Origin of the sequence: Paludibacterium purpuratum (assembly GCF_004363805.1) — a bacterium.
Taxonomy (GTDB): domain Bacteria; phylum Pseudomonadota; class Gammaproteobacteria; order Burkholderiales; family Chromobacteriaceae; genus Paludibacterium; species Paludibacterium purpuratum.
Map to the genome: position 1 here is coordinate 1 of NZ_SNZP01000008.1, position 56,837 is coordinate 56,837.

Below are 56,837 nucleotides of genomic sequence, written 5' to 3' on the forward strand. Positions count from 1 at the left end.
CGAAGAAACCCGAAGGTTACTTTCTGTCTCTTGCAGTGCAAGTGTCGGCTCTTCCCGGCACTCACACCTATCGGTTGTTCTGTTTGTTAAAGAGCGGTGCTGCGTTTGTTGCTGCAGCGAGGAGGCGAACTATACCCAGCCCCACTGGGGTCGTCAACCCCTTTTACCGGAGAAAATCATCACAATCCAGCAAACCCTTGATCGGCAAGAGAATAAAAAAACAGACGGGCGCCGCCCGTCTGTTTTTCAGAATCTTCCACCGCCCCTCGGTTCGCCGACTAGCGCACAGCCTCCATATCAAGCTCGCGTGTCGCTTGGATCAGCTGTTCGAATTGAGGGGTCATCATGGCGCCGGCCTGGTTGTAGACCAACGCTCGATCGCGCAACACCATCAGAGTCGGAATCGAACGGATATTGAAGTATTGCGCCAATTCGGTTTGCTCTTCGGTATTGATCTTGGCGAAAACGATATCCGGATGTTTATCCGCCGCGGCGGCGAACACCGGAGCAAACATCTTGCACGGCCCACACCATGGCGCCCAGAAATCCAGAATCACAATACCGTCTCGATCCACCACGGTATTGAAATTTTCGGCGTTCAAATCCTGCACGGCCATAGGCCCTCTCCTCTCCAGTCTTATTATTCTGGAGGATAGAGTCATGCCCTATATTCCACAAGATAGTTAATAGATTGATTTTTTTAACTAGAACGATAGTGATTATCTACGCCAACCATCATGGCAGATGGCGAATCTGGAAACACTGGTGGATCTTCTTGTTGCGAAAATCTTCCGGCACCGACTGGGCGCTGATATCCAGCACCTGGTATAGCAACGGCAACTTGCCGTCCAGTTCGAAACTGCGCAAGTTGTTGGAAAAATAGAGCACCCCATCCGGCGACAGCAACTTCATTGCCTGTTCGATCAGCCAGGAATGATCGCGCTGCACATCGAGCGTATCGCTCATTTTCTTGGAGTTGGAAAAGCTAGGCGGATCCATGACGATCAAGTCGAAGGTTTTGCGCAGGGCAATCGCCGCCGACAGGTATTGAAACACATCGCTACGCACCCGTTGATGACGAGCTTGATCCAGCCCATTGAGTTCGAAGTTACGTCCCGCCCAATCCAGGTAGGTATTGGACATATCGACGGTCTCGGACAATACCGCGCCGCCTGCGGCGGCATACACGGTAAAGCTACCGGTATAGGCGAACAGATTCAGGAAGCGCTTGCCGGCCGACTCGAGGCGGACGCGCTTGCGCGTATTGCGGTGATCCAAGAACAGGCCAGTATCCAAATAAGCACTCATATTGACCCAAAAGCGCTGGCCGAACTCTTCGATAACGAAATCCTCGCCCTCGCTCCCGGTCTTTTGATACTGGCTGCTCCCCTTCTGGCGGCGGCGCGTTTTGACGCCGATACGTTCGACGGCAATACCGGTCACCTCTGCAACGCACTGACGCACGGAGGCCAACCAGGCATCATGCTCTTCGTCGCTCATCACCCAGCCGGTGTCGTACTCTTGCAGATGGGCATAGTCGCCATAAATATCCACGGCCAGTGGAAATTGCGGAATATCGCGATCATAGGCGCGCCAGGCCTCGACCCCCTGCCGTTTCGCCCATTTTCCGAAATGCTTGAAATTCTTGCCCAGGCGATTGGCAAAGGCACTGATGTCTGACATGACTGGCTCCATCCCGGCATTCCGGGCTCAAAAACGCAACGCGCGTCAGCTTGAAGCCGACGCGCGTCGCTGTCAAATACAGGGTAAATAACCGACTCGGTGGAACCTTAGCTACCGGCGAGTGTGTACATGGCCATCAGCTTTCGGTAGACGGGATCCGGCACATATTGGCGGATCACGGTCTCCCAGCCGCGCGGCCCAACCAGCCCCTTGACCATGGTCGACGAGACTTCGGCATATTCTCGCGGCGGCAAGAGAAAGATAGTGGTAATGTCGGGATGCAGGTCGGTATTGATGTAGCGCATGGTGCGCTCGTACTCGTAGTCGCTGGCGGTACGAATGCCGCGCACGATGTAATTGGCGTCGACCGACTGGGCATAGTTGACCAAGAACTGATTGCTGAATACGTCGACCTTGAGCTTATTGAAGCCCTGGGTGACGGCATTGAGCATTTCGATCCGTTCTTCCACCGTGAACGTACAGTGTTTGTCGGGATTGACGCCCACCGCCACCACCAGTTCGTCGAACAGCTCGACGGCCTCGCGAATCATCCACAAGTGTCCGTTGGTTACCGGGTCGAAACTCCCGGCATACACAGCTCTCTTCACGGCATCGTCCTGTCAGGAACCATAGGTTAGGCCGACTGTATAGTCAGAAGCGCCCCGCGGTAAAGCGTTTTTTGTGCAACGCACATAAAAGAGAAACGCCCCGCACAAAGGCGGGGCGGGCGTTTAGGCGTTGATCTCCTCGGCTCGATGGCAGGCCACTTGGCGCCGATCCAGCGACCTCAACTCGGGCGACTCTTGACGACAGCGTTCGATGGCGAACGGGCAACGCTTATGGAAAGCGCAACCGCTGGGCGGCTTGAGCGGGCTTGGCAATTCACCCTGGATCTTGATCTGGATACGACGGTCTTCCGGATGGATCGATGGCGTTGCCGATAGCAGTGCCTGGGTGTAAGGATGCAGCGGACGCGAATAAATGGTGTCCTTATCGCCGATTTCCACCACACGACCGAGATACATCACCATCACATCGTTGGCGACATGCTCGACCACCGCCAGGTTGTGCGAAATGAACACATAAGTGGTGTTGAACGATTCCTGCAGATCCATGAACAGATTGAGAACCTGCGCCTGGATCGAGACATCGAGCGCGCTGGTCGGTTCGTCGGCCACCACGATCTTCGGATTGAGCATCATGGCGCGAGCGATGGCGATACGTTGGCGCTGGCCACCGGAGAACATATGCGGGTAGCGATAGTAATGCTCCGGCCGCAGCCCCACTAGTTTCATCATTTCGCGCACGCGTTCGACGCGCTCGGCAGCCGAAAGCCGGGTGTTGATGACCAACGGCTCGGACAACTGAGAGCCGATCTTCTGTCGCGGATTAAGCGAGGCGTAGGGATTCTGGAACACCATCTGCACCTTGGTGCGCATGGCCTTGCGCTCTGCGGCGGAGGCTTGCGAGACGTCATTGCCGTCAAGCAGCAGCGAGCCGGAGGTGGGCGGCTCGATCAAGGTCAATTGGCGCGCCAACGTCGATTTGCCGCAGCCGGACTCGCCGACCACGGCCAGCGTACGGCCGGCCTGCAGATCGAAGGAGACGCCATTGAGTGCTTTGACCGTGGCATGCCCCTTGAGAAAGCCCTGAGATACCTCGTAGTGACGGGTCAGATCCCGTGCCTGCAATACGTTTGTCATTGCGCATCCTTGGCCGAAAGAGGGAAATAGCAGCGCACGGCGCCAGCGGCGTTAGGCAACAGTGCCGGCCGCTCGGCACGGCAACGATCGGCAACATACGGGCAACGCGGCGACAGCAAACAGCCGCTAGGCCGGTCGTAATGTCCCGGCACGATACCCGGCAGCGTATTGAGACGGCGTGCGCCCTTGCTGTGCTCGGGGATGGAAGACAGCAGCGCCTCGGTGTATGGATGCTGCGGCTTGCGGAAGATGTCGGGAATCGCCCCCTGCTCAACCACTTGACCGGCATACATGACCGCCAGCCGATGCGCCACCTCGGCCACCACGGCCAAGTCGTGCGTGATCAGGATCAACGCCATATCGTGGCTCTTTTGCAAATTGACCAACAGCGACATGATCTGCGCCTGGATGGTCACGTCTAGCGCCGTGGTCGGCTCGTCGGCGATCAGCAGCTTGGGGTTACAGGCAATGGCCATGGCGATCGCCACGCGCTGGCTCATGCCGCCCGACAATTGGTGCGGGTAGGCATCGAGCCGAGTGGCGGCCGCCGGAATCTCGACCATCTCCATCAGTTCGATGGCGCGCTTCTTGAGTGCGGAACCCGAGAGGCCCTGATGGACTTTGAGCACTTCCATGATCTGGTAGCCGACGGTGAAGCTTGGGTTCAGCGCGGTCATCGGATCCTGGAAGATCATCGAGATGTCCTTGCCGATGATCTTGCGCCGTTCGCGCGCGGACAGGGTCAGCAGATCCTTGCCATCAAAGCGCAGTTTGTCGGCGACGATTCTCCCCTGCCCTTCCAGCAACCCCATCATGGCCATCATGGTGACCGACTTGCCGGAGCCCGATTCGCCGACGATCCCGACGATTTCACCCTGGCTAACGCTCAGGTCCAAGCCTTCGACGGCGGCGAACGGGTGTGCTTCGGCCCCGAACAGTACCGACAGATTGTTGATTTCCAACAGACTCATGATTTCCCTCTCACGCCGCGCGTTTCAGTTTCGGGTCGAGCGCGTCGCGCAGACCGTCGCCGATCAGATTGATCGCCAGCACCGACAGCAAAATAGTCAGACCGGGCCAGGAGACCACCCACCAGGCGCGTTCGATATAATCGCGCGCGCTGGAGAGCATGGCCCCCCACTCGGCGGACGGCGGTTGCACCCCCATGCCGAGAAACCCAAGCGCGGCGGCATCCAAGATGGCGGACGAGAAGCTCATGGTGGCGTGCACGATCAGCGGCGCCATGCAGTTGGGTAGCACCGTGACGAACATCAGCCGAAGGGTGCCGGCGCCGGCCACGCGAGCGGCGGTCACATAGTCGCGGTTCAGTTCGGTCATGGCCGAGGCGCGCACCAGTCGCACGTAGCCCGGCAGCGACACCACCGAGATCGCGATGATGGTATTGAGCATGCTCGGCCCGAGGATCGCCACGATAGCAATGGCCAGCAGCAGCGAGGGCAACGCCATCATCACGTCCATGACGCGCATGATCAGCGGCCCCAACACCTTGGGATAAAAAGCGGCCAAAAGACCGAGGATGATGCCGGGAATGAGCGACGACAGCACGGCGGATAGACCGATCAACAGCGACAGCCGCGCACCGTAGATCAAGCGCGACAGCATGTCTCGGCCGATTTCGTCGGTGCCGAGCAAGAACTTGGCCGTACCACCATCGGCCCAGCTTGGCGGCGTCAGCATGAAGTCGCGATACTGGTCGATCGGGTTATACGGCGCCACCCATGGGGCAAACAGTGCCGCCACAACCACCACGGCCAGGAACACCAGCCCCATCACCGCGCCCTTGTTATAGGAAAAGCCCTGCCAAAACTCCTTGAGCGGCGAGGGATAAGCCAGCGCCTTGTCCTCGGCGCTCATTTGTACTTGGGTTGTCATTATGCTGCCCCCGATTATTTGGCGTGACGGATGCGCGGATTGGCGATGCCGTACAGGATGTCGACGATAAAGTTCACCAGAATCACCAACAGCGCGACCATCAGGATGCCGTTTTGCACCACCGGGTAGTCGCGGCGCTGGATGGCGTCGATCAGCCACTTACCGATGCCAGGCCAGGAGAAAATGGTTTCGGTCAGTACGGCGCCGCCCATCAGCGTGCCCACCTGCAGACCGACCACGGTCAATACCGGGATCAGCGCATTGCGCAGGGTGTGAATGAAGATCACCCGCGCCGGCGACAGCCCCTTGGCGCGTGCGGTGCGCACATAATCTTCGCGCAACACTTCCAGCATCGATGAGCGGGTCATCCGGGCGATGACCGCCATCGGGATAGTGCCCAATGCAATGGATGGCAGAATCAAATGCGCCAACGCATCCTTGAACGCGCCGGCGAAGTTAGCCGGGTCGTTGTGTTCGGCGAGCCAGGCGTCGACGGTCATGAGACCGGTGCGCACCGGAATGTCGAAGGCCAGATCGATGCGACCGGACACCGGGGTCCAGCCGAGGCGGACGGAGAACAACATGATCAGCAGCAGCCCCAGCCAGAAGATCGGCATCGAAAATCCGGTCAACGACAGTCCCATCACACCGTGATCGAACAGCGAACCGCGCTTGATGGCCGCGACGACGCCGGCCAGCAGGCCGACCACCACGGCAAACAACATGGCGGAAATCGCCAGTTCCAACGTGGCCGGGAACAGCGTGGTGAATTCGTCCCAGACGTTTACCCGGGTCACCAGCGATTGTCCGAGATTGCCGTGCAACAAACTGCCGGCGTAGTCGAGGTACTGCAGATACAAAGGCTTGTCCAGCCCCAGGCGATGTAACGCGGCGGCATGGAGTGCCGGGTCGAGCGTGCGTTCGCCCACCATCACTTCGACCGGATCGCCGGGAATCATGCGGATCAAGCCGAAGGTCAAGAGCGTAATACCCAGGATCGACGGCACTAGCAACCACAGGCGCCTGAGAATGAATGAAAACATGCGTGTGACCTCCACGCGGCGCTTCGAACGGAATGCCGCGCATATGCTTTTATATCGACAGGGCTGAACAGAGGCGGAAAGGAAGGCGGAGGGGGCAACGGAAGCCATCGATCCGCGCGACGCGCGCGCAGGCGGCGCCGTTCCATCGCCGACGATGGAATGGATCTCGATGTCTAACCAGCTATTTTCTCTATGCCCCTGTAGACCAGGCAATCCGGGCGATAACTCGCCTCTCTGATTTCAACCGTCCGCCGGGGGACAAGCCCCCGGCGCGTACTGCTTTGCCGTTACTTGACGCTTACACCGTAGAAGGAGTTAAGACCAAACGGGCTAACCTTGAAACCGACCACATTCTTGGCCGTCGGCTCGTTCACCGTGCTGTGCGCAATGGTGGTCAGCGGCAGTTGCTGCTTGGCGATCACCTGGGCTTGCGTGTACAGCTTGGTGCGCTCGGCCACGTTAGCGGTGCTCTTGCCCTTGATGACCAGGTCGTTGAACGGCTTGTAGCACCACTTGGTGTAGTTGTTGCCGTTGACCGCTTCGCAACCCAACAGCACGTTGAGCCAGTTGTCCGGGTCACCGTTGTCGCCGGTCCAGCCCACCAGAATGGCGTCATGCTCGCCGCCCTTGGCACGCTTCAGGTACTCACCCCATTCGTAGGTAACGATCTTGGCGCGCACACCGATCTTGGCCCAGTCCGATTGGATCATCTCGGCCATCAGCTTGGCGTTCGGGTTGTAAGGACGTTGCACCGGCATCGCCCACAGGGTGATGTCGAAGCCGTTGGGGAAGCCCGCCTTGGTCAGCAGAGCCTTGGCCTTGGTCGGATCGAACTTGGCATCCTTGACGCTCTTGTTGTACGACCATTGGGTCGGCGGCATCGGGTTGACCGCCGGTTGGCCCTGGCCTTGATACACCGCGGTCAGGATGGCCGGCTTATTGATCGACATATCGAGGGCTTGGCGCACCTGCAGGTTGTTCAACGGCTTATGCAGCACGTTATAGCCCAGGTAGCCGACGTTGAAGCCGGATTGGGTCAGCACATGCAGTTTCGGATCGGCCTTCATCAGAGCCACATCGGCCGGACGCGGATAGGCGGCCACTTGGCATTCGCCGGCCTTGAGCTTTTGGAAACGCACCGACGGGTCGGTGGTGATGGCGAAGATCAGGTTGTCGACCTTCGGTCCTTCGGCTTTATCCCAGTATTGCTTGTTGGCGACGAAGCGGATCTGCGCATCCTTTTGATAGCGCTTGAAGACAAACGGGCCAGTACCGATCGGCTGGCTGTTGATCCATTCGGGATGTCCGTCCTTCAACAGCTTGTCGGCGTACTCGGCCGACTGGATCGAAGCGAAGCTCATCGCCAGATCGGCCAGGAACGAAGCATCGACCGTCTTCAATTGGAAGCGTACGGTCATCGGATCGACCTTCTCGACCTTGACGATGTTGTCCGGCATGCCCATATCGGAGAAGTAGGGGAAGTCGGTCGGGTACGCCTTGCGGAACGCGTTGTCCTTGTTCAGCATGCGGTCGAAGGTGAAGACCACGTCGTCGGCGTTGAAATCACGCGTCGGCTTGAAGCTATCGTTACTGTGGAACTTTACGCCGGAACGCAGGTGGAAGGTGTAGCTCAGCCCGTCGGACGAAACGTCCCACTTGGTCGCCAGGCCCGGCACCACCTTGGTGGCACCGCGCTGGAACTGCACCAGGCGGTTGAAAACGGTTTCGGCGGAAGCGTCGAAATCGGTACCGGCGGTGTATTGGCCAGGATCGAAACCGGCGGGGCTACCTTCCGAGCAATAAATCAGGGTGCCGCTAGCCGACGCATATGACGCAGCAGCGAGCAGACTGGCTGCCAGCAGTACTTTTTTTGCATCTCGCATAATCTCTCTATTCCTCTATTTATTTTTGATTAGGCCTTAAGGCCATGCGGTATACATTATGCATTTGTGTCGAATTTGACAAGCATCAAACCGAAAAACAGCCGGAGCGCATAACACCGCACAATTTAATGGCGGATAAGTTGCAAAAAAAGCGCGCCTGATGTCCGGCGCGCTTTTTGTTAACGGGGAAGATCTCCCTATGAATCAATCGGTTCAGCGCACGCGCAACACCACGCTGCCCACTGAATAACCGGCACCGAACGAGGAGATGACGCCGATATCGCCGGCAACCAGATCCTTTCGATGCAAATGGAATGCAATGATCGATCCGGCCGAACTGGTATTGGCATAACGGTCGAGAATGACCGGCGCTTCGATTTCGGTCGCATCGCGCCCCAGCACGCGCCGGGAGATCAACTGGTTCATCGACAGATTGGCCTGGTGAAGCCAGAAGCGCCGGACGGCGTCCGGCGCAATGCCGAGCTGCGTCAAGTGGCCGACAATGTGCTCGCCGACCATCGGGCACACTTCCTTAAAGACCTTGCGCCCCTGTTGCACAAACAACTTATCCGCTTGGCCGATACCTTTTTCGTCGCAGATGTTCAGAAAACCAAAATTGTTGCGGATGGCATTGGAAAATACCGTGGCCAGGCGAGTGCCCAACACCTCGAACACCTGCGGAGAACGGGCCTGATCCGCACGTTCGATTAGCACGGCACTGGCCGCATCGCCGAAGATGAAGTGACTGTCGCGGTCGCGGAAGTTCAGGTGAGCCGAGCAGATTTCCGGACTGACGACCAGCGCGGCACGCACCGCGCCGCTTTGGACGGCATTGGCCGCGGCCTGAATGCCGAAGGTGGCCGAGGAGCAAGCCACGTTCATATCGAAGGCAAAACCCGCAATACCCAGCGCCTGCTGTACCTCGATGGCCATGGCGGGATAGGCGCGCTGCATATTCGAGCAGGCCACGATCACCATGTCGACATCGGTCGGCGAGCGATCTGCATTTTCCAGCGCCTGGCGCGCTGCGGCGACGGCCATCTCCGCCTGCAGCGACAATTGATCGTTGTTGCGCTCTGGCAAGTTCGGACGCATGCGTTCAGGGTCGAGCACGCCCTCTTTGTCCATCAGGAAGCGCTGGCGGATACCCGATGCCTTGACGATGAACTCGCAACTGGACTCGGCCAGCGGCTCGCGCTCGCCGGCGGCGATCTCGGCGGCATGATCGCGGTTGTACCGCGCCACATATAGATTGAATGCCTCGACCAGCATTTCGTTGCTGACGGCATGCGGCGGGGTGAACAACCCGGTTCCGCTGATGACTGCCTGATGCATGTAGTTGCCCTCTATCCTCGCGCCGGCCGCGTAAACGCCCTTGGGAGCGCTCATCGGCAACGGCATTTTGTTCTGTGGAAACGCTGCAAATATACCAAGAGGATGAACAAATTGTCAGAAAACGATCACAAATAGTTCAAGTCCTAGTAAAATGATCAACTATCGACTCGCGCGATCCCGCTCGAAATAAAATAGTTGACTAAAATACTCGGGATTTGCGTATAATTGGATCGACTCAATTATCTGGGAGCCTCCCTACCATGCGCTTGACCACCAAAGGCCGATTCGCTGTCACGGCTATGCTGGACTTGGCCCTGCGCCAAGGCAAGGGGCCCGTTACGCTGGCCGGCATCAGCGAACGTCAGAATATCTCGCTTTCCTACCTGGAACAGTTGTTCGGCAAGCTTCGTCGCGCCGAACTGGTCGAGAGCGTTCGCGGACCAGGCGGCGGCTACACCCTGGCACGCGCGGCCGAGGACATCTCGGTTGCCAACATCATTGTCGCGGTCGACGAACCGGTGGACGCCACGCAGTGCGGTGGCCGCGAAAACTGTCACGGTCCCAATCAGCGCTGCATGACGCACGACTTGTGGACCAACCTGAATGCCACCATCTTCAATTATCTATCGCAGGTGAGCCTCGGCAACCTTGTCGACGAGCAATTGGCCAAGGACACGGCCGTGCTGCAGGACAAGCGCGAACAGCCCCCCGCACATCGATCGCATCCGGCATCCGCCGGCGGCGCCTTGTGACTGCGGAAACACTTTGTGGAGAACGTTTAAATGTCTCAGATGAAGCTTCCGATCTACCTCGATTACTCCGCCACGACCCCGGTCGACCCTCGCGTCGCCGCGAAGATGATTCCCTATCTGACGGAGCATTTCGGCAATCCGGCCTCGCGCAGCCATAGCTTCGGCTGGGAAGCGGAGGATGCGGTCGAGAACGCCCGCGCGGAGGTAGCCCGCCTGGTCAATTGCGATCCGAAGGAAATCATCTGGACATCCGGCGCCACCGAATCGGACAACCTGGCGATCAAGGGCGCAGCCCAGTTCTACCAAAGCCGCGGCAAGCACATCATCACCGTCAAGACCGAGCACAAGGCTGTGCTCGACACATGCCGCGAGTTGGAACGCCAGGGCTTCGAAGTCACTTATCTGTCGGTCAAGGACGACGGCCTGATTGATCTCGATCAGTTCAAGGCGGCGCTGCGCCCGGATACCATCCTTGTTTCGGTCATGCTGGTCAACAACGAAATTGGCGTGATCCAGGATATCGACACATTGGGGGCGTTGTGCCGCGAGAAGGGCATCGTCTTCCATGTGGATGCCGCCCAAGCCACCGGCAAGGTCGTCATCGACCTGGAACGCCAGCCGGTCGACCTGATGAGCTTCTCGGCGCACAAGACTTACGGGCCGAAGGGTATCGGCGCGCTGTACATCCGCCGCAAGCCGCGCGTGCGTCTCGAGGCGCAAATGCACGGCGGCGGCCACGAGCGCGGCTTCCGCTCCGGCACGCTGGCCACGCATCAGATTGTCGGCATGGGCGAGAGCTTCCGCCTGGCACGCGAGGAAATGGCCAGCGAGAACGAACGCATCCGCATGCTGCGCGATCGCCTGTGGAATGGCGTCAAAGATCTGGAGGAAGTGTATCTCAACGGCGACCTGGAGCGCCGTGTACCGCACAACCTGAATGTCAGCTTCAACTTCGTCGAGGGTGAGTCGCTGATCATGGCGATCAAGGAATTGGCCGTGTCCTCCGGATCGGCCTGCACCTCGGCAAGCCTGGAGCCGTCCTACGTACTGCGGGCGCTGGGTCGCAACGACGAACTGGCCCACAGCTCGATCCGCTTCACCATCGGCCGCTTCACCACCGTCGAGGAAATCGATTATGCGGTGGCCCTCTTGCGCGACAAGATCGGCAAACTGCGCGAACTGTCGCCGCTGTGGGAAATGTACAAGGACGGCGTGGACCTCAATAGCGTGCAATGGGCGGCGCACTGAACTGAAACCGGACGGCGCGAGCGCCGTCCCCCGGCAGGAAGAGGAATCGACATGGCTTACAGCAACAAAGTACTGGATCACTACGAACACCCGCGCAACGTCGGCGCCTTCGACAAGGACGACGGCCAGGTCGGCACCGGCATGGTCGGCGCTCCGGCATGCGGCGACGTCATGAAGCTGCAGATCAAGGTCGGCGAAGACGGCGTCATCCAGGACGCGCGCTTCAAGACCTATGGCTGCGGATCCGCCATTGCCTCGTCGTCGTTGGTCACCGAATGGGTCAAAGGCAAGACGCTGGACGAAGCGCTGGACATCAAAAACACCGCGATCGCCGAAGAACTGGAACTGCCTCCGGTGAAGATTCACTGCTCGATCCTGGCGGAAGACGCCATCAAGGCGGCAGTGACGGACTACAAGCAAAAGCACGGCAAATAAGCGGCAACAGGTACCATTATGGCCATCACCCTCTCTGAAAGCGCGGCGGCGCACGTCAGCAACTTCATCGCAAAACGCGGCAAAGGGCTCGGCATCCGCCTGGGCGTGAAGACATCCGGCTGCTCCGGCATGGCGTACAAGCTGGAGTTCGTCGATGTCGAGAACCCGGACGACCTTTTCTTCGAAAGCCACGGCCTGCGCGTCTATACCGACGAGAAGAGCCTGAGCTACATCGACGGCACCGAACTTGACTATGTCAAGGAAGGGCTGAACGAAGGCTTCAAGTTCAACAACCCGAACGTGAAGAACGAGTGCGGTTGCGGCGAGAGCTTCAACGTCTGACCGACCGTCCGCCCACGTTTCGTGGGCCGCTTGGAGTGTTGATGAACCCCGATTTCCAACAGAGTCACTTCGCGCTATTCGGCTTGCCCGAACGGTTCGCGCTCGATGTGACGCAACTCGACCACGCCTGGCGTGCCGTCGCGGCCGAGGTACACCCCGACCGCTTCGCCCATGCCGGCGATGCCGAAAAACGCGTGGCGCTGATGATGGCCACGCGCGTCAACGAAGCCTACCGTACGCTGAAATCGCCCCTGCCCCGCGCTCGTTACCTGCTGACGCTCGCCGGCGTGGACACGCAGGAAGAAACCAATACCAGCATGCCCGCCGACTTCCTGATGCAGCAGATGGAATGGCGCGAGGCCATCGAGGACGCATCGCGCGCGCGCGATGCCGCGGCACTGGAGAAACTGGCCGTGCAACTCTCCGACGCGTCGCGTGCACTCGAGCGGCAGTTGGGCGAGGCCATAGACCAAGAACAGGATTTGGACTTGGCGGCAGCGCTGGTGCGAAAATTGCGTTTTCTGGAAAAACTCGGGCAGGAAATCGATGACGCCCTAGAACAGGCATTGTCCTGACCCTCCACCCATTACTGATCGTCTGCCATGGCTCTCTTGCAAATCGCCGAACCCGGCCTGTCCGCCGCCCCCCACCAGCACCGCAACGCCATCGGCATCGACCTTGGCACCACCAACTCGCTGGTGGCCACCGTGCGCAGCGGGTCGGCCACCGTCCTACCGGATGCCGACGGCAACTGCCTGCTGCCCTCGGTGGTGCGCTACCTCGACGAGGCCGGCCAGGTCGCGATCGGACACGTCGCGCTGACCGCCATCAGCCAAGATCCGATCAACGCCATCGCCTCGGTCAAGCGACTGATGGGCCGCGGCCTCAAGGATATCGGTGAAGCGGGCGCCCTCCCTTACCGCTTCGTCGATGCGCCGGGCATGGTTCAACTCCAGACGCGCGCGGGCATCAAAAGCCCGGTCGAGGTCTCGGCCGAGATCCTACGCGCCCTCAAGGCGCGAGCCGAAGACAGCCTGACCGGCGATCTCATGGGCGCCGTCATCACCGTGCCGGCCTATTTCGACGATGCTCAGCGGCAAGCCACCAAGGATGCGGCGCAATTGGCCGGCATCAACGTGCTGCGCCTCTTGAACGAGCCCACCGCCGCCGCGATCGCCTACGGGCTCGACAACGGCGCAGAAGGCATCTATGTCGTCTACGACCTGGGCGGCGGCACCTTCGACGTGTCGGTACTGCGACTGGCAAAGGGCGTATTCGAGGTGCTGGCCACCAGTGGCGACTCGGCATTGGGCGGCGACGACTTCGATCATCGCGTCTATTGCTGGGCGCTGGAGGAAGCCGGCCTGTCCGGTCTGTCGCCCGGCGACGCCCGCCTATTGCTCAGCGCCGCGCGCCAAGCCAAGGAGGCACTGTCCGAACACGCGCACACCCGCCTGTCGGCCGTATTGCAGGACGGCCTGCTGGTCGACTTGGCGCTAGCGCGCGACACATTCCGCGACATCAGCCGCAACCTGGTGCAGAAGACCCTGCTGCCTGTGAAGAAGGCACTGCGCGACGCCGGTATCGGTGCGGATCAAGTCAAAGGGGTGGTCATGGTCGGCGGCGCCACGCGCATGCCGCAGATCCAGCAGGCCGTCGCCGAATTTTTTGGCCAGGCGCCGCTCAACAATCTCGACCCGGACAAGGTCGTGGCGCTCGGCGCCGCGATCCAGGCCAATCTGCTCGCCGGCAACAAACAAGATGAGGAATGGCTGCTGCTGGACGTGATTCCGCTATCGCTCGGCATCGAAACCATGGGCGGACTGACGGAAAAGATCATCCCGCGCAATAGCACCATCCCGGTGGCGCGCGCGCAGGAATTCACCACGTTCAAGGACGGGCAGACCGCGATGTCGATCCACGTGCTGCAAGGCGAGCGCGAACTGGTATCCGATTGCCGTTCGCTGGCGCGCTTCACGTTACGCGGCATTCCGCCTATGGTGGCGGGTGCGGCGCGTATCCGTATCACCTTCCAGGTGGATGCCGACGGCCTGCTGTCGGTCTCCGCGCGCGAGCAAACCTCCGGCGCCGCCGCCAGCATCGAGGTCAAGCCGTCCTATGGGCTCTCCGACGACGACATCGGCCGCATGCTCAGCGACTCGCTGGCGCATGTACGCGACGATATCGATGCCCGCAAGCTGCGCGAGGCCCAGGTCAACGCCCAAGGGCTGATCGAGGCCACTCGCTCGGCCATTGCCGCCGATGGCGACCTACTCGACGCCAGTGAGCGCAATGTGATCGATACCGCCTTGACCGCCTGCGAACAGGCCTGCCTCGGCGAACGCACCCGCGACATCAACGAGGCGGTCGGCCGCCTCAACCAAGTTACCGAAGCCTTTGCCGCGCGCCGCATGGATCGAAACATCCAGCGCGCGCTCAAGGGCCAGAAAATTGGCGAATTGTGAGACCCCTATGCCACGAATCATTGTTTTGCCCCACAGCGAAATCTGCCCTGAAGGTGCCGTGATCGACGACGCCGAGGCCGGTAACAGCATCTGCGAGGAGCTGTTGAAACACGGCATCGAAATCGAACACGCCTGCGAGATGTCCTGCGCCTGCACCACCTGTCACGTCGTGGTACGCGAAGGCTTCAATTCGCTGCCGCCGTCAGACGAACTGGAAGACGATCTGCTCGACCGTGCCTGGGGACTGGAAGCCTGTTCACGCTTGTCGTGCCAAGCGGTCATCGGCCAGGACGATCTGACAGTCGAAATTCCGCGCTATACCATTAATCATGCGCGTGAAAACCACTAAGGAAGAACGACCATGAAATGGAGTGACATTTACGATATCGCTGCCGAACTGGCCGATAGCATGCCGGACGTCGATCCGCGCCAAGTCCGCTTTATCGACTTGCACAATTGGGTGGTGTCGCTGCCGGCGTTCGACGACGATCACAGTCGCGGCGGGGAAAAGGTTCTGGAAGCCATTCAGCAAGCCTGGATCGACGAGGTTGGCCCCTGAAGCGCGCGTTGCCCCCACTTAAAATCAGTTATTTTTGACACTTGCATAGATTACCAACCCGGGGTGTAATAAGCCGTCCCTCTGCCCCGGAGTCGGTTATGTTTACCCTGGTCATCGGCAACAAGAATCTCTCCTCCTGGTCGCTGCGCCCCTGGCTGGTACTGAAAATGCTCGACGAGCCGTTCGAAGAACGCCTGATCGATCTGACCGCGTCCGATGCAAGCCAGCAAATCCTGGCAATCAATCCCGCCGGCAAGGTACCGGTACTGCATGATCGCCACCTGAAGATCTGGGACTCGCTGGCCATTTGCGAGTACTTGGCCGAATGCTTCCCGCAAGCGCGGCTATGGCCGAAAGACAGCGCAGAGCGCGCGCATGCTCGCTCGCTGGTGGCGGAGATGCATAGCGGCTTCCCGCTGCTGCGTCAGGCCATGCCGATGGATATCTGCGGTAGCCACCCCACTCCCCCGCTCACGCCGCAACTAGCACGCGAAATTGACCGCATCCTGGCCATATGGAACGGGCTACGCGAGCAAATGGTGGCGGAAGGCCCATTCCTGTTCGGCCACTTCACCATCGCCGACGCCTTCTTCGCCCCGGTGGCGACCCGTTTCGCCAGCTACCGATACGCGCTATCCGGCCCGGCCGCGGACTATGCGGCGCACCTACTCGCCATGCCGGCGATGCAGCAGTGGATGGCAGAAGCGAAATCTGAAACGGCGCTGGCGAACTGACGAGCGATTCTTTAAAATGGCCGGTTTTTCCCGAAGCGGCACATCATGACCACACCTTTCATTATCGGCATCGCCGGCGGCAGCGGCAGCGGTAAAACCACCGTCACGCGCAAACTGGTCGAGACCATCGGCTCCGACAAGGCGGCGGTCATCATTCAGGACAATTACTACCGCGACCAGAGCTCGCTGACCTTCGAACAGCGGCTCCTGACCAACTACGACCACCCACACGCCTTCGACTGGCCGCTGTTGATGTCGCACATCGACGACCTGCAGAACGGCGTACCGATCGACATGCCGATCTACGACTTCTCGATCCACACCCGTAGCCATGAGACACAGACGCTGGTGCCGGCGCCGGTGATTCTGGTCGAAGGCTTCTACTCGCTGTACGACGCAGCGCTGCGCGACATGATGTCGCTGAAAATCTTCGTCGACACCGACCCGGATGTGCGTTTCATCCGCCGACTGCAGCGCGACATCATCGAACGCGCGCGTACCATGCAGCACGTGATCGACCAATACCTGTCGACCGTGCGCCCGATGCACATCCAGTTCATCGAGCCGACCAAACGCTTCGCCGATGTCATCTTGCCGCACGGCAGCAACGACCCGGCCATCGACATGATCATCGCCCGTATCGAAAGCCTGGTGGTGTAGCGGTTTTTGGCGTTGCTGCGCGAATGCGCCCTAGCGGCGCAACCGCGCCAGCACCCAGCCAAACGGCAGCGCCGCCAGCCGCGCGCCAAACCACAGGCCATAGCCGACGGCCACCAAGGCCAGCAATAAGGCGTTGACGAGGCGCGCCACCGGCTCAGATCACCTTGGAATAGCGCGCCTTGGTCTGACGCTCGCGCAAGTGTCGATCGAAAATCATCGCCACGTTACGGATCAGGAAGCGCCCTTTGGGCTCGACGGTTAGGAAATCGCCATCGAAGTGCAACAACCCCATCTGCTGTAGTTCACGCAGTTTTGGCAGCTCTTCGGCGAAGTAATTGGCGAAATTGATGCCAAACACTTCTTCGATCGCCTCAAAAGACAGCGCGAAACGACACATCAGCGCCTGGATGATCGAGCGGCGCAGAATGTCGTCAGCGTCGAGCACCATGCCGCGCATCACCGGTAGCCGACCGGCGTCCAGGGCCGCGTAATAAGCATCCAACTCTTTTTCGTTCTGCGAATAGCTCGGACCGACTTTGCCGATGGCCGACACGCCGAATGCCAGCATGTCGCAGTCTGCGTAAGTGGAGTAACCCTGGAAATTGCGCTGCAATCGCCCCTGACGCAAGGCGACCGCCAGGTCATCCTCCGGCTTGGCAAAGTGATCCATTCCGATGAACACATAGCCCGCTTCGGTCAGTTGCCGCACTGAGTGTTGTAAAATATCCAATTTCACGTCGGCCGATGGCAGGTCGGCTTCGTTGATGCGCCGCTGCGGCATGAACAAGGTCGGCAGGTGCGCGTAATTGTATAGCGCCACCCGGTCGGGACTGATCGCGATAATCTGCTCAATAGTCCGTGCCACCGAGGTTTCAGTCTGAAAAGGCAGGCCATAAATCAGATCGATGCTGACCGATTTGAAACCGGCTTCGCGCGCGGCATCGATCACAGTCAAGGTTTCTTCGAGGCTTTGCACCCGATTGACGGCTTCCTGCACGCGCGGATCCAAATCCTGCACACCCACGCTGATACGGTTGAAGCCCAGCGCCGCCAATTTGAAGATTGTCTCGCGGCCCACCTTGCGCGGGTCGATCTCAATGGAATATTCGCCCTCCGGCAAAAATTCGAAATGCTCGCGCAGGATATTCATCAGACGTTCCAGTTGCGCATCCGACAAAAACGTCGGCGTGCCGCCGCCAAAATGCAATTGAATCGCCTTTTCCCGCTCCCCGGCAGCATTTGCCACCATCTTCACCTCTTTTTCAAGGTAATCGAGGTAGATATCTGCCTTGCTCTTGTCCTTGGTGATGATCTTGTTACAGGCACAATAGTAGCAAACCGTATTACAGAACGGTAAATGAGCATATAATGATACAGCTTTGCTGTTCGCCCCGATGCGACGCTGCTTCAACCGGTGCTGATAATCGGCCTCGGTGAAATTCGCGGTAAAGCGATCCGCCGTCGGGTAAGAGGTATATCTCGGGCCGGAGCCTTCAAGACGTTCGATGAGTTGCCGATCGAACTCAAAATGTTCCGGCGAAAACGAATGGGTGGTGGTCATGTCGGTATTTGATGGAAAAACCGGTGGTGGACTGGTAAATTTGCGGAAGACATTTGAATTCCGCTTTGACAAGAGTCAAGCTTCGATAAAAGGTTGCGCAAAAAACGGCATGACTGATCAGACTACCATCCAATTGCATGCACTCAAGCTGTCCTGCTCCAACTGCAGCTTGCGTGAACTGTGCCTGCCCGTCGGGCTGAACCGCGAAGAGATGACGCAGCTCGATGCCGTGATCCGACAGAGCCGCCGCATCAAGCGTGGCGAATATCTGTTCCGTAGCGGCGAAGGCTTCAAATCCATGTTCGCTGTGCGCACCGGCTTCTTCAAGACCTGCGTCTCCAGCCAGGATGGGCGCGAACAGGTGACCGGCTTCCTGATGTCGGGCGAACTCATGGGGCTCGACGGCATCTCCTCCAACATCCATGGCTGCGATGCCATCGCGTTGGAAGACAGCGAAGTATGCGAACTGCCGTTCGGCCGCATCGAAAGCCTCGGCCGCGACATTCCCAGCCTGCAACACCACTTTTTCCGCCTGATGAGTCGCGAAATCGTGCGCGATCAGAACGTGATGTTGCTTCTTGGCAACATGAAAGCCGAGGAACGATTGGCGGCTTTCCTGCTGAACTTGTCGCAACGTCTGGCCATTCGCGGTTTCGCCGCCAACGACTTCATCTTGCGGATGAGCCGAGAGGAAATCGGTAGCTTCCTTGGCCTGAAACTGGAGACGGTCAGCCGCACGCTGTCGAAATTCCAGCAGCAAGGCTGGATCAGGGTCGATCACAAGCACATCCAACTGGTGAAGCCAGAGGAACTCAAGGCGCTGATCTCCGGCTGCGTACACTCCAACGCCGCGGAATAAGCCCCCAAGCCACTCGGGCGTGCCTCATGGCGCGCCCGTTTGTATTTTCTCCCGCAAGCTCGCCAACAGCTCGCCATCCGGCCAATCCGCCGGCAAGACAAAACCTCGGCGCCATTCGCGCCATCCTGCCTCGCTTTTTCGCATCTCGGCCACCATCTGCGGCGCCCTCGCAGCGACAAACCCGGTGCGCAGCGTCGCCTCATCCGACAACGCCGACGCCTCCGCGACCGCCGGCGACAGCCAACTGAGCCTGGGCAACCACAGCCAACGGCTTCCGCCGTCCTGGCACGGCCATGGCCGATCCAGCGGCGCCACCCATCCCAGCCACGGCGCGCAGTCATCCGTCCGAGCGGGTGCGCCACGATAGAAAAAACAGCCACGCACCAAAGCGCCGATGCGGCAGCCGGCGAAGCCGGCCGGTAGCGTCGCTGCGGCCAGAGCATGCCGACTCAGCGCCAGTTGTCGGGCAAGTTTGGCGCGCTTGAGCGGCAACGCATCGCGCAGGCTCGGACCGACCAGTTCGTCGCGCCCCGCCTCGACCTGCAAATAGAACTTGCTACAGGTCTCCAAGTGCCACGGTTCGCCGTCGATCCGCAACAGGAAATCGAACTCGCCCAGCGTTCGGTTGCCGTCGCGCAAGACCAAGTTGTGTGCCACCAGCTCGATATGCGGCGCCAAGCTAAACCAGAAAGCCAGCAGTTGCTCGGCATAGTGGCCGAGCCGCGAGACCGGATGCCGTGCCAGCCACGCCATGAGCGCGGCGGGGTCGCCATCCAAGGCAGCAAGCCGGGCCAAGCCATCCGGCCCCAGGAGCCGGTCGCACGGAATGTCGTGCGGCGTGCGCCACGCGGCAGCCCCTGTCAGAAGGCTCGCCAGATCGCGCACCGCGCTATGGCGCCATGGCAGCTCAGGACTTGTCGGGAGGAACATGGCCATCGGCCGCGCGCATCACCTGTTTGCAGAAGCCGCGCAGAATGTCGATCTCCTCCCGCAACAGCCCCGCTCGATTGAACAGCGTGCGCATACGTCGCATCAGCCGCTCGCTGTTACGGCGCTCGAAATAGCCGATATGCGCCATCGTCTGCTCCAGATGCCCGCAAAAGCCCTCGACCTCATCGCTGGTGGCCGCGAGCCCTTCGGACTTCAAATGCTCGACCCCCAGGCCGACATGGCTGAACAGCTCGTAGGTCATCACCTGCACCGCCATGGCCAGGTTGAGCGAGAAATAGGCCGGGTTGCCGGGAATGGTCACCAGGCGATTGCACAATTCCACTTCTTCGATCGACAAGCCGAATGTTTCGTTGCCGAACACCAGCGCCACCTGCTCGCCGCCCTCGGCGCGCGCCACCAACTCCGGCGCCAGTTCGCGCGGCACGGCCAGCGGGGCGGTCAACTCGCGCCGACGGCTGGTCATGGCGGCAGCCACCGTCACCCCGGAAAGCGCTTCGCCCAAGGTTTCGACCACATGCGCCGACTGCAATAAGTCGACGGCCCCGGAAGCCAGCGTGTCGGCCTCGGCGCTGGGGAATTGCTTCGGCGACACCAGCCACAGCTGCGACAATCCCATGGTTTTCATGGCGCGCGCAGCCGAGCCAATGTTGCCCGGATGGCTCGGTCTCGCCAGTACAATTCGGATGTTTCTCAAAAAATCAGGGACTTCGGGTTTATTCATTGGCCGTTTCACATTAAAATAGCGGACATAATTCTGAAACGAGGCGCCATTGCGCCGCGTTTCTCGTTCCTTAACCCAGAGATGATACCAGTCGACGACGCGCTCAGGCAGCGCGCCGTCCCTGTCAGTTTAGAGGCAGTCCATGCACCCGATGCTCAATGTGGCCATCAAGGCCGCGCGCCGCGCAGGCAATGTGATTCAACGCGCTTCCATGAACATCGACACCATCCGTGTCGAACGCAAGAAGCACAACGACTTCGTCTCCGAGGTCGACCGCGCCGCGGAAGAAACCATCATTGAAACCATTCTCGAAGCCTATCCGAAGCACGCGATCCTGGCTGAGGAATCCGGCGCCAAGGGCGTGGGACAGGCCGAATACGAATGGATCATCGACCCCATCGACGGCACCACCAACTTCATCCACGGCCACACGCAATACGCCGTCTCCATCGCGCTGGCGCATAAAGGCCAGATCCAGCAAGGCGTCGTCTACGACCCGAACCGCAACGACCTGTTCACCGCTTCGCGCGGCGTGGGCGCATTCCTGAACGACCGCCGCATCCGCGTCTCCAAGCGCACCAGCTTGAACGAGTGCGTGATCGCCACCGGCTTCCCGGTGGTGGATCAATCCTATATCGACACCTATCTGGCCATGCTCAAGGACGTGATCGGCCGTACCGCCGGCGTACGACGCGAAGGTGCCGCCGCGCTCGATCTGTGCAACGTCGCCTGCGGCCGGGTCGAGGGTTTCTGGGAGTTCAACCTCAAGCCTTGGGATATCGCCGCGGGCAGCCTGATCATCCAGGAAGCCGGCGGTATCGTCACCGACATGCGCGGCGAGCAGGAATGGTTCGAATCCGGCGACATCGTCGCCGGCAGCCCGAAGGTATTGGCGCAACTGTTGCACATCTTGTCGCCGCACGTTAAGTAATCCGGATGGCGCCCTCAGGCGCCTATCCTACCCCGCCCCGCCTGACGTCCCACTAGGCGGGGCGATTTTTCTTTTTTACCGCCAGAAATATCCCTCCCCGAAACCGTCAAATCGATCCCAAGCCTAACTGTTCGATCATTTCGATCATTTTACAGGCCTGAGGTGTTCAGCCTCTCCCGACAAAGGAGTATCCAAATGGCAGTCATTTATGCAAAAGAGCAGAGCAACATCGATCCGTCCTCCCCATTCGCCGGTTTTAAGTGGGGCAGCGGCACCGAAGAGGATGATGTGATTCTAGGAAGCCCGGGCGATAACAATACGCTCTACGGCTACGGCGGGAACGATTTTCTGGCGTGCAACGGCGGCACAGGGAACGCTCTATATGGCGGCGACGGCAACGATGAGCTTTACGTACTCGGCAACAGCGTCGACGCCTTCCTGTCCGGCGGCCGCGGCAACGATTTGCTCGTCGGCGGGCTCGGTTCGAACACGCTCATCGGCGGTTCAGGCGACGATCGCCTTTTCGGCAACATCGGCAACGATGTCCTCGAGGGTGACGGCATGGATGATGAGCTCCTTTCCCTTTCCGATCCTCATAACTTCCAGGCGGGTGGCAACGACACCCTCTGGGGCGGCGGCGGGAACGATACTCTCATCGGCGGCAAGGGGAACGACACGCTCACCGGCGGCAGCGGTCGCGATACTTTCGTATGGGATAGGCAAGATCTTGGCGGCGTAGACCGTGTCACGGACTTCGACGTCAAAGAAGATTACCTCAAGTTTTCCAACATCGCGCCAGACCGACTCTCGCTTTCTGTCGAGGGCCAGTCGTCGTGGTTGAGCATCCGCGGAGGCGACGGCCAGGTGTCGCAACGCATCGAGCTAGAAAATACCGACTTAATGAGCGGCCAATCGGAGGCTGTCGCGCTGCAGAAGCTGATCGATCAAGGCACCATCCTATTCGCCTAACATCGTAGACTGTTGCACAGCTTGTCGCCGCCCGTTAAGTCATGCGGACAGGCGCCTACCTCTCCCCGCCCAGCGCCTGCTAGGTGGGGAGATTTTGCTTTTTTACCGCCAGAAAACATCCCACCCCCGAAACCGTCAAATCAATCTCAAGCCTAATTATTCGATCATTTCGATCAATTCTCAGGCCAGAGGTGTTCAGCCTCTCCCGACAAAGGAGTATCCAAATGGCAACAATTTATGCAAAAGAACGGAGCGAAATCGTTCCACCCGACCCATACGCCGGTTTTAAGTGGGGCCTCGGCACGGAAGACGATGACGTGGTTCTTGGAAGCCCGGGCGATAGCAATATTCTCTTTGGCTACGGCGGGGACGATTTACTGGTGAGCTTCGGCGGTACAGGAAACTGCCTATATGGCGGCGCCGGCGCCGATCGGCTTTATGCCTACGGCGACAGCGTCAACGCCTTCCTCTCCGGCGGCAGCGGAGATGACTGGCTAGTCGGCGGACGCGGCTCGAATACGCTCATCGGCGGTTCAGGCGACGATCACCTTTTCGGCGACATCGCGGACGATGTCCTTGAGGGTGACGGCCTGGACGATGACGCAGACCCCGGTCCTTGCCCCCAGGAGGGAGGCAATGACACCCTATGGGGCGGCGGCGGCAACGATACCCTCATCGGCGGCAAGGGGGACGACACGCTCACCGGCGGCAGCGGTCGCGATACTTTCGTATGGGATAGGCAAGATCTAGGCGGCACGGATCGTGTCACGGACTTCGACGTCGAAGAAGATTACCTCAAGTTCTCCAACATCGCGCCGGACCGACTCTCGCTTTCTATCGATGGTCGGTCTTCGTGGTTGAGCATCCGCGGCGACGACGGTCAGGTGGCGCAACGCATCGAATTCGAAAATGCCGACTTGCTGAGCAGCCAATCGGAGGGTGTTGCGCTGCAAAAGCTGATCGATCAAGGCACCATCCTATTTGCCTAACAGCGTAGGCAAAAGATTCTGCCCTGGTTTTCCGCTCGCCCCGGGGCACCCAACGTGTGCCTTGAGTCTTACTCCGGCCCCATCTCCACATGGGGCCTTGCGTTTCGCCGCCGCCGGAGCAATAACACCAGCGGCAACATCAGCAGAAAACTGAAGGTAATCAACCAGTAGACATCGACGATCGCCACCATATGCGCTTGGCGGTCGAGTTCACTTGCCAATAGCGCGGCCGAACTGTCATCCAGCGTCGAGCGTCCGCTTTGCTTGAGGTAAAGCCAGAGTGCTGGATTATTGATGTTGAAGTAACCCACCAAGTGATTCCAGGCCGCCTGGGTATCGCGCGTGTAGAAGGTGGTGATGACGGCAATACCGATCGATGAGCCGATCGTGCGCAGCAAGCTGAAAAGCCCAGCGGCCTCGGCGGTCAATGCCGGTGGCAGGGTAGACAGCGCCAGCGTGGACAACGGCACCCAGATCATCCCCAGGCCAAACCCTTGCAGCAGTACAGGCCAGACGAACCAGTAGGTATCGGTATCCAGTGTGTAGTGGGTACAGACCCAGGTGCCGGAAGCGCCGATCAGAATACCGGCGCCGATCAAGTAGCGCACGTCCACCTTCGCCACCAGCCGTCCGATGATCATCATGCTGACCATGCTGGCAATACCGCGCGGCGCCATGACCAGGCCGGTAGACAACGTCGGATAGTGGAACAGCCCCTCGAGCATGATCGGCTGGATCACCATGGCACCGTACATCGCGAGCCCGAGCGCGGTGATGACGAAACTGGAGGCGGCAAAGTTGCCGTCGCGGAAGATGTGCAGATCGAATAGCGGCTTCTGCCGCGACACCATGCCGCGAATACCGAAGCCGATCAGACCGACCAATGTGGCCAACACCACAGCCACGATCAGCCGGCTTTCGAACCAGTCTTCGGTATTGCCTCGATCCAGCACGAACTGCAATCCGCCAATCCCGAGCGACAGCAAGAAGAGCCCGATCCAGTCGACACTGCGCTCGCGGCGCGGGGTGTCCGGGACCCGACGCGCCAACAGTAGCGAGATCAAACCGACCGGCACATTGATGTAGAAAGTCCAGCGCCAGTCGAGTACGTCGGTCAACCAGCCGCCGAGCGTCGGTCCGCCGATTGGCCCGAGCATCACGCCCATGCCCCAGATGGCCATGGCCCGGCCACGCTCGGCCAACGGAAAGGTATCGGCCATGATGGCCTGAGATAGCGGCACCAGCGCCGCGCCGAACACCCCCTGCAGCAGGCGGAACGCCACGATCTGCGTCAGGTTCTGCGCAATGCCGCATAGCATGGACGACAGCACGAAGCCGGCGATCGAGTACAGCAGATAGCGTCGCCGACCGAGTTTATCGGTCAAATAGCCGGTCAACGGCATGAAGATGGCCGAGGCGACCAGATAACTGGTCAGCACCCAGCTGATCTGATCGGAGGTCGTCCCCAGGTTGCCCTGCATTTGCGGCAGCGCGACGTTGACGATCGTGGTATCGAGCGCCTGCATGATCGTGGCCGACATGACGGCCACAGTGATCAGCACGCGACTGGCTTTGTTCTGTTCCACGGCCATCCCGGCTCAATCGTTATGCCCTGCGTCGCGCTCTTGCAGACTGGCCGCCTGGCGCTCCAGGAGCTCCAGCACTTCGATGGTCTGCGTCAATGCCTCGGGTGAAACGTTGGCGAGCAATTCGGTGCGCATGACATCGGCGATAGCCGCCAGCTCCAAGGCGAGAGCATGGCCGGCGTCAGTCAGCGAAACGCGTTTGGCGCGCCGATCCTGCGGGTCGGCTTCGCGCCGCACGAGCCCCTCGCGCTCCAACGCGTCCAAAAGACGTACCAGAGAGGCGGGTTCGATGCCCACGCGCAATGCCAAGTCGCATTGCGCCAGCATCTGATTGGCCCGCAAAAGCTTGAGCAAGACGTGCCAACGCGCCTGCGACAACCCGAAAGGGCGGAAACGGGTATCCAACGCGCTGCGCCAGTTTTTCAGCAAATGGATCAGAGCCTCGCTGAAGCGCTCGTATTGAGAAGACATATTAATTAGTACGCTAATAATATTTACCCTAACAATATTAGCATAAAAATCCAAACCAAGGTGGGGACAATCGGCCCCGCCACCTGTTGCCAGATCACGACACTTTACTGGCCAATTGCCACTCGCCCCGGGTATTGCATGCCATTGACTCAACACATTTTTTGGCGCATAGCCCAAACACACCGTTTACCACAAAAGCAACACCAATCACCCTACCAATTTTTAACAACATATTTAAATTAAATGGCTCTTAGTAATCATATTCGGAGCCCTATCATGCGCACCTCATTCATCCCCTTCATCCTTCTTCCCGGCGTGGCGCTGGCCGACGTCACGCTCTATGGCGACTTGAAAGCCAATGTCAGCCGACACTCGTATAGCCAAGGCGCCGGTCAAGGCCATGTGGACGACGCCGGCTCGAGCTTCGGTGCCAAGGGCAACGAATCGCTGGGGGAAGGGCTGAAGGCGCACTGGCAAGTCGAGTGGGATCTCGGCCTGGACGGTAACAAAAAGTTTGGCTTGAACGAAACGTTCGTCGGACTCGAGGATGCCGATCTCGGCAAGTTGCGCATCGGCTACCTCAACTCCGCCCTCAAGGATCTCTACACGGTCAACCAGTGGCAATCCGGCGGCAAGATGGTGTACACAGACCAAACACCAGGCCAGCAGGCCGCTGACAACTTCGGCGCAGACGGGCTCAACACCTTCACTAACCCAGGCCAGCGAATGAAGAACGCCATCCGGTTCGATACGCCTCTGTTCAACGGATTCGGCGGCAACATCGCCTACGGCTTTGGCGAGAACCGCCAGCAAGACAGTACGCGTGCCTCGGATATGTTCTCGCTGGGCTTGAGCTACCGCCCAGGTGCATGGTTCGCCGCCTATGCCTATCAACGCGAAGCCAATCCCTGCAGCGCGGCGCCCGCCGCGACACCGGCCGGTGTCCAAAGCTGCCCGAAACAGGATAGCGACGTGTCGCCTGCCTACCTGCATTACCTGGAAGGCGGCTACCGCGACGATCTATGGCTGGTTGCTCTGGCTTGGCAGCAGGCGCACGGCTACGATTGGACCGATGGGCTGTCGGGCGACAGTCGCAGCACGATCGACATCGACGGCCAGGCGCGCTCGCCGGCACAGGCCAGGCTGGTTACCCGCCAGGTGGCGTTGTCCATCGCCCGGACTTTCGGCCGCTATACCCCGAAGTTGACGCTGGCGCACGGTTGGGATCAGCGCGCCGGCGGCGGCACGCTGAAGCAGACCGGCTACCGGCAGTGGATCGTCGGTATGGACTACCCCCTATCCAAGCGCACGATCGCCGGCATCGCTCACGGCCGTCAGACCTTCGCCGCAATGGCGAGCCCGGCCGTCAACCAGCGCTCGACCACGTTTGTCAGTACCAGCCTGACCTTGAGCCACAAGTTCTGAATTCAATCGCCGCCAGCCATATAGCCCGGCCGGCGCGCCTGTGAGAAAATCCCCTTCCGGCGAGGCCACACTCCTCGCCCTTTCTTTTTCATTTGCCCGCCGCCTGTCGCCGGGCTCAGCCGTCAGGAAACAGGGTCGACATCAATGACAGACGCCACCGCAAAACATACCCCTGTCATGCAGCAATACCTCGCCATCAAACGCGAGCACCCGGACAAACTGGTGTTCTACCGCATGGGCGATTTCTACGAACTGTTTTTTGAAGACGCGGAAAAGGCCGCCCGCCTGCTGGACATCACGCTGACCACGCGTGGCGCCAGCGCCGGCAATCCGATCAAAATGGCCGGCGTGCCCTATCACGCCGCAGAACAATACCTGGCCCGCCTGATCAAGCTTGGCGAGTCGGTGGCCATATGCGAACAATTCGGCGACCCGGCCACCACCAAGGGCCCGCTGGAGAGGCGCGTGGCGCGCATCGTGACACCGGGCACCGTAACCGATGCGGCTTTCCTCGATGAAAAGCGCGATGTGCTGGTGCTGGCTCTACAGGCCATCAAAGGCCGGTTGGGGCTTGCCTGGCTATCGCTGGCCAGCGGTGAATTCAAGGTCATGGAAACCGCCAGCGACGAACTGGTCAGCGAACTGGAACGTCTGCGGCCATCCGAGCTGTTGTTGCCGGAGGGCGGCGATATCGGCGTGCTGCAAGCGCTGAACCTGCCGATACGAAAATTACCGGCCTGGCAGTTCGACCCGCAGTCCAGCCACCAGTCGCTGACACGCCACTTCGGCACGCGCGACTTATCCGGCTTCGGTGCCGAGGAGCTGAAAGTGGCGGTCGGCGCCGCGGGGGCGCTGCTGGAATACGTCAAGGCCACCCAGGGCGCCAATCCGGCGCACCTGATGTCGCTGTCGGTGGAAGACAGCCGCGACCTGATCCGCATGGACGCCGCAACCCGGCGCAATCTGGAACTGACCGAAACCATCCGCGGCGAAAGCGCCCCAACGCTGTTCTCGCAACTCGACCGCTGCGCCACGGCGATGGGCAGCCGGCTCTTGCGCCACTGGCTGCACCACCCGCTGCGCCAACAAGACCTGATCGTCGAGCGCCTGACGGCGGTGCGCGCCCTACTCGGCGGCCACGAGTCGCTGCTCGCAGCACTGCGCGAAGTAGCGGACATCGAGCGCATCTGCGCCCGCATCGCACTGCGCTCGGCTCGGCCGCGCGATTTGTCGGCGCTACGCGATTCGCTGATTAAGCTCGCCGATGTGACGCCGCGTCTACCGCAAGCCGAAAGCGCGCTGATCGCCGAACTGGCCGCCGAGCTGCCGCGAGCGGCTGGCCTGATCGACATCCTCTGCCAAGCCGTACTGCCCGAGCCAGCCACCTTCCTGCGCGATGGCGGGGTGATCAATCATGGTTACTCGGCCGAACTCGACGAACTACGCGCCATTCAGACCAACTGCGGCGAATTTTTGCTGCAGTTGGAGGCTCGCGAGCGCGAAAGGAGCGGCATCGCGTCGCTCAAGGTGGAATTCAACCGCGTGCACGGTTTCTACATCGAAGTCAGCAAGGCGCAATCCGACAATGTGCCGGACGATTACCGCCGCCGTCAGACGTTGAAGAACGCCGAGCGCTACATTACGCCGGAACTGAAAGAGTTCGAAGACAAGGCGTTGTCGGCGCAAGATCGCTCGCTGGCACTGGAGAAACAGTTATACGAGGCGCTACTGGAGATCTTGGCCGCCAGCATCGGTACGCTCAAGCGTGTCGCCTCGGCGGTGGCAACCGTCGATGTCCTGGCCGCCTTCGCTCAGACAGCCGATGTATTCGGCTATGTCGAACCGACGTTCGTCGCGCAACCGCTATTGGAAATCCGCGAGGGACGCCATCCGGTGGTGGAAAGCCAGGTAGACAGCTTCATTGCCAACGACACCTGCCTCGGTGCGGCACGCAAGCTGCTGTTGATCACCGGGCCGAACATGGGCGGTAAGTCGACCTATATGCGCCAGACGGCACTGATCACGCTGCTGGCGCACATCGGCAGTTTCGTGCCGGCCGAAAGCGTCGTCATGGGGCCGATCGATCGCATTTTCACTCGAATCGGCGCCTCAGACGACCTGGCGGGCGGTCGCTCGACCTTTATGGTGGAAATGACCGAAACCGCCAACATCCTCAACAACGCCAGCGAGCAAAGCCTGGTACTGATGGACGAGGTCGGCCGCGGCACCTCGACCTTCGACGGTCTGGCGCTGGCCTGGGCAATCGCCAAGGCACTGATCGAAAAGAACCGGGCCTACACGCTGTTCGCCACGCACTATTTCGAGTTGACCCGATTGGCCAGCGATTATCCGTCCGTGGCCAACGTGCACCTGTCGGCGGTCGAACACAAGGATCGCATCGTGTTCCTGCACCATGTGGAAGAAGGTCCGGCAAGTCAAAGCTATGGCCTGGCGGTGGCCCAACTGGCCGGGGTACCGGCCAAAGTGATCCGCGATGCGCGCCGCCACCTGGTGGAGTTGGAAAACCAGGCGGCCAGCAATCAGCCAGACCTGTTCGCCATGGCCGTGCCGGCACCGGCGGAAGCGGAGCCGCACCCAGCGCTTGAGCGGCTGATGGACATCGACCCGGACGAGCTCACACCACGCCAGGCTTTATCGATGTTGTTCGAACTCAAGCAATGTCTGGATTAATTTCCGGCAATTCCGCTCGAATTGCCTAGAATGAGAAAGCACCAGATATTGATTTGAGGATTCAATCATGCCAACCAGTCATGCCGGAGATAATCCCGGCCTGCAGCGGATTTTCGGTCCGGCTGCCGAAAAGGGGGGGGTCACGCTTACCGCCATCCGCCGTCGTGCTCAACGACAACTCAGCAAGTTCGATCAGTTCGCCCGCGAGCAGCTTGAACAGCGAGACGTCACGCTACCTCCCGGCATTGGGCTGGTCAGCTGTCCGTCTTGTTCACTGACGCTCGATTGCGACCATCCACAAACCGAGGTTTTGCGGCAGTGGATCGACGGCAACGTTAGGCTCGCGAAAAACTTCAAGGAAGTGGAAGTGTTATTCGAAATGTTGCGCGCCGCCGAAACCCCGGGGCAAACATTTCCCAGCACGAGTTGTTTTCACATTGGCCTGACCAGCGCAGGCCCGGTGGCCTACTTTCAAGAACATATCTGCCCGCCGCAGGGTAGTGCCTGAGTTTTAACCCCTTCGCGCTCAACACCGGCTGCCGGCACGCTCTCCGTGCCGGCATTCAGAGCATGAAACGGCTCGGATAGCGATTGGCGAAGCGCATCTCTTCCGGATACGGGTAGAAGTCCTCGATATTGCCCTCGCGCACCCGGCGCTGCTTGTCCTGCCAAAACGCGGGGTCGAGCAAGTCGCGATGGTGCTGCAGGAAAATCTTGCGCACTTCGGCGTCGCCCAGCAGGAAAGTGCCGAACTCCTCTGGAAAAACATCGTTGCGCGCCACGGGGTACCAGACCTCGCCGGACATTTCCATCTCCGGCGTAGGGGCCGCCGGGATACGGCGGAACTGGCAGTCGGTCATGTATTCGATTTCGTCGTAATCGTAGAAAATCACCCGCCCATAGCGTGTCACACCAAAATTCTTGAACAGCATGTCACCGGGGAAGATGTTGGCCGTGGCCAGCTCCTTGATGGCGTTGCCGTATTCGATCACCGCCTGTTCACGCTCCTCCGGCGTCGCCGACTGCAGATAAAGATTGAGCGGCTTCATGCGCCGTTCGATGTACAGGTGATGAATGATGATGGTGTGCTCGGTCTCTTCGATCATCGACGGCGCGAGGCTACGCAACTCCTGCAGTAGCTCCTCGGTAAAACGCGCCTTGGGGAAGCCCACGTTGGAAAACTCCAGCGTGTCCGCCATGCGCCCGACCCGGTCGTGCCGTTTCACTAGCCGATACTTGGCTCGCACCGTGGTGCGATCGAGTTCCTTGGTCGACCCGAACACATCCTTGATCAGCTTGAACACATAGGGAAAGGACGGCAGGGTAAATACCAGCATCACCAGGCCGCGGATGCCGGGCGCGATCATGAACAGATCGTTGGAATGCTGCAGGTGCTGGATGAAATCGCGGTAGAAGATATTCTTGCCCTGCTTCTGAAGCCCGATCATGGTATAGAGCTCCGCCTTGCTCTTGGTCGGCAGCATGCTTCGTAAAAACTGCACGTAGCCGGACGGCACTTCCATATCGACCAGGAAGTAGGCATGGCTGAAGGAAAATAGTACGCCGATACGCCAAGGCTCGAGCAAGATGGTGTCGAGAAACAATTTACCGGCCGCGTCATGCAATACCGGTACGGCAAACGGATAAGAGGCATAGCCGTTGATCACCTTGCCGAACAGGTAGGCGGTCTTGTTGCGGTAGAACGCCGAAGACAGCACCTGGATCTGCAGATTGGCCTCGCGTCTCGGTACCTTCCCTTCCAGGTAGTGGTTGACGGTGCGCAGCACCAGGGCCAAGTCGCGCCGCAAGTTGGCGAATGGCCGTGTCCAACCGAAGTCCGCCACGATCTGCCGCAGCGTCTGCTGTAGTCCCTGACTCGCCGGGTAGTAACTACGATAGGAAGGCGGATTGGATTCGATGTACTCGGTGGAGATCGCCGGACGCAGAAAGATGAAGTCGTTGTTGAAGTAGTCGCGGTGCAGAATACGGGTGAAGACGGAATTGAAGAAGGTTTCGGCCAACTCCGGCTGCTTGTGGTTGCATAGCAGGCCGATGTAGTACAGCTTGGCCTGCTGCCAGATTTCGTTGTCGAGCAACTCGGCGTGGAAATCGCGATGCAACAACTCGACGGTTTCGCTGACACGTTGATCGTAAAACTGGATACGATCACGGATCGTCTTCTGGATGCCCTGCCAGTCTGCCTGGTCAAAGCGCGTCTTGGCGCTTTGCGAGCATTCGCGAAACAGCCGATAGTGCTTGTCGAACCCCGCAATCAGCGCCAGCGCGATGTCGCGCGCCACCGGGTTGTAATACTCGGGAATCTGCATCGTCTCTCCCCCTGGCAGTCGTCCGGCGCGCGGTGACCATCGCTCATCCGCCCCGACGACCACCTCCGCCATCGTTTCTGGCTAGGCGATGTGACGCGCCTGCCGATCTATTGATGCCAACAGCATGCTTCACCCGAGGCAAATCTTCAAGACGGATTTGCAACCGGCGCATCTCCCCTGGCGCCAGGCCATCGAGCCGCCAGGGGCCGATCGCAACGCGCACCAAGCGCAGTGTCGGCAAGCCGACTTTGGCGGTCATGCGCCGCACTTGGCGGTTCTTGCCTTCGCTGATGGTCAGCGCAATCCAGCTATCGGGCACCGTTTTTCGGCTGCGAATCGGTGGCGTGCGCGGCCAAATGTCGGGAGAATCCAAGCGCTCGCACTCAGCCGGCCGCGTGACGAAGTCGCCCAGGTCGACGCCTTGCCGCAGTTGCGCGAGCTGCTCGTCGCTCGGCACGCCCTCGACCTGCACCCAATAGGTTTTCGGCAGTTTCCAGCGTGGGTCGCTGATGCGATGTTGCAGCGTGCCGTCGTCGGTCAGCAGCAACAGTCCCTCGCTGTCGGTATCCAATCGGCCAGCCGGATAGAAGCCCGGAACCTGGACATAATCCTTGAGTGTCTTATGCAATTCGTGTTGCGAAAATTGGCAAATTACGCCATATGGCTTATTCAGCAGGATCAGTTCGGGCATGGGTCTGGCGAATGCGAATGAATTACACGATAATATCAAGGTTAAGGAGAAACGGTATAACAATAAGCTGTGGTCATTATCCGGCTTCTCCGGCGCGGTCTCGTGACCGCTTCCCGAAGCGATCGTCGACGATCCGCGCGCAACTCCGGACACCTCGAACACCCCGGCCAGACTGGCGGGGGCATATTTCCTGGTAGCCACCAGCACCCACCAACAATGGAGAAGGCATGAGCGTCCAATCCCTCATCAAAGTGCCTGCCGGCGGACAGAGAATCGTCCCGGGGCAATCGATTCCGAACAACCCGATCATTCCGTTCATCGAAGGCGACGGCATTGGTGTCGACATCACGCCGGTCATGATCAAGGTGATCGACGCCGCGGTCGAAAAGGCCTATGGCGGCCAGCGCAAGATCCACTGGATGGAAGTGTATGCCGGCGAGAAGTCGACCCGCCTGTACGGCCCGGACGAGTGGCTGCCGGCGGAAACCTTCGCCGCGCTCAAGGAATACTCGGTATCGATCAAGGGCCCGATGACCACGCCGGTCGGCGGCGGCATCCGCTCGCTGAACGTGGCGCTGCGCCAGGAACTGGATCTGTATCAGTGCGTACGCCCGGTGCGTTATTTCAAGGGGGTGCCCAGCCCGCTGAAGCAGCCGGAACTCACCGATATGGTGATCTACCGCGAAAATACCGAGGACATTTACGCCGGCATCGAATGGCAGGCCGAGTCCGACAACGCCAAGAAGCTGATCCACTTCCTGCAGACCGAGATGGGCGTCAAGAAGATCCGCTTCCCGGAAACCTCCGGCATCGGCATCAAGCCGGTCTCGCGCCAGGGCACCGAGCGCCTGGTGCGCGCAGCCATCCGCTACGCCATCGACAACGATCGCAAGAGCGTGACCTTCGTGCACAAGGGCAACATCATGAAGTTCACCGAAGGTGGCTTCCGCGACTGGGCCTATGCGCTGGCCAAGAACGAATTCGGCGCCGAGCCGATCGACGGCGGCCCGTGGTGCAAGTTCACGAACCCGAAGACCGGTCGCGAGATCGTCGTCAAAGATGCGATCGCCGACGCCTTCTTGCAGCAGATCCTGCTGCGTCCGGCCGAATACGATGTGATCGCCACCCTGAACTTGAACGGCGACTACATCTCGGACGCGCTGGCCGCGCAAGTTGGTGGTATCGGCATCGCACCGGGCGCCAACATCTCCGACCAGTACGCCGTGTTCGAAGCCACCCATGGCACCGCACCGAAGTATGCCGGCCAGGATAAGGTCAATCCGGGCTCTTTGATCCTGTCGGCCGAAATGATGCTGCGCCACCTGGGCTGGCTCGAAGCCGCCGATCTGGTGATCAAGGGCATGGAACGCGCCATCGCCGACAAGCAGGTGACCTACGACTTCGCCCGCCTGATGGACGGTGCCAACGAAGTTAGTTGCTCGGCCTTCGGCGACGCGATGATCGCCCGTATGTAATCGTTGCTGGACAGACAGATCGAACCCGCGAGACCGCTCGCGGGTTTTTTTTGCCTGCCGTTGCCTCGGCTCGGGGCACACCCCACATCCTTTATTCGGAAATGTTATAATTTAAAAAAAATATAACACCGGACGCATAACCCTCTGCTGCCCAGTCAGACCACTACCCCCGGCAAGCTGCGTCCACTGAAGAAGCCCGTGATGCGATGTCTCGCAGCTGGCATCTTCTCCCGTTTCACATATCTTGAAACAGAACGCTTTCACACCGCCGGAGTGCTATGAATATCACCATTCGACAATTGCGCGCCTTGCTGGCCGTGGCACAGGAAGGCTCGATTGCCAATGCATCGGAAAAATTGTTCCTCACCCGTCCCGCAGTGTCGCAAACGCTGCAGGAACTGGAGCGTCAGTTCGGCCGAAAACTGTTCCATCGCGTGAGCAACCGCTTGATCCTGAATTCCGAGGGCAAGCAACTATTGCCCTATATCGACGAACTGATTCAGCGCATCAACCAGATCGAGAATTTCTTCAGCAGCGACTTCGAGAATTACAAGAACATCAAGATCGGCACCACCAAGACCATTGGCAACTACCTGCTGCCGAACGTCCTGCAGCGCTTCCATCAGGAGCTCGGCGTCGGTTACCCCTCCTTGTTCGTCGGCAGTACCGGCGACCTGTGCGCCAAGCTGCAGACCACCGAGCTTGACGTGGCGATCATGGAAAAGGATGTTCAGGATGTCACGCTGAACAAGCTGCCTTGGCTGTCCGACGAGATGATCGTCATTGCACCGCCGGATTCGACACTCGGCATGGCGAGCGAACTGGAAATCGCCGATCTGGACAAGCAACTTTGGGTTGCGCGCGAGCAAGGCTCCGGCAGCCGCGAACAGTTTGATTTCCATATCGGGCGTAGGCTCAAGCATCCGCACATCGCGATGGAGATCAATGCCACCGAGGCCATTATCAATAGCGTGATCCACGGCATCGGCCTGGCATTCGTCTCAAAAATCGCCGTCACCCAGGCGATCGCCCATAACCTGGTGCGCGCGCTGCCGATGCGCGAGCGATTCCACCGCGAGTTCTGCATCGCCACCTATAGCGAGAAATACATCGGTCCAGAGCTGCAGGCGCTGCTAGATTTTCTCGAGACCTACCGCCAGCAAAACCCTCGCTGAAGCGAACCGCCCATCGCGGGCGCCGGGGAACTGGCGCCCGCCTCCCCGCATAAATAAAAAAACCCTTCCACCGAGTGGAAGGGTTTTTTGGTAAAACCACCAACTAGCTGCTTTAGCGCTTGATGACCTTGACCTTGTAACGGCCGTCGTCTTGCTTGTAAGCACCGTGAATGTCGGTGTCGAAGCCCGGATAGTGCTTGCCGACTTCGATCAGCATCAGCAGGAAGTCCAGCACCGCAACGCTGTCCTCGGTGATCACTTCGCCCGGCAGAACCAACGGCACGCCCGGAGGATACGGCAAGATCATGTTGGCGTTGACTTGGCCAACCAGCTCTTCGACGTAAACTTCTTCGGTCTGATCCTTCAGTACGCGCTGGAAGGCTTGGTGCGGCGTCATTTCTTGCTGCGGCAGCACTTCGAAGGCGTGGTACATCATTTCCGGCAGGTTGAACTTGCGCATCAGCTTGTGGATGCCTTGTGCCAGATCCTGGATGCGCATGTCTTCGTAGAACGACGGGTGCTCGTTGTACAGGCTCGGCAGCATGACCTTGACCTTCAGGTTCAGGTCGTAACCGCGCTTGAACTCGGTCAACGTGCGCAGCAGCTTCAGCGACTTGGACTTGTCGATACCGATCGAGAACAGGAACAGCAGGTTGTACGGACCGGTCTTTTCCACCACGATGCCGTGGTCGTCCAGGTACTTGGACACGATGGAAGCCGGGATACCGGTGTCTTCCAGCGTACCTTGCTTGCTCATGCCCGGGGTCAGGACGGTGACCTTGATCGGATCGAGGTACATGTGGTCGGCATCGATGTTCTTGAAGCCGTGCCAGCCATCGGTCGGCTTGAGCGGCCAGCAATCCGGACCGTCGATGGTGTCCGGCTGCCATACGTCGAAGAACCAACCCTTGGTCTCGGTACGCAGCTTCTTGATTTCCTTGCGGAAGTTCAGTGCGCGTTCAACCGAGTTCTCGATCAGGCGGCGACCGGCATTGCCCTTCATCATCGCCGCGGCGACTTCGGTCGATGCCACGATGCCGTATTGCGGCGAGGTCGACGTGTGCATCATGAACGATTCGTTGAAGGTTTCATGATCCACTTGGCCCTTGATGTGAATCATCGAGGCTTGCGAGAAGGCGGCCAGCAACTTGTGGGTCGACTGGGTTTCGTAGACGACCTTACCCGGCACGGTTTCACCGCTCATACCGTACTTGCCTTGGTACATCGGGTGGAAGTTGGTGTACGGTACCCAGGCGCTGTCGAAGTGCATGTGCTTGACGTCGAGGGTCTTCTTGATCCACTCGGTGTTGTACAGCAGGCCGTCGTAGGTACTGTTGGTCACCACGGCGTAGGTCGGCCAGGTGGCGTTCGGGGTTTCGGCGATCTTCTCTTCGATCACTTCGCGGGTGAACTCGCTCTTCGGGATACCGCCGAGGATGCCGTAGGCGTTGCGGGTCGGACGGAAGTAGATCGGGGTCACGTTGCTCATCATCATCAGATGGGTGAGCGACTTGTGGCAGTTACGGTCGACCATGATGGTGCTGCCGGCCGGTGCCGCGAACATGCCGACGATCTTGTTGGCGGTCGAGGTGCCGTTGGTCACGATGTAGCTGTTGGTCGCATTGAAGACCTTGGCGATGTATTCCTCGGCTTCGCGATGCGGACCGGAGTGGTCAAGCAGGGAGCCCAGTTCCGGCATGGATACCGAAACGTCGGCCTTGAACACGTTCGGGCCGTAGAAATCGTAGAACACGCTGCCGACCGGGCTCTTCAGGAAAGCCGAGCCGCCCAGGTGACCCGGGGTGCAGAAGGTGTACTTGTTGGATTCGACATACTTGAACAGCGCCTTGGTGAAAGGCGGCACGATGTCGTCAACGTAGGCGCGAATACCCTGATCGATCGTCACGAAGATATCTTCGGACTGATCCAGGTGGTATTCGAAGAAGTTCAAGTTCAGACGCAGTTCGGTCAGCGAGACATCCAGAACGGTATTCTGGTTGGCAAAACCGAACAGCGGCAGCTTTTCATTCAGATTGCTGATTTCGCTGCACAGCGCCAGGCCGAAATCGTCCCAATCGAACAGCACGGCGGCAACACGCGGGTTTTGCTCAATCAACTTGAGCGCGTCGCACTTGCTGTCCGGATAGACTACATCGTAGCCGGCTTCAGCCATGACGGCGTGCAATTCCTGAATCGGTTCGACTTTGAACTGCGGTGCATCGTTACTGGTCAGAATCAGAATGGTTTTCATACATGAGTCCCTTTCTTGGGGTTTACAGCACCCGGCGGGAGCCCTCCAGCCGGGTACGGATTCCGGCTGCGGTTAGGCGCTAGCCTCCGCGGTAACTGCTTGGCGCTGGCCCATCTTGCGTGCATAGAACATCAGGATGATCAGCGAGACGATGAACGTACCCATCAACGGGGTCGCATCGGCGCCGGCCAGGCCGACCAGGCAGAACGCACTGCCCACGACGCAGGCGATCAGGCTGACGATGCTCTTGGTGGTCATGCCTTCGAAACGGATCAGGTTTACGCAGCTGTAGAAGTACGGCAGCAGAGTCAGCAGTACGGCAATCGAGGTCAGTTCGTTGAACAGGCCGGAGGCGTTGCCGGTACCGGCAAACACGTTCAGCAGGATCAACAGCGCGGTCATCTTGACCGAAGCCAGCAACAGGCCGCTGCGTGCAACGCCATTCTTGTCGGTCTTGCCATAGATGGCCGGGAAGTTGCCGTCGGCAGCAGCACGACGACCGGCTTCGCCCACCAGCATCATCCACGAGCCGAGCGAGGTGAAGCAGGCAAATGCGGCGAACGCGGACACAACCGGCGCAGCCCAGTTACCGAACATGTGGCTGGTAGCCAGGGCGAACGGCGCACCCGCAGCAGCCATTTCCTTGGCCGGGAACATGCCGCTGATGGCTTGAGTCGAGGAGATGTACACCAGACCGGCCAGACCGGTACCCAGCATGGTGGCGAGCGGTACGGTGCGCTTCGGGTTGTCGACCAGACCGGTCGACACGGAAGCGGACTCGACACCGACGAAGGCCCACAGGCACAGGATCACAGCGCTAACCATCGCCGAGCTGTCGCTCTTGCCGGAAGTATTCCAGTTAACCATGTAGGTGTGCGCGTCGAACCAGCCCCAACCCACGGTTGCGGTCAGAACCACCGGGATCAGGATCAGGATCAGACCCAGCGAGGTCAGACGGCTGACCCAGGTGCCACCCATCAGGTTGACAAAGGTAAAGATCCAGACGATGACGACCGAGGCAATGGTAGCCGGCCACGGTTGGTTCAGGATCGGGAAGAAGGTCGACATGTAGGCGACGCCAGTGATGGCGATTGCCAGGTTACCGATCCAGTTGGCGTGGTAGTACAGCACGCCGGTCTGGAAGCCGAAGGCCGGGGAAACTTCACCGGCGTAGGCAATCGGACCGCCTTGTTGGGGGTTGACCGTGCCAAGACGGGCATAGACATAAGCAAGGCACATAGCGCCGAACATGCAAATGATCCAGCTCCAGATGGAGACGGAACCGATGTGAGCCAGGTTGGCGGGCAACAGGGCAATACCGCTCCCCATCATGTTGCCGGCAACGACGCCGATACAGGCGAGCAAACCGATTTTCTTGGGTGTCGTAGTCATAGTCTTCAAGTACCTCAGGGTTTAGGCTTGTCAGTGCCGGCAACGGTGGGCTGTGCCTGGCCTGCGCCTTTTCTGTGTTTCTCTGGAAAGAGATCAAGCTGCGAATCCGCCAGACGTCGGCGCGTTGCCCGGGCGGCGGATGGTTGCTTTCGTTCGAGAGGTGCTTCCTTGAGCACGAGGCAAGTGTAGGACTAGTCTGAACAACAGAAAATAAATTAATAATGAATCTCTAATTAAGTGAAACTTACCCACTCACGGTATCAAAACAGCAAATTCTACTTAATTAGCACAATAGACGACCCAACATCGCGCCATGCAACATTCGCATCAAAAAATTAGGCAACACATTGTTTTATAAAATATTATTCAAGATGCCAACCCAATAACATTGGCAATGAAATGGTTTTTCGCGGCGAAGATACCGCAAGCGCACAATGTCGACAGCATGTCGAGAAACAGGGGGATACGGCAGGATGCAGAATGGAAATTCACGTCGCAAAAATCGCACTGCGCGTGAGGGACTGCGGAAAAAAAGCAAAGAAAAAACCCGCTTGTGGCGGGTTCATCTAGATCCAGTTGTCGAGAAAACTCGACCCTCCCTCAACCTGAAAGGGAGATTAAACAGCCTGGATGTTCGACGCTTGCTTGCCTTTCGGACCATTGACGATGTCAAAGCTTACACGTTGCCCTTCCTTCAGGGACTTGAAGCCTTGCATGTTGATGGCCGAGAAGTGAGCGAACAGATCTTCTACCACCTTCATCGGGGGTGATGAAACCGAAGCCCTTTGCGTCGTTGAACCATTTGACGATACCAGTTGCCATTTCACTTCCTTGCATAAACAGGCTGGTGAGGCCGACCAACAAAAGCTTAACGTTTTCTCATGCATTCCAATTAAGCCAAGCACCTGATGTGCATTTCTACGCAACCATTGCCACAGCGTCAAGTCATAAGTAATCGAATTGAATGCACTTGAAAAATTTCCGACTGGAACCAAAATTGTAGTAAGCAGCGATTTTGCCGAAAGCCGACATGTCTACGCAGTACAAGGAAGATGCCGAGAACCAGGCATCAACAGTGAGCACACCCCCGCCACCCATGTATAAGGTGTTGTTATTGAATGACGATTACACGCCGATGGATTTTGTCGTACAGATCCTGCAGCGTTTCTTTCACAAGGATCGCGAGCAGGCAACCATAATCATGCTTCAGGTACATACGCAAGGCCATGGCGTGTGTGGCATTTATACCAAAGATGTGGCTGCAACAAAGGTTGAGCAGGTGTTGCACTTTTCGAAAGTGCATCAGCATCCGCTCCAATGCGTGATGGAGGAAAACTGATGATTGCCCAAGAGCTTGAAGTGAGCCTGCACATGGCGTTTATGGATGCCAGACGCAAGCGGCACGAATTCATCAGCGTCGAACACCTGCTGCTGGCCATGATTGACAACCCGTCTGCCGCCGATGTGCTGCGGGCGTGTGGCGCCAATCTGGACCAACTCAAGAAACAGCTGACGGATTTCATTGATGAACACACCCCCACCGTCCCCGGTGAGGCCGAGGTGGAGACCCAGCCCACGCTGGGATTCCAGCGCGTGATCCAGCGCGCCATCCTGCACGTGCAGTCCTCGGGTAAGAAAGAGGTCACCGGAGCCAACATCCTGGTCGCCATCTTTGGGGAAAAGGACTCGCATGCCGTGTATTACCTGCATCAACAGGGCATTTCGCGCCTGGATGTGGTGAATTTCATTTCGCACGGCATCACCAAGCAACGTTCGCCGCAACAGCCGTCCGAGTCGCGCGAGGGCAACGAGAGCGATGGCGAGGAGCAAGCCGCGCCTAGCGGTGGCGCACTGGAGAACTACACGCTCAATCTCAACGCGCTGGCGCGGGACGGCAAGATCGACCCGCTGATCGGCCGCGAGCACGAACTGGAGCGCACAGTGCAAACCCTGTGTCGCCGCCGCAAGAACAACCCGCTCCTGGTCGGCGAGGCCGGTGTGGGCAAGACGGCCATCGCCGAGGGCCTGGCACGGCGCATCGTCAACAAAGAGGTGCCCGAGGTCTTGGCTGGCGCCACGGTCTACGCGCTCGACATGGGGGCGTTACTGGCCGGCACCAAGTATCGCGGCGATTTCGAGCAACGCCTCAAGGCGGTGATCAAACAACTGACAGACGATCCGCACGCCATTCTGTTCATCGACGAAATCCATACGCTGATTGGTGCGGGCGCGGCCTCCGGCGGTACGCTGGATGCCTCCAACCTGCTCAAACCGGCGCTGTCGAACGGCAATCTGCGCTGTATCGGAGCCACCACCTACAACGAGTTCCGCGGCATCTTCGAAAAAGACAACGCGTTATCGCGCCGCTTCCAGAAGATCGACATCGTCGAGCCTACCGTGGAACAGACGGTGGAGATCCTCAAGGGGCTGAAGTCGCGCTTCGAATCGCACCATGGGGTACGTTACACCGCCGGCGCGCTGGCCACGGCTGCCGAACTGTCGGCACGCTACATCAACGACCGTCACCTGCCCGACAAGGCAATCGACGTGATCGACGAGGCGGGTGCCGCGCAGAAGATCCTGCCCAAGTCGCGCCAGAAGAAGGTCATCAACAAATCGGAAATCGAGGAAATCGTCGCCAAGATCGCACGCATTCCGGCCAAGACCGTCTCCAGCAGCGACAAGAACGTGCTGCGCAATCTGGATCGCGACCTGAAGAACGTGGTGTTTGGCCAGGATAAGGCCATCGACGCGCTGTCCACAGCGATCAAGATGTCGCGCTCGGGCCTGGGCAACCCCCAGAAGCCGATCGGCTCCTTCCTGTTCTCCGGCCCGACCGGGGTGGGCAAGACCGAGGTGGCACGTCAGCTGGCATACGCGCTCGGCGTCGAACTGGTGCGTTTCGACATGTCGGAATACATGGAACGTCATGCGGTTTCGCGCTTGATCGGCGCGCCGCCGGGATATGTCGGCTTCGAACAGGGCGGCCAGTTGACCGAATCCATCACCAAGCACCCCTACTCGGTGCTACTGCTCGATGAAATCGAGAAAGCGCACCCGGATATCTACAATGTGCTGCTGCAGGTGATGGATCATGGCACGCTGACCGACAACAACGGCCGCAAGGCGGATTTCCGCAACGTGATCCTGATCATGACAACCAATGCCGGCGCCGAGTCGCTGTCCAAGCCGAGCATGGGCTTTACCAACGAACGCGCGCTGGGCGACGAAATGGCCGATATCAAGCGCTTGTTCAGCCCAGAGTTCCGCAACCGGCTGGATGCCATCATCTCGTTCTCGACCTTGGACGAACAGATCATCCTGCAAGTGGTGGACAAGTTCCTGATGCAGCTCGAGCACCAGTTGGCCGACAAACACGTCGATATCCACTTCACCGACGAGCTGCGCAGCCATCTGGCCAAGCATGGCTTCGACCCGCAGATGGGTGCCCGCCCGATGGCGCGTTTGATTCAGGACACCATCCGCAAAGCGCTGGCCGACGAACTGCTGTTCGGCCGCCTGGCCGACGGCGGCGAGGTCACCGTCACGGTCGATGCGGACGGCAAGGTGGATCTGCGCTTTGCAGAAGAGAAATTGGCCGAAGCGCTGTAATCGCGGCACGACTCCAACGAACCGGCAGGCGAGCCTGCCGGTTTTTTTTGCTCAGCCGCGCGGGTGATGCTGGGCGTGCAATTGCTTCAACCGTTCGCGCGCCACATGAGTATAGATCTGGGTGGTGGAAATATCGGCGTGCCCCAACAGCAACTGCACCACGCGCAGATCGGCGCCGTGGTTGACCAGATGCGTGGCGAAGGCATGGCGCAGCGTGTGCGGACTAAGCTTAGGCAGTCCCTGTCGCTCGGCATAGCGCGCGATCAGATACCAGGCCATCTGGCGCGTCATCGGCCCCTTGAGGCGGGTAATGAACACGGCATCGTTCTGGACGCCGGCCAATAGATGCGGCCGGGCATTGCTCAAGTAGCGTTGCAGCCAATCGACCGCGATTTCGCCTAGCGGCACCAAGCGCTCCTTATTGCCCTTCCCCACCGTCTTGAGCACCCCGCTCACCAGATCGATCTGCTGTAGTGTCAGCCCGACCAATTCGGATACACGCAAACCGGTGGCATACAACACCTCGAGCAAGCAACGGTCGCGCATCCCCTGCAAGGTGCCGATATCCGGCGCCGCCAGTAATGTCTCGACATGCGATTCGGACAAAGCCTTGGGAAGACGCAGCCCGAGCTTGGGTGTGCCGAGTCGTGCCGCCGGATCGTCCTGACGCAGGCCTTGCTGCAATTGATATTGATAGAAACGCTTGGCGGCACTCAGCAAGCGCGCGCGCGTTGCCGGCTTTTCGCGATCCGCGCACAACAACAGCGCCGATGCCAGCATCGCACCATCGGCCTGTGTCAGCGTGCCGCCCACTTGGGCAAGCCGCTCGGCTAGCTTGGCCAGATCGCGTCGATAGGCGGCCAGCGTATTGCGCGATAGGCCATCGGAGAGCCAAAGGTGATCGAGAAACGGGTCGATGACATCAGACACGTCGTTCATGCGCGAGTAGCCACTCCTTGATACCGACCGTTTGGCGACCGGTCGACTGATTGAAACCACCCAGCCCCGATGTAGCCACCACGCGGTGGCAAGGCACGATGATCGGCAGGGGGTTCCGACCGCAAGCTCCGCCGACCGCGCGCGCGACGCTGCCCAAATCACGCGCCAGATCCCCATATGTCTCGGTCTGCCCACAGGGGATGCAAGCAATCCGTTGCCAGACTCGACGCTGAAACTCGCTGCCGTTCATGCGTAGCGGCAACGAAAACTCGAACTCGGGATCGATAAACCAGGCGTCAAGCTGATGCACCACCTCGGCCGCGAAACTCCCCGGCGCGGGCGCCGAAAGCGGTGAATCGCCCGGCAGGAAGCGGATACTCTCCAACACGCCGCCTGCGGTGCCGATGGCCAGGCAACCGAACGGCGCGGTGATCACGACAGGCTGTTGCATGGGGTCCTCCCGATTTCGGACAGAAAAAAAGCGCAAGGCATAGCCTTGCGCTTCATCATAGCGAAAAAGCAAGCGATCAAGCTTCTTTCTTGAACGACAGCTTTTCCTTGATACGTGCGGACTTGCCGGTACGGCCGCGCAGGAAGTACAGCTTGGCGCGACGTACATCGCCGCGGCGCTTCACTTCGACAGAAGCCACCAGCGGGGAGTAGGTTTGGAAGGTACGCTCAACGCCTTCGCCCGCGGAGATCTTACGCACGATGAACGAGCTGTTCAGACCGCGGTTCTTCTTGGCGATAACCACGCCTTCGTAAGCCTGCAGACGCTCACGGTTACCTTCCTTTACCTTTACTTGAACGACAACGGTGTCGCCCGGCGCAAAGGACGGAATGGTTTTGCCCAGGCGGGCGATTTCTTCTTGTTCCAGAATTTGGATCAGATCCATGTTACAACTCCTGATTTTTTGCGGAGGCTTGTTCCTGCTGATACTCAGCCAGCAGCCGAGACTCCTGTTTTGACAACTTGCGGGCAGCCAACAGATCGGGGCGACGCAGCCACGTTCTGCCAAGCGCCTGCTTTAGCCGCCAGGCGGCGATCAGGGCATGATTGCCAGACATCAAGACGTCCGGCACCCGCATGCCCTGGTAATCTTCAGGTCGGGTGTAGTGCGGGCAATCCAGCAAGCCGGTGGCAAAGGAATCCTCGTCCGCCGACATTGCATCGTTAAGCGCACCGGGCAACTGACGCACTAGCGAATCGATCAGCACCATCGCGGGCAACTCCCCGCCAGACAGCACGTAGTCGCCGATGGAAATCTCCTCGTCGACTTGGCGCTGGATCAACCGCTCGTCGATACCCTCATAACGACCGCACAACAAAATCAAACCGGGACGCGCGGCCATTTCGATCACCTTATCGTGATCGAGCCTACGCCCCTGCGGCGACAGATACACCACATGGCTGCCAACACCCAGCGACTGCTGGCGAGAGCGGGCGGCCAAAATCGCCTTTTCCAACGGTTCGGGCAACATCACCATGCCCGGGCCGCCCCCGTAGGGACGGTCGTCCACGCGCCGGTAATTGTCCTCGGTGAAATCACGCGGATTCCAGGCGTGAAACCCCCAGATGTCCTGCTGCAGTGCGCGGCTAGTGATCCCGCTCGCGCAAATGGCGTCGAACATCTCGGGAAACAGCGTGACGGCATCGATCTGCATCAGTAATCGGCACCCCAGTCGACCACGATGCGACCGGCATCGAGCTCGACGCTGGTGACAACCGCGTCCACAAATGGAATCAGACGGCGCGTTGGGCCGTCATCCACCACCAGCACGTCGTTGGCGCCGGTTTCCATCAGTTCTGTCACACTGCCGAACTGCTCGCCCTGAAGGTTCTCGACTCGGAGACCGATCAGGTCGCTCCAGTAATACTCATCTTCCCCGGCTTCGGGAAGCTCCCCGCGCGGTACGGCGATTTGCATCCCGCGCATGGCCTCGGCCACATCGCGATCCGCAACGCCCTCCAACTGCGCAACCAACGCCTTGGGCTGAACCTGCCCATCGACGAACTTGTAGGGTTTCCAGTCGCCGTCCCTGCCCAACCACCACACTGGGTAGTCGAACAGGCTATCGACGAATTCGGTATCGGCATGCACCTTGACGGCGCCACGAACGCCGAAGGCGCCGCGCACAAAACCCATGATGACCAGATCGTTGTCGCGCATGCGCCCTGCTTCCGTATTCGGGACCAGAAGATCGATCAGGCTGCTGCCTGTTCCTTCAGCAGACGAGTCACGCAATCGGAAACTTGCGCACCAACGCCGATCCAGTAGTTAACGCGGTCCATGGTGAAACGAACGCGTTCTTGCTTATCGTTGGCAACCGGGTTGTAGAACCCCAGGCGCTCGATGAAGCGACCATCACGGCGATTACGGGAATCGGTCACCACGATATTGTAGAACGGACGGTTCTTGGAGCCGCCGCGAGCCAAACGAATGACTACCATTGTCGATTGTCCTTAATGAAAACGGATCTATAGAAAAGCCCATGATTCTAGGTCAGTTTTCCCTTATCTGGCAAGCGCTTATTCCGTCAAGCCTGCGAACAGGGGCAAAAACCGGCCGACACAGGTCCATTCATAGCATCCGCGTCACATTGTTCAGCGACGAATCCTCGGGGTGCGACTCGACGGTAAAGCCAAGCTTCCGCATCAGCTTGAGCATGCCTTTATTACTGGCCAACACCTCGCCGCGCATCATCTTCAGCCCCTGTTCGCGCGCCGCCGCGAACAGGGCATCCATCAGCATCGCGCCGATACCGTGCCCCTGCCAGTGATCGGCCACCTCCAACGCAAACTCGCAGCCCTCGTTGTCCGGATCGGTAATGAAGCGCGCCACCGCCAATTGCTCCTCGGCGCCGGTACCGTCGTCGCGCACCACCGCGAGCGCCATCTCGCGGTCGTAGTCGAGCTGGGTGAAGCGAACCAGCATGGTTTGCGACAACTGCTTGATACTCGACATATAGCGGTTGTAGCGGCTTTCCTCCGACAGGTTGCGTACAAAGGCCTGTTGCATGTCCGCGTCTTCCGGACGGACCGGGCGGATGATCACCGGCGTGCCGTCCGGCAATTGCGCCTGTCGAATCTGGCGGGTCGGATAAGGCATGATCGCCATGTGGCTATACCGCTTGCGATCCTCCCGAACCGCCGCCACCACAATGCGCGCATCCAGCGCAATGACGCCCAGATCGTCGGCGACCAGCGGGTTGATATCCAACTCTCGCACCTGCGGCAATTCGCACACCAACTCGGACACACGCAACAACACCTGCGCCAACTGATCTCGATCCACCGGGGGCATATTCTTGAACGCACCCAACAGCTTGCCGATGCGCGTCCGGTCGATCATGCGGTTGACCAGATAATCGTTGAGCGGCGGCAGCGCCAGCGCCCGATCGTTCATCACCTCGACGGCAATACCGCCCGCACCGAAGGTAATGACCGGCCCGAACTGCACATCGTGCATCACGCCGACCATGGTTTCGCGGGCAAAGCGGCGGCGGCGCATCGGTTGCACCGAAATCCCGTCGATGCGGGCATCCGGACGCGAAGTTCGTGTGCGTTCGAGGATACCGGCAAAGGCGGTGCGCAGCGTTGCCTCGTTGGTGATATTCAGTTCCACCCCGCCGACGTCCGACTTATAGAAGATATCCGGCGAATCGATCTTCAAGACCACCGGATAGCCGATCTTGGCGGCACAGGCCACGGCCTCGTCCTCGGTGCGGGCAAGCAGAATCTGATTGACTGGCACATGGAAGGCCGCCAGCACCTGCTTCGATTCGTATTCGGATAGCACGGCGCGACCATCGGCCAGCGCGAGATTGATCACCGCGCGAGCGGTCGACACGTCGGGCGCGTCGCGCCGCCCTTCCAGCGGCCCCGGCGTCTGCAGCAACAACTTCTGGTTCTGATGGTAGTTGGCGAGATTGCGGAACACCTCGATGGCGTATTCCGGTGCGCGGAAATGTGCGCACTTGGCCTTGCTGAACAATTCGCGGCTCTCGGCCACCTTAGCCTCGCCCAACCACGAGAGGAAAATCGGCTTGGTCGCTTCGCGCTGTAGCCCGATCATCAATTGCGCGGTGGTCAGTTGATCGGTGCCGGCCTGCGGCGTGAAGATCACCAGCACACCATCGACATGGTCGTCGTCAAGGCAAGCCTTGACCGCGGTGCGAAAACGCATTGGGCTCGCGTCGCCGATAATGTCGAGCGGATTGCCGCCCGACCAGTTGCGCGGCAGCACCTGGTTGAGCAGCGACATGGTCTGCGGCGTCAACTGCGCCAATTCGACACCGTAACTGGCGACGCTATCGGCGGCCAGAACCCCAGGACCGATGCCGTTGGTAACGATGGCCAGCCGGTTGCCCTGCACGCGGAAGTTGGCGGCCAGCACCTTGGCGGCGGTGAACAGTTGGGCGATGGTGTCCACACGCAGTACCCCGGCGCGCGACAGCGCGGCGTCGAACACGTCGGCGCTACCGACCAGGTTGCTGGAATGCGTCAGCCCGATCACGTCGTTCTCGTACCGACCGGACTTGATCACCACCACGGGCTTCGTGCGCGCGGCCGCTCGCAGCGCGCTCATGAAGCGTCGCGCATCATGGATGTGGTGCACGTGCAACAAAATGCCTTGGGTGAAGTTGTCGGCGACCAGGTAATCCAGAATTTCGCCGAATTCGACGTCGACCGCGTCGCCGACCGACACCACACTGGAAAAGCCGATGCCCTTGCTATCGGCCCAATCGAGCATCGCTGTGCATAGCGCGCTCGATTGCGACACCAGCGCCAGGTTGCCCGGCCGCACCTTGCTCATGTAGTTGCTGGCGTTGAAGCCGGCTACCGGCCGCATCAACCCCAGCACGTTGGGCCCCAGAACCCGAATGCCGTAGTGGCGCGCGATGCCGACCGCCTCGTGCAGTATCTCGCGCTCGAGCTGCTCGGCGTCGGAGAACTCTTTGGCCAACAGCACCGCCTTGACGCCCTTCTTGCCGCAATCGCGCATGATGGCCGGCAACGTTCGCAGCGCAGTGGTCACCACGGCCAGATCCAACGGCGCATCGATCTGGCGCACCGACTGGCTGGCTTGAACGCCGCCCACCACTTTGTGATTCAGATTAACGGGAAAGAGCTTGCCCTGGAAATTGCCGGCCAACAGATTGGCGAACACGGCCTGCCCGATCGAGCCAGGTGTGTCGCTGGCCCCCACCACGGCCACGTTGCGCGGAGAGAACAGGGATGTCAGATAATGCGGTTTCATCGGCAGTCGCCCAAAGTCGCGTTCAAACCGTTGCCGGGCCTGCTTATGCAGAAGGCAGGGACATTCCACAAGAATATCATCTGCCGCTGATTCAGTATTGACTGTTGCAGCCGCAGAAAAGATTGCAAGCAGGCTCTGTAGCAATCCGGACGCATAATTGATAACCTACGCTATTGGCCAGAACCTGCCCAAGTTGTCAGGAAGAGATGAAAGTATCATGACGAAACGCGTCGTCACGCTTGCCCACTACTACACCCAGCCGGAAGTCCAGCAAATGGCCGACAAAGTCGGCGACAGCCTGGAGCTTTCGCTTTATGCCCAGGAAGCCGAAGCCGACATCATCGTGTTCGCCGGTGTACGCTTCATGGCCGAGACCGCCAAGATCCTCAACCCGAAAGCCCGGGTGATCCTGCCCGACGCCGATTCCACCTGCTCGCTGGTCACCCAGACCGACGTGACGCAACTGGCGAAGTGGCGCAACAGCTACCCGGATCACGTCCATGTGTCGTACATCAACTCCAGCGCCGAGCATAAGGCGTTGTCCGACTGGATCGTCACCAGCCGCAACGTCGACGACGTCATCGCGGAGCTGTACAGCCAGGGCAAGAAGGTCATCTTCTCCCCCGACCGCAACATGGGCGCCTACTTGAACTTCCAGTACGGCTACGACATGCCGCTCTGGTCGGCCGTGTGCGAAGTGCACGACAAGTTCAACGAGACCGCGCTTAACGAGGCCATTGGCGCGGTCGATGCCGCCCATCTGATCGCCCATCCGGAAAGCCCCCTGCCCGTGCTGCAACGCGCCGAATACGTCGGCTCGACCTCCGGCATGCTCAACTGGGTGAAGGGCTATCAGGGCGAGACCAAGGATGTGATCTTCGTCGCCACCGAGGACGGCATCCTGTACAACATGCGTATGGCACGGCCGGATCTCGATTTGCGCCAGGCGCCGATCTATGCCGGCTGCCAATGCAACTCCTGTCCGTACATGAAGCTCAACAATGTCGAGGCGGTCAAACGCGCTCAGGACGGCATCGGTCTGGAAATCGACTACCTGACCACCGAGCAGATGGCCGCCGCCCGCGTGCCGATCGAACGTATGCTGGCCTTCAGCCAGCGGTACCTGGCCTGATGCACCGAACCCGCCGCATGGCGGGTTTTTTCATCGCTCGGCGGCGCCCGACAGTTTTCTTCCCGTCCCGCCGAGCGATACAATCACCGGGGATCCCAAGGAAAAAATGGCATGAAGTTTCTGATCAGCAACGACGATGGCTATCTGGCGCCCGGCATCAACGCCTTGGCGGCAACCTTGGCTCGCTTCGGCGACGTCGTCGTGGTCGCGCCGGAACGCAACCGCTCCGGCGCCAGCAATTCGTTGACGCTCGACCGTCCGCTGTCGGTACGCAAGGCGCCCAACGGCTTTTTCTTCGTCAACGGCACGCCAACCGACTGTGTCCACCTGGCGGTCACCGGCCTGCTCGACTTCCGTCCGGATATGGTGATTTCCGGCATCAACCACGGGCCGAACATGGGTGACGACACCTTGTACTCCGGCACCGTGGCCGCCGCCACCGAGGCATTCCTGCTTGGCATCCCCGCCCTGGCCTTCTCGCTGGCGAGCAACGCCGCCGACAATTTGCCGACAGCCTGTCATGCCGTGGAGAAACTGGTCGAGCGCTGCCTACAGAAGCCATTTAACCTACCGGTGCTGCTCAACGTTAATGTCCCGGACATTCCGGTCGATAAGATCGAGGGGATCAGCGTGACCCGGCTCGGGCGGCGGCACATGGCCGAATCGGTGATCAAGACCGTCACGCCGCGCGGAGAAACCGTATACTGGGTCGGCCCACCCGGCAGCGTACAAGACGCCGGCGCGGGCACCGACTTTCACGCCATCGCCAACAACCGCATTTCGGTCACCCCGCTGATGATCGATCTGACGGCCTACGACCAACAAGATGGGATCAAAACATGGCTCTGCAGTTGACATCGTCGCGCCAGGACTACGGCATGCTGTCCGACCGGACCCGCATGCGCATGATCGACCGGTTACGGCAAGCCGGCATCCGCGACGAGCGTGTCTTGGCCGCGATGTACGAGGTCCAACGCCACCTGTTCGTCGATCAGGCGCTAGCCACCCGCGCGTATGACGATGTCGCCCTGCCGATCGGCATGGGACAGACCATATCCCAACCGCTGACCGTGGCACGCATGACGGAATTGCTATTCGCCGACCGGCCGATCGGTAAAGTATTGGAAATTGGCACTGGCTGCGGCTACCAGACGGCTGTACTACTCAAAATGGGTGCGACAGTCTATTCGATTGAACGTATCGGCACATTACTCGACAAAGCAAGAAAGCATTTGCGTACCGCCAAGCTGGTTCACGCACGCCTGGTTCATGGAGACGGCCACTTCGGGCTGCCCGAGGCGGCGCCTTTCGACGGCATTATCATGGCCGCCGCGGCCAAAGCGGTGCCCGAGGCGCTGCTCGGGCAACTGGCGGAAGGAGGCAGGCTGATCATGCCGATGGGCGACACGGAGCAGTATCTGTGGCACATCGAGAAAACACGCCAAGGCCTGCAAAGAACCAAACTGGATGCGGTCAAGTTCGTGCCCTTGTTACCTGGACGCGATTAAATGCCGTCAGTATGTCGTGGCAACAGCATAAATACCACATACGTATTGTTGGACAATTTACAATTTATCTCCGTTAGCATATAAAAAATCCGAATGATGATCTTGCCATCTCGCCGTACTCGCCTGACCGCCACGCTGGTCGTGTTGGGACTTTGCGGCTGCAGCAGTTTCGTTCAGCAACCCGCGCCGGTCGAGTCGGGCAGTACGTCAGCGCGGCCGAGCACTACGCGCACCACCACCGAGAGCGCCCCCGCGAGCCTCTCGACAGGCACTGGCGCGCAAACCGCGCCATATAAGGCGGACGCGCCGATCGGCGCCACCACGGCGGCGGCTAAGCCGGTTGCCGTAAGCGCCGATGACGGCAAGACACACGTCGTCGCGCCAGGCGAGAATCTGTTCCGCATTTCGCTGGCACATGGGCTGAAATATCAACAGGTTGCCACCTGGAACAACCTGCCTGACTTTAGCATCAAGGTCGGCCAGGTACTGCGGTTGACACCGCCTTCGGGCGACCAGCCATCCGCTGTAACAACGGCCAGCCCGGCAGCAACACAAATTAACAGATCTGCCGGGCAACCGGCGATCAAGGCATATCCTAAAGCCCTGAAATTGGCATACTCTGATGCAGCAGTTCATGCCATAAGGGCAGAAAGTGAAGGCGACAACCGCCCGGCAACACCGGTTACCGTCAAGCCGACAGCCAGTGCTCCGACAACCGTCGCTTCGGCGCCGGTCACCGTCACGGCACCGCCCAAGGAAAGTTCGGCCCCGAGCGCCGCCGGCGAAGATGCCGTCGCCTGGATGTGGCCGGTCAATGGCAAGACACTGCGCGGATTCTCCGACAGCAACAAAGGCGTCGACATCGGCGGCCGAATGGGACAACCGGTGCAGGCCGCCGCAGACGGAAAGGTGGTGTACAGCGGCAACGGGCTGAGAGGCTACGGCAAACTGATCATCATCAAACACAACAAGACATTTCTATCGGCGTATGCCCATAACAGCCAGCTGTTGGTCAAGGAGGGTCAGACCGTAAAGAAAGGACAAAAAATTGCCGAAATGGGGAATACGGATGCGGATCAGGTCAAGCTGCATTTCGAAATCCGTAAATTCGGCAAGCCTGTGGATCCGATGCAGTACCTGAACAGCAAGCCCTGATCGGGGAATTCCCCGGCCCGGGTAAAACTTAGGCGGGGGAAGCATGAACAATGAACTCGATATCCTCGAAGACGAGGAAACAGTAGAAGATGCGGGCGCCGAAGAGACAGTTGCAGAGCAGGCCGAAAGCGAAGAAGGATCGGAAGCGCCCCTTGCCCATGACGAAACCGCCGATGTCACCCAGATCTACCTGAACGACATCGGCAACAACGCCCTCCTCACCCCCAAGGAAGAGCTGGAGCTGGCTCGCCGCGTCGTACAAGGCGAATTCGAAGCCAGGCAAAAAATGGTCGAACACAACCTGCGTCTGGTTGTGAACATCGCCAAGCATTACATCAACCGTGGCCTGGCCCTGCTCGACCTGATCGAGGAAGGCAACATCGGCCTGATGCACGCGCTGGAAAAATTCGATCCGGAGCGAGGCTTCCGCTTCTCCACCTATGCCACCTGGTGGATTCGCCAAAGCATCGAACGCGCCATCATGAACCAGTCGCGCACTATCCGCCTGCCGGTGCACGTCATCAAAGAACTCAACGTCTACCTGCGCGCCGCACGCCACCTGGAAAGCCAGATCGGACGCGAGCCGACGTTGGAGGAAATCGCCCATCTGGTGGATCGCCCCGTCAGCGAAGTACGTCGGGTCATGAACCTCAACGAACGCATGGCCTCCCTCGACGCTCCGCTGGACATCGATCCGATGCTGTCGATCGGCGAGTCGATCCCCGACGAGCAGCATGACGAGCCGGAAATGCAGCTGCACAACACCCAGCTCGAGCGCTTCGTACAGGACTGGATGGCCCAACTCAACGACAAGCAGCGCATGGTGATCGAACGCCGCTACGGTCTAAACGGCCATGAAATCTGCACGCTGGAAGAATTGGCTGCCGCGCTGAATCTGACACGCGAGCGCGTCAGGCAAATTCAGATCGAAGGACTGGAGCAACTGCGCCGCATCCTGCGGCGTAAGGGAATCTCCAAAGACTTCCTGCTCTGACATCCCGCTAAAGGCCGGAAAACGTTTCCGGCCTTTGTCTTGCAACGCCACCGAGTCAACCCGCCTCATCGACCGGCACCCCGCCCAGCGCCTTGTACAACAAAACCAAGCTGGAGGCACGAGCCTGAAGCTGTCGCACCCTGGCCGTTTCAAGTTGCAGTCGCGCGATCTGCGCCTGTAGCCAGGGCTCGCGTCCACTCACGCCGGTGGCGTATGCCAGCTGCGCATCGTGTTCGGAACGACGCGCCAAGTCTAGGCTGTCATCCGTGCGTCGCAAGTCTTCTCGCGCCTGTCGGTGCCTGCGCAACGCATCGTCGGTCTCGCGCAACGCCTGCTTGACCGTATGCCGGTACGCCAGTGTCTCGGCTTCCCACTCGAGCCGTGCCTGCTCGCGCGCAACGCCTAAGCGCCGCCAATCGAGAAACGGTAGCTCCAAACCAATCGCCCCCACAGCCAGCGTCCCACCCCATAGTTCGGTCAGCATGCTATTGGCCGCCCCAAGGCGGCCAGATAGCCCAATGCGCGGCAGCGGGTTCAGCCGTGCTTGATCGTAAAGCGCCAACAAGCGCGCCACCCTGGCGGCGGCGGCCGCAATGTCGGGGCGGCGCATCAGGCCCTCGGCGGCCAGCTCGGACGCCAACTCGGGCACGCGCTCCGGCAAAGCCACCGGCCAGGGCAGATCGTCGATCGTATCGCGTTCCAATAGCTCGGCCAGACGGTTCGCAGCCCAGTCGCGCTCGCGCGTCAGCGTCGACAACCATTCATAAGCATCGTTCAACGCCAAACGTGTCCGACGCACCTCGCGGTCGGCTAGCGCGCCCTGCGCCTGAGCCTGCTCATGCAGCCGCAGTAGCGATATCTGCAACATCACCGCTTGCTCGGCAAGCAGCGCCTCCCGCCACAGGGCCGACCATTGCCAATAGCGGATGGCCACCTCGGCACTGGTCGACAGGCGCAAAGCACGCCAGTCCAGCTCGCCGGCGCGCGCCAGCCACGCTTCCGCCTCCTTTCCTCGTGCAACCCGCCCCCACAAGTCGAGCTCATATTTCACGCGCAGATCGACGGCATGATTGCGCTGTGCCGCACCGCCATCCAGCGGGCGACTGACATCGACGGCCAAACCGCCACTGGGGTGCCAATCCGGCATGTCGAGTTGCAATCGCCAGCGGTCGGCTTGCAGGCGCAACTGCGCCAAGCGGACATTGCAACGCCTGGCCTCGTCAAGCAGCCCCAGCAGGGCCGGATCGTCGAAACCACGCCACCATGGCTCGGGCTCGGCCGCCGCGGCCGACGCGCACAGCGGTACCGCCTGCGGCGGCATCGAGGTGCAAGCGGACAAACACAAGGGCCACACCAGCCCCAACCAACGCTTCTTCATTGCGTCACTCCCGCGCCAAAGCCTCGACCGGATCTAACCGGGCCGCTTTGCGAGCCGGCAATAGTCCGAAACACACTCCCACCGCCATCGAACAGAACAACGCCAGGGCGAAGGCCCACCAGGAATAGCGCGGCGCGAAGAACTCGACCACCAGCGAGAGCAACGTGCCGGCGACCAACGCCACCACAATGCCAAGCATGCCGCCGCCCAAGCACACCAGTACCGACTCGATCAGAAACTGTCGCCGAACATCGCGCTGACGCGCCCCGATCGCCATGCGGATGCCGATCTCGCGTGTACGTTCGGTCACCGACACCAGCATGATGTTCATCACGCCGATACCGCCGACCAACAAAGAAATCGCCGCGACCAACGACAACAACAGCGACAGCATGGTGGTGATCCGGTTCGTCGAACGGTAGACGGCATCCATACTGTGGGTGAAGAAATCCTTGCTGCCGTGCAAAATCGTCAACAACCGCGTCATTTGGCGCTCCGCCAGTGCCATCGACACGCCGTCGCGAATGCGTACACTCAACATGGAAAAGTGGGCGTGACCGGACAGCCGGCTGGCTGCCGTGGTATACGGCACCCAGGCGGTCAGCTCCTTGGGGGGACGGCTGTGTTCTGGCGCAGTCACCCCGATCACGGTGGCCGGCATCGAACCGATCAACACCACCTGCCCCAACACATCTTGGCGCGTGCCGAACAGCCTGCGCCGCAGGTTCGGATCCAACACCGCCACCTGTGCTTGCCGATGCACTTCGTCTGCCAGAAAACCGCGACCCTCGGCCAGTGACAGCCCCTGCGCGCGGAACACCCCCGCGCCGCCGCCGTACACGTCGGCGTTCACATCCGCCTGGCGCCAACGTAGCCGCATCGTCACCGCGTTCAGCGGCGTCACGCTGTCGACATAGGGTTCGGCCGCCAGGATAGACAGATCGGAGGCGCGTAACGTTTCGATAGAACCGGCCTTATCGTCGCCCCAATCGCGGCCGCGATAGACGAAAACCGTATTGGTGCCGATGCCGCGGATGTCGTCGAGCACGGCGTCACGAGCGCCCTGACCGAGTGCGACGACGGTCACCACTGCGGCAATGCCGATGACGATGCCCAGCATAGTCAGCAGCGAGCGCAGTCGATTGGCCCACAAGGCGAACAGCGCCATCTTCAGCGCCTCGGTCAAACCGCCGGCGGCTGCATGGGCGGGTCGCGCGGCGTGGCATGCCGGCGTCGGCACAACCGAACCACCGCTGTCGCTCGACACGCGGCCGTCGACCAATTCGACGATGCGTTGCGCCGCGGCCGCCACCTGACGATCGTGAGTCACGATGATCACGGTATGGCCGGCCTGGTGCAGCTCGCGCAAAATGGTCAGCACCTCCTGCCCGCTATGACGGTCGAGCGCGCCGGTCGGCTCGTCGGCCAGGATCACCGCGCCGCCGTTCATCAGCGCCCGGGCGATGCTGACTCGCTGTTGCTGCCCGCCGGAGAGTTGATTGCTCCGCTTGCCGGCGTGCCCGGCGAGCCCGAGCCGCAGCAGTAAGGCCGCTGCGCGCGCACGCCGCTCGATCGCTCGGTACCCGGCGTACACGGCGGGCAATGCGACATTGTCGAGAGCATCGAGATGCGGCAACAAGTGATAGCGTTGAAAGACA

At 59.8% G+C, this 56,837-nt stretch carries 53 protein-coding genes and 1 pseudogene (1 of these 54 running past the window's edge); 26 read left to right on the forward strand and 28 right to left on the reverse strand.

Annotated features, from left to right (window positions below; translation table 11 throughout):
* Window positions 1–278 precede the first annotated feature (278 nt).
* The 9 genes from trxA to DFP86_RS10560 form a co-directional block, all read right to left on the reverse strand.
* Window positions 279–617, reverse strand: a complete 339-nt coding sequence (gene trxA / locus DFP86_RS10520) for a thioredoxin (RefSeq protein ID WP_133680951.1) — start codon at window positions 615–617, stop codon at window positions 279–281.
* Window positions 618–735: 118 nt separating this feature from the next.
* Window positions 736–1,683, reverse strand: coding sequence for a class I SAM-dependent methyltransferase (locus DFP86_RS10525; protein ID WP_133680953.1), 948 nt, complete (start codon window positions 1,681–1,683; stop codon window positions 736–738).
* A gap of 107 nt (window positions 1,684–1,790) precedes the next feature.
* Window positions 1,791–2,291 (reverse strand): pantetheine-phosphate adenylyltransferase, encoded by a 501-nt coding sequence (gene coaD / locus DFP86_RS10530; protein ID WP_133680955.1) that lies wholly within the window; start codon window positions 2,289–2,291, stop codon window positions 1,791–1,793.
* Window positions 2,292–2,414: 123 nt separating this feature from the next.
* The gene (locus tag DFP86_RS10535; protein WP_133680957.1) at window positions 2,415–3,386 is read right to left on the reverse strand and encodes a peptide ABC transporter ATP-binding protein; all 972 of its coding nucleotides are present in this window, start codon (window positions 3,384–3,386) and stop codon (window positions 2,415–2,417) included.
* Window positions 3,383–4,357 (reverse strand): ABC transporter ATP-binding protein, encoded by a 975-nt coding sequence (locus DFP86_RS10540; protein ID WP_133680959.1) that lies wholly within the window; start codon window positions 4,355–4,357, stop codon window positions 3,383–3,385. The genes DFP86_RS10535 and DFP86_RS10540 overlap by 4 nt, the downstream gene beginning before the upstream one ends.
* A gap of 10 nt (window positions 4,358–4,367) precedes the next feature.
* Window positions 4,368–5,279, reverse strand: coding sequence for an ABC transporter permease subunit (locus DFP86_RS10545; protein ID WP_208108306.1), 912 nt, complete (start codon window positions 5,277–5,279; stop codon window positions 4,368–4,370).
* 14 nt (window positions 5,280–5,293) lie between these two features.
* Entirely contained in the window at window positions 5,294–6,322 is a 1,029-nt protein-coding gene (locus DFP86_RS10550) for an ABC transporter permease subunit (RefSeq protein WP_133680961.1), read from the reverse strand.
* 287 nt (window positions 6,323–6,609) lie between these two features.
* Entirely contained in the window at window positions 6,610–8,205 is a 1,596-nt protein-coding gene (locus tag DFP86_RS10555) for an ABC transporter substrate-binding protein (RefSeq protein WP_133680963.1), read from the reverse strand.
* A 213-nt stretch (window positions 8,206–8,418) separates the two neighbouring features.
* Window positions 8,419–9,540, reverse strand: coding sequence for a beta-ketoacyl-ACP synthase III (locus DFP86_RS10560; RefSeq protein WP_133680965.1), 1,122 nt, complete (start codon window positions 9,538–9,540; stop codon window positions 8,419–8,421).
* Window positions 9,541–9,800: 260 nt separating this feature from the next.
* Between DFP86_RS10560 and iscR the strand changes: the two genes are divergently transcribed.
* From iscR to udk, 10 genes are all read left to right on the forward strand, one after another.
* On the forward strand, window positions 9,801–10,292 hold the full coding sequence (iscR, locus tag DFP86_RS10565; RefSeq protein WP_133680967.1) for a Fe-S cluster assembly transcriptional regulator IscR: 492 nt from the start codon (window positions 9,801–9,803) through the stop codon (window positions 10,290–10,292).
* Between the two features lie 30 nt (window positions 10,293–10,322).
* The gene (locus DFP86_RS10570) at window positions 10,323–11,540 is read left to right on the forward strand and encodes an IscS subfamily cysteine desulfurase (RefSeq protein WP_133680969.1); all 1,218 of its coding nucleotides are present in this window, start codon (window positions 10,323–10,325) and stop codon (window positions 11,538–11,540) included.
* A gap of 51 nt (window positions 11,541–11,591) precedes the next feature.
* A complete protein-coding gene (iscU, locus tag DFP86_RS10575; protein ID WP_133680971.1) occupies window positions 11,592–11,975 on the forward strand; it encodes a Fe-S cluster assembly scaffold IscU in 384 nt (127 codons plus the stop codon).
* Between the two features lie 18 nt (window positions 11,976–11,993).
* Complete coding sequence (gene iscA / locus DFP86_RS10580; protein ID WP_133680973.1) at window positions 11,994–12,317, forward strand: iron-sulfur cluster assembly protein IscA; 324 nt, start codon at window positions 11,994–11,996, stop codon at window positions 12,315–12,317.
* A 41-nt stretch (window positions 12,318–12,358) separates the two neighbouring features.
* Entirely contained in the window at window positions 12,359–12,892 is a 534-nt protein-coding gene (gene hscB / locus DFP86_RS10585) for a Fe-S protein assembly co-chaperone HscB (RefSeq protein ID WP_133680975.1), read from the forward strand.
* Between the two features lie 27 nt (window positions 12,893–12,919).
* Window positions 12,920–14,782 (forward strand): Fe-S protein assembly chaperone HscA, encoded by a 1,863-nt coding sequence (hscA, locus tag DFP86_RS10590; protein WP_133680977.1) that lies wholly within the window; start codon window positions 12,920–12,922, stop codon window positions 14,780–14,782.
* Between the two features lie 7 nt (window positions 14,783–14,789).
* Window positions 14,790–15,131 carry an ISC system 2Fe-2S type ferredoxin gene (fdx, locus tag DFP86_RS10595; RefSeq protein WP_133680979.1) on the forward strand — a complete coding sequence of 114 codons (342 nt, stop codon included), beginning with the start codon at window positions 14,790–14,792 and terminating at the stop codon, window positions 15,129–15,131.
* Between the two features lie 12 nt (window positions 15,132–15,143).
* Entirely contained in the window at window positions 15,144–15,341 is a 198-nt protein-coding gene (gene iscX, locus DFP86_RS10600) for a Fe-S cluster assembly protein IscX (protein ID WP_133680981.1), read from the forward strand.
* 98 nt (window positions 15,342–15,439) lie between these two features.
* Complete coding sequence (locus tag DFP86_RS10605; protein ID WP_133680984.1) at window positions 15,440–16,075, forward strand: glutathione S-transferase family protein; 636 nt, start codon at window positions 15,440–15,442, stop codon at window positions 16,073–16,075.
* 45 nt (window positions 16,076–16,120) lie between these two features.
* Window positions 16,121–16,735: a uridine kinase gene (udk, locus tag DFP86_RS10610; protein WP_133680986.1), complete on the forward strand. Its 615-nt coding sequence runs from the start codon at window positions 16,121–16,123 to the stop codon at window positions 16,733–16,735.
* 154 nt (window positions 16,736–16,889) lie between these two features.
* On the opposite strand, the gene hemN is transcribed toward udk, so the two are convergent.
* Window positions 16,890–18,296 carry an oxygen-independent coproporphyrinogen III oxidase gene (hemN, locus tag DFP86_RS10615; protein WP_133681347.1) on the reverse strand — a complete coding sequence of 469 codons (1,407 nt, stop codon included), beginning with the start codon at window positions 18,294–18,296 and terminating at the stop codon, window positions 16,890–16,892.
* 109 nt (window positions 18,297–18,405) lie between these two features.
* Here hemN and fnr point away from each other — a divergent pair, with 109 nt between their 5' ends.
* Window positions 18,406–19,155, forward strand: coding sequence for a fumarate/nitrate reduction transcriptional regulator Fnr (gene fnr / locus DFP86_RS10620; RefSeq protein WP_133680988.1), 750 nt, complete (start codon window positions 18,406–18,408; stop codon window positions 19,153–19,155).
* A gap of 24 nt (window positions 19,156–19,179) precedes the next feature.
* Here the strand turns inward: fnr and DFP86_RS10625 are convergent, their stop codons facing one another.
* Both DFP86_RS10625 and DFP86_RS10630 read right to left on the reverse strand, forming a co-directional pair.
* A complete protein-coding gene (locus tag DFP86_RS10625) occupies window positions 19,180–20,085 on the reverse strand; it encodes a DUF1853 family protein (protein WP_133680990.1) in 906 nt (301 codons plus the stop codon).
* Window positions 20,063–20,827: an RNA methyltransferase gene (locus DFP86_RS10630; protein WP_133680992.1), complete on the reverse strand. Its 765-nt coding sequence runs from the start codon at window positions 20,825–20,827 to the stop codon at window positions 20,063–20,065. Before DFP86_RS10630 ends, DFP86_RS10625 begins: the two co-directional genes overlap by 23 nt.
* Window positions 20,828–20,969: 142 nt before the next feature.
* Between DFP86_RS10630 and DFP86_RS10635 the strand changes: the two genes are divergently transcribed.
* The 3 genes from DFP86_RS10635 to DFP86_RS10645 all read left to right on the forward strand — a co-directional run bounded on the left by DFP86_RS10635 (window position 20,970) and on the right by DFP86_RS10645 (window position 23,716).
* Window positions 20,970–21,758, forward strand: coding sequence for an inositol monophosphatase family protein (locus DFP86_RS10635; protein WP_133680994.1), 789 nt, complete (start codon window positions 20,970–20,972; stop codon window positions 21,756–21,758).
* Between the two features lie 195 nt (window positions 21,759–21,953).
* Window positions 21,954–22,727, forward strand: coding sequence for a calcium-binding protein (locus tag DFP86_RS10640; protein ID WP_133680996.1), 774 nt, complete (start codon window positions 21,954–21,956; stop codon window positions 22,725–22,727).
* A gap of 224 nt (window positions 22,728–22,951) precedes the next feature.
* A complete protein-coding gene (locus DFP86_RS10645; protein ID WP_133680998.1) occupies window positions 22,952–23,716 on the forward strand; it encodes a calcium-binding protein in 765 nt (254 codons plus the stop codon).
* A 68-nt stretch (window positions 23,717–23,784) separates the two neighbouring features.
* Here the strand turns inward: DFP86_RS10645 and DFP86_RS10650 are convergent, their stop codons facing one another.
* The gene (locus tag DFP86_RS10650; RefSeq protein ID WP_208108307.1) at window positions 23,785–25,302 is read right to left on the reverse strand and encodes a DHA2 family efflux MFS transporter permease subunit; all 1,518 of its coding nucleotides are present in this window, start codon (window positions 25,300–25,302) and stop codon (window positions 23,785–23,787) included.
* A 12-nt stretch (window positions 25,303–25,314) separates the two neighbouring features.
* Window positions 25,315–25,773: a MarR family transcriptional regulator gene (locus tag DFP86_RS10655; RefSeq protein WP_133681001.1), complete on the reverse strand. Its 459-nt coding sequence runs from the start codon at window positions 25,771–25,773 to the stop codon at window positions 25,315–25,317.
* A gap of 276 nt (window positions 25,774–26,049) precedes the next feature.
* Between DFP86_RS10655 and DFP86_RS10660 the strand changes: the two genes are divergently transcribed.
* From DFP86_RS10660 to DFP86_RS10670, 3 genes are all read left to right on the forward strand, one after another.
* Window positions 26,050–27,198: a porin gene (locus DFP86_RS10660; protein WP_166642229.1), complete on the forward strand. Its 1,149-nt coding sequence runs from the start codon at window positions 26,050–26,052 to the stop codon at window positions 27,196–27,198.
* A 144-nt stretch (window positions 27,199–27,342) separates the two neighbouring features.
* A complete protein-coding gene (mutS, locus tag DFP86_RS10665) occupies window positions 27,343–29,889 on the forward strand; it encodes a DNA mismatch repair protein MutS (protein ID WP_133681005.1) in 2,547 nt (848 codons plus the stop codon).
* Window positions 29,890–29,956: 67 nt separating this feature from the next.
* On the forward strand, window positions 29,957–30,397 hold the full coding sequence (locus DFP86_RS10670) for a hypothetical protein (protein WP_133681007.1): 441 nt from the start codon (window positions 29,957–29,959) through the stop codon (window positions 30,395–30,397).
* 55 nt (window positions 30,398–30,452) lie between these two features.
* Here the strand turns inward: DFP86_RS10670 and aceK are convergent, their stop codons facing one another.
* Entirely contained in the window at window positions 30,453–32,216 is a 1,764-nt protein-coding gene (aceK, locus tag DFP86_RS10675) for a bifunctional isocitrate dehydrogenase kinase/phosphatase (protein WP_133681009.1), read from the reverse strand.
* Window positions 32,217–32,259: 43 nt separating this feature from the next.
* On the reverse strand, window positions 32,260–32,907 hold the full coding sequence (locus tag DFP86_RS10680; protein WP_133681011.1) for a pseudouridine synthase: 648 nt from the start codon (window positions 32,905–32,907) through the stop codon (window positions 32,260–32,262).
* A 227-nt stretch (window positions 32,908–33,134) separates the two neighbouring features.
* On the opposite strand from DFP86_RS10680, the gene icd reads away from it, so the two are divergent.
* Both icd and DFP86_RS10690 read left to right on the forward strand, forming a co-directional pair.
* Window positions 33,135–34,382 (forward strand): NADP-dependent isocitrate dehydrogenase, encoded by a 1,248-nt coding sequence (icd, locus tag DFP86_RS10685; protein WP_133681012.1) that lies wholly within the window; start codon window positions 33,135–33,137, stop codon window positions 34,380–34,382.
* Window positions 34,383–34,660: 278 nt separating this feature from the next.
* Window positions 34,661–35,557: a LysR substrate-binding domain-containing protein gene (locus tag DFP86_RS10690; protein ID WP_133681015.1), complete on the forward strand. Its 897-nt coding sequence runs from the start codon at window positions 34,661–34,663 to the stop codon at window positions 35,555–35,557.
* A 112-nt stretch (window positions 35,558–35,669) separates the two neighbouring features.
* Here the strand turns inward: DFP86_RS10690 and DFP86_RS10695 are convergent, their stop codons facing one another.
* The 3 genes and pseudogenes from DFP86_RS10695 to DFP86_RS10705 form a co-directional block, all read right to left on the reverse strand.
* Window positions 35,670–37,808 carry a lysine decarboxylase LdcC gene (locus DFP86_RS10695; RefSeq protein WP_133681017.1) on the reverse strand — a complete coding sequence of 713 codons (2,139 nt, stop codon included), beginning with the start codon at window positions 37,806–37,808 and terminating at the stop codon, window positions 35,670–35,672.
* Between the two features lie 72 nt (window positions 37,809–37,880).
* Window positions 37,881–39,200 carry a cadaverine/lysine antiporter gene (gene cadB, locus DFP86_RS10700; RefSeq protein ID WP_133681019.1) on the reverse strand — a complete coding sequence of 440 codons (1,320 nt, stop codon included), beginning with the start codon at window positions 39,198–39,200 and terminating at the stop codon, window positions 37,881–37,883.
* Window positions 39,201–39,817: 617 nt separating this feature from the next.
* Window positions 39,818–40,022 (reverse strand): annotated as a pseudogene (locus DFP86_RS10705) (cold-shock protein).
* A gap of 208 nt (window positions 40,023–40,230) precedes the next feature.
* Between DFP86_RS10705 and clpS the strand changes: the two are divergent.
* Window positions 40,231–40,539, forward strand: coding sequence for an ATP-dependent Clp protease adapter ClpS (gene clpS / locus DFP86_RS10710; protein ID WP_133681021.1), 309 nt, complete (start codon window positions 40,231–40,233; stop codon window positions 40,537–40,539).
* Window positions 40,539–42,812, forward strand: coding sequence for an ATP-dependent Clp protease ATP-binding subunit ClpA (gene clpA / locus DFP86_RS10715; protein ID WP_133681023.1), 2,274 nt, complete (start codon window positions 40,539–40,541; stop codon window positions 42,810–42,812). The genes clpS and clpA overlap by 1 nt, the downstream gene beginning before the upstream one ends.
* A gap of 51 nt (window positions 42,813–42,863) precedes the next feature.
* Here clpA and xerD read toward each other — a convergent pair whose 3' ends face one another.
* From xerD to DFP86_RS10750, 7 genes are all read right to left on the reverse strand, one after another.
* On the reverse strand, window positions 42,864–43,751 hold the full coding sequence (gene xerD, locus DFP86_RS10720) for a site-specific tyrosine recombinase XerD (RefSeq protein ID WP_133681025.1): 888 nt from the start codon (window positions 43,749–43,751) through the stop codon (window positions 42,864–42,866).
* Window positions 43,735–44,202 carry a methylated-DNA--[protein]-cysteine S-methyltransferase gene (locus DFP86_RS10725; protein ID WP_133681027.1) on the reverse strand — a complete coding sequence of 156 codons (468 nt, stop codon included), beginning with the start codon at window positions 44,200–44,202 and terminating at the stop codon, window positions 43,735–43,737. Before DFP86_RS10725 ends, xerD begins: the two co-directional genes overlap by 17 nt.
* 76 nt (window positions 44,203–44,278) lie before the next feature.
* Window positions 44,279–44,647: a 50S ribosomal protein L19 gene (rplS, locus tag DFP86_RS10730; protein WP_133681028.1), complete on the reverse strand. Its 369-nt coding sequence runs from the start codon at window positions 44,645–44,647 to the stop codon at window positions 44,279–44,281.
* A gap of 1 nt (window position 44,648) precedes the next feature.
* Window positions 44,649–45,416 (reverse strand): tRNA (guanosine(37)-N1)-methyltransferase TrmD, encoded by a 768-nt coding sequence (gene trmD / locus DFP86_RS10735; RefSeq protein ID WP_133681030.1) that lies wholly within the window; start codon window positions 45,414–45,416, stop codon window positions 44,649–44,651.
* The gene (rimM, locus tag DFP86_RS10740; protein WP_133681032.1) at window positions 45,416–45,922 is read right to left on the reverse strand and encodes a ribosome maturation factor RimM; all 507 of its coding nucleotides are present in this window, start codon (window positions 45,920–45,922) and stop codon (window positions 45,416–45,418) included. Before rimM ends, trmD begins: the two co-directional genes overlap by 1 nt.
* 35 nt (window positions 45,923–45,957) lie before the next feature.
* On the reverse strand, window positions 45,958–46,203 hold the full coding sequence (rpsP, locus tag DFP86_RS10745) for a 30S ribosomal protein S16 (protein WP_133681034.1): 246 nt from the start codon (window positions 46,201–46,203) through the stop codon (window positions 45,958–45,960).
* A gap of 130 nt (window positions 46,204–46,333) precedes the next feature.
* The gene (locus tag DFP86_RS10750) at window positions 46,334–49,012 is read right to left on the reverse strand and encodes a bifunctional acetate--CoA ligase family protein/GNAT family N-acetyltransferase (protein ID WP_133681036.1); all 2,679 of its coding nucleotides are present in this window, start codon (window positions 49,010–49,012) and stop codon (window positions 46,334–46,336) included.
* A gap of 217 nt (window positions 49,013–49,229) precedes the next feature.
* On the opposite strand from DFP86_RS10750, the gene nadA reads away from it, so the two are divergent.
* From nadA to rpoS, 5 genes are all read left to right on the forward strand, one after another.
* Window positions 49,230–50,144 carry a quinolinate synthase NadA gene (gene nadA / locus DFP86_RS10755; RefSeq protein WP_133681038.1) on the forward strand — a complete coding sequence of 305 codons (915 nt, stop codon included), beginning with the start codon at window positions 49,230–49,232 and terminating at the stop codon, window positions 50,142–50,144.
* A 111-nt stretch (window positions 50,145–50,255) separates the two neighbouring features.
* Window positions 50,256–50,999, forward strand: coding sequence for a 5'/3'-nucleotidase SurE (surE, locus tag DFP86_RS10760; RefSeq protein WP_133681040.1), 744 nt, complete (start codon window positions 50,256–50,258; stop codon window positions 50,997–50,999).
* Window positions 50,984–51,652: a protein-L-isoaspartate(D-aspartate) O-methyltransferase gene (locus DFP86_RS10765; protein WP_133681041.1), complete on the forward strand. Its 669-nt coding sequence runs from the start codon at window positions 50,984–50,986 to the stop codon at window positions 51,650–51,652. Before surE ends, DFP86_RS10765 begins: the two co-directional genes overlap by 16 nt.
* Window positions 51,653–51,745: 93 nt before the next feature.
* The gene (locus DFP86_RS10770) at window positions 51,746–52,807 is read left to right on the forward strand and encodes a peptidoglycan DD-metalloendopeptidase family protein (protein ID WP_424991628.1); all 1,062 of its coding nucleotides are present in this window, start codon (window positions 51,746–51,748) and stop codon (window positions 52,805–52,807) included.
* 43 nt (window positions 52,808–52,850) lie between these two features.
* Window positions 52,851–53,801: an RNA polymerase sigma factor RpoS gene (gene rpoS, locus DFP86_RS10775; RefSeq protein WP_133681045.1), complete on the forward strand. Its 951-nt coding sequence runs from the start codon at window positions 52,851–52,853 to the stop codon at window positions 53,799–53,801.
* Between the two features lie 55 nt (window positions 53,802–53,856).
* Here the strand turns inward: rpoS and DFP86_RS10780 are convergent, their stop codons facing one another.
* Window positions 53,857–55,179 carry a TolC family protein gene (locus DFP86_RS10780; protein ID WP_133681047.1) on the reverse strand — a complete coding sequence of 441 codons (1,323 nt, stop codon included), beginning with the start codon at window positions 55,177–55,179 and terminating at the stop codon, window positions 53,857–53,859.
* 4 nt (window positions 55,180–55,183) lie between these two features.
* A protein-coding gene (locus DFP86_RS10785) for a MacB family efflux pump subunit (protein ID WP_133681049.1) crosses the window boundary here: on the reverse strand, window positions 55,184–56,837 show its 3' portion. 272 nt of this gene lie beyond the right edge of the window; the window shows 1,654 of its 1,926 coding nt (coding positions 273–1,926); its start codon lies off the right edge, out of view; it ends in the stop codon at window positions 55,184–55,186.

Excerpts from the sequence above, each read along its gene's own strand:
- DFP86_RS10550 (WP_133680961.1), bottom strand. The coding sequence starts at position 6,322 with ATGTTTTCATTCATTCTCAGGCGCCTGTGGTTGCTAGTGCCGTCGATC.
- DFP86_RS10605 (WP_133680984.1), top strand. The coding sequence starts at position 15,440 with ATGTTTACCCTGGTCATCGGCAACAAGAATCTCTCCTCCTGGTCGCTG.
- DFP86_RS10645 (WP_133680998.1), top strand. The coding sequence starts at position 22,952 with ATGGCAACAATTTATGCAAAAGAACGGAGCGAAATCGTTCCACCCGAC.
- DFP86_RS10540 (WP_133680959.1), bottom strand. The coding sequence starts at position 4,357 with ATGAGTCTGTTGGAAATCAACAATCTGTCGGTACTGTTCGGGGCCGAA.
- trmD (WP_133681030.1), bottom strand. The coding sequence starts at position 45,416 with ATGCAGATCGATGCCGTCACGCTGTTTCCCGAGATGTTCGACGCCATT.
- DFP86_RS10570 (WP_133680969.1), top strand. The coding sequence starts at position 10,323 with ATGTCTCAGATGAAGCTTCCGATCTACCTCGATTACTCCGCCACGACC.
- fnr (WP_133680988.1), top strand. The coding sequence starts at position 18,406 with ATGACTGATCAGACTACCATCCAATTGCATGCACTCAAGCTGTCCTGC.
- rplS (WP_133681028.1), bottom strand. The coding sequence starts at position 44,647 with ATGGATCTGATCCAAATTCTGGAACAAGAAGAAATCGCCCGCCTGGGC.
- hscA (WP_133680977.1), top strand. The coding sequence starts at position 12,920 with ATGGCTCTCTTGCAAATCGCCGAACCCGGCCTGTCCGCCGCCCCCCAC.
- iscA (WP_133680973.1), top strand. The coding sequence starts at position 11,994 with ATGGCCATCACCCTCTCTGAAAGCGCGGCGGCGCACGTCAGCAACTTC.
- DFP86_RS10680 (WP_133681011.1), bottom strand. The coding sequence starts at position 32,907 with ATGCCCGAACTGATCCTGCTGAATAAGCCATATGGCGTAATTTGCCAA.
- DFP86_RS10545 (WP_208108306.1), bottom strand. The coding sequence starts at position 5,279 with ATGACAACCCAAGTACAAATGAGCGCCGAGGACAAGGCGCTGGCTTAT.
- iscU (WP_133680971.1), top strand. The coding sequence starts at position 11,592 with ATGGCTTACAGCAACAAAGTACTGGATCACTACGAACACCCGCGCAAC.
- DFP86_RS10555 (WP_133680963.1), bottom strand. The coding sequence starts at position 8,205 with ATGCGAGATGCAAAAAAAGTACTGCTGGCAGCCAGTCTGCTCGCTGCT.
- DFP86_RS10625 (WP_133680990.1), bottom strand. The coding sequence starts at position 20,085 with ATGTTCCTCCCGACAAGTCCTGAGCTGCCATGGCGCCATAGCGCGGTG.
- DFP86_RS10525 (WP_133680953.1), bottom strand. The coding sequence starts at position 1,683 with ATGTCAGACATCAGTGCCTTTGCCAATCGCCTGGGCAAGAATTTCAAG.
- hscB (WP_133680975.1), top strand. The coding sequence starts at position 12,359 with ATGAACCCCGATTTCCAACAGAGTCACTTCGCGCTATTCGGCTTGCCC.
- aceK (WP_133681009.1), bottom strand. The coding sequence starts at position 32,216 with ATGCAGATTCCCGAGTATTACAACCCGGTGGCGCGCGACATCGCGCTG.
- xerD (WP_133681025.1), bottom strand. The coding sequence starts at position 43,751 with ATGAACGACGTGTCTGATGTCATCGACCCGTTTCTCGATCACCTTTGG.
- DFP86_RS10635 (WP_133680994.1), top strand. The coding sequence starts at position 20,970 with ATGCACCCGATGCTCAATGTGGCCATCAAGGCCGCGCGCCGCGCAGGC.
- clpA (WP_133681023.1), top strand. The coding sequence starts at position 40,539 with ATGATTGCCCAAGAGCTTGAAGTGAGCCTGCACATGGCGTTTATGGAT.
- rimM (WP_133681032.1), bottom strand. The coding sequence starts at position 45,922 with ATGCGCGACAACGATCTGGTCATCATGGGTTTTGTGCGCGGCGCCTTC.
- DFP86_RS10780 (WP_133681047.1), bottom strand. The coding sequence starts at position 55,179 with ATGAAGAAGCGTTGGTTGGGGCTGGTGTGGCCCTTGTGTTTGTCCGCT.
- DFP86_RS10630 (WP_133680992.1), bottom strand. The coding sequence starts at position 20,827 with ATGAATAAACCCGAAGTCCCTGATTTTTTGAGAAACATCCGAATTGTA.
- DFP86_RS10765 (WP_133681041.1), top strand. The coding sequence starts at position 50,984 with ATGGCTCTGCAGTTGACATCGTCGCGCCAGGACTACGGCATGCTGTCC.
- DFP86_RS10655 (WP_133681001.1), bottom strand. The coding sequence starts at position 25,773 with ATGTCTTCTCAATACGAGCGCTTCAGCGAGGCTCTGATCCATTTGCTG.
- DFP86_RS10535 (WP_133680957.1), bottom strand. The coding sequence starts at position 3,386 with ATGACAAACGTATTGCAGGCACGGGATCTGACCCGTCACTACGAGGTA.
- rpoS (WP_133681045.1), top strand. The coding sequence starts at position 52,851 with ATGAACAATGAACTCGATATCCTCGAAGACGAGGAAACAGTAGAAGAT.
- fdx (WP_133680979.1), top strand. The coding sequence starts at position 14,790 with ATGCCACGAATCATTGTTTTGCCCCACAGCGAAATCTGCCCTGAAGGT.
- DFP86_RS10750 (WP_133681036.1), bottom strand. The coding sequence starts at position 49,012 with ATGAAACCGCATTATCTGACATCCCTGTTCTCTCCGCGCAACGTGGCC.
- rpsP (WP_133681034.1), bottom strand. The coding sequence starts at position 46,203 with ATGGTAGTCATTCGTTTGGCTCGCGGCGGCTCCAAGAACCGTCCGTTC.
- iscX (WP_133680981.1), top strand. The coding sequence starts at position 15,144 with ATGAAATGGAGTGACATTTACGATATCGCTGCCGAACTGGCCGATAGC.
- mutS (WP_133681005.1), top strand. The coding sequence starts at position 27,343 with ATGACAGACGCCACCGCAAAACATACCCCTGTCATGCAGCAATACCTC.
- DFP86_RS10670 (WP_133681007.1), top strand. The coding sequence starts at position 29,957 with ATGCCAACCAGTCATGCCGGAGATAATCCCGGCCTGCAGCGGATTTTC.
- icd (WP_133681012.1), top strand. The coding sequence starts at position 33,135 with ATGAGCGTCCAATCCCTCATCAAAGTGCCTGCCGGCGGACAGAGAATC.
- DFP86_RS10725 (WP_133681027.1), bottom strand. The coding sequence starts at position 44,202 with ATGCAACAGCCTGTCGTGATCACCGCGCCGTTCGGTTGCCTGGCCATC.
- DFP86_RS10560 (WP_133680965.1), bottom strand. The coding sequence starts at position 9,540 with ATGCATCAGGCAGTCATCAGCGGAACCGGGTTGTTCACCCCGCCGCAT.
- hemN (WP_133681347.1), bottom strand. The coding sequence starts at position 18,296 with ATGACCACCACCCATTCGTTTTCGCCGGAACATTTTGAGTTCGATCGG.
- DFP86_RS10695 (WP_133681017.1), bottom strand. The coding sequence starts at position 37,808 with ATGAAAACCATTCTGATTCTGACCAGTAACGATGCACCGCAGTTCAAA.
- trxA (WP_133680951.1), bottom strand. The coding sequence starts at position 617 with ATGGCCGTGCAGGATTTGAACGCCGAAAATTTCAATACCGTGGTGGAT.
- iscR (WP_133680967.1), top strand. The coding sequence starts at position 9,801 with ATGCGCTTGACCACCAAAGGCCGATTCGCTGTCACGGCTATGCTGGAC.
- DFP86_RS10660 (WP_166642229.1), top strand. The coding sequence starts at position 26,050 with ATGCGCACCTCATTCATCCCCTTCATCCTTCTTCCCGGCGTGGCGCTG.
- nadA (WP_133681038.1), top strand. The coding sequence starts at position 49,230 with ATGACGAAACGCGTCGTCACGCTTGCCCACTACTACACCCAGCCGGAA.
- DFP86_RS10770 (WP_424991628.1), top strand. The coding sequence starts at position 51,746 with ATGATGATCTTGCCATCTCGCCGTACTCGCCTGACCGCCACGCTGGTC.
- DFP86_RS10690 (WP_133681015.1), top strand. The coding sequence starts at position 34,661 with ATGAATATCACCATTCGACAATTGCGCGCCTTGCTGGCCGTGGCACAG.
- surE (WP_133681040.1), top strand. The coding sequence starts at position 50,256 with ATGAAGTTTCTGATCAGCAACGACGATGGCTATCTGGCGCCCGGCATC.
- cadB (WP_133681019.1), bottom strand. The coding sequence starts at position 39,200 with ATGACTACGACACCCAAGAAAATCGGTTTGCTCGCCTGTATCGGCGTC.
- clpS (WP_133681021.1), top strand. The coding sequence starts at position 40,231 with ATGTCTACGCAGTACAAGGAAGATGCCGAGAACCAGGCATCAACAGTG.
- DFP86_RS10640 (WP_133680996.1), top strand. The coding sequence starts at position 21,954 with ATGGCAGTCATTTATGCAAAAGAGCAGAGCAACATCGATCCGTCCTCC.
- udk (WP_133680986.1), top strand. The coding sequence starts at position 16,121 with ATGACCACACCTTTCATTATCGGCATCGCCGGCGGCAGCGGCAGCGGT.